The sequence below is a fragment of the Actinophytocola sp. genome (assembly GCF_036402745.1).
Lineage (GTDB): Bacteria > Actinomycetota > Actinomycetes > Mycobacteriales > Pseudonocardiaceae > Actinophytocola.
Genome location: NZ_DASWSJ010000028.1, coordinates 1 through 43,676, shown reverse-complemented (window position 1 = coordinate 43,676; position 43,676 = coordinate 1). Strand labels below are relative to the sequence as shown.

The following is a 43,676-nucleotide window of genomic DNA, read 5'->3' as shown; positions in this document are numbered from 1 at the left end:
GGTTCCGGCACCGTGTCGCTCGACTCGTCCGGCATCGGCTCGTTCCCGGTGTCCTGGCCGTCACGCGCGGAGGCGGCGAACGGCAAGACCAGCCCCGAGGAGCTGATCGCGGCCGCGCACTCGACGTGCTACTCGATGGCGCTGTCGCACGGCCTCGCCGGCGCCGGCACCCCGCCCACCACCGTCGACACCAAGGCGGACGTCACGTTCCAGCCGGGTGAAGGCATCACCGGCATTCACCTGACCGTGCGGGCGAGCATTCCGGGCATCAGCGCGGAGGACTTCGCGGCAGCGGCCGAGGACGCCAAGAAGAACTGCCCGGTGTCCCAGGCGCTGACCGGCACGAAGATCACGCTGGACGCTGAGCTGGTCTGACCCGCCACCGCTGGCCTGGCGCGCCGGCCGACGCGCCTGGGCTCCTGGGCGCCTGGTTCGGCAGCGCTGTAGTTGGGCGCCGCTGCTCGGGGTTGGACGGTGGGCTGGCCGGAGGCCGCTCTACCGGAGACCACTTTGTCGGTGCCGCTGATGGTTGGGCGCCGGTGGCGGACGCCTCATTCGGGCGGCGCTGCCGGGCGCCGGTTGGTCGCCGCGCCGGTCGGACGTTGCGCCAGCCAGTCGCAGCACAACTGGTTGGCCGCCCCCGCGGCCAAGCGGTCGCCGCGCGGCCAAGAGTCGCGGCGCCGGTTGGCCGCCGCACCGGTCAGACGTTGCGCCGCTCGGTCTCTGCGCCAGCCAGTCGCAGCACAACCGGTTGGCCGCCCCCGCGGCCAGGCGGTCGCCGCGCCGGTTGGCCGCGCCGGTTGGATCCGATGATCGTGGTCGGCGGGCCTCAGGCTGGGTTACTGCGCTGCCCGGCACCGCGTGCCGCCGCATCGTGTGGCTGGTCCTCGCGGTGCCGGGCGGCGGGCCGCCCCTCACCCGGCGGGCTCGGTGGGGCTGTCGGCGAAATCGCGCTCTCCTCGTCGTTCGGGGCGGATACGGTGCCCGCATGAGCGAGGGGATGCGGCTGCGGCCGGTGCGTGAGCCGGATCTGGATCGTCTCGAGGAGATGTTTGCTGATCCGGACGCGATCGGCGTGTTCAACTGGGGTGGGTTCACCGACGGGAGTGTCTGGCGGCGCCGCTTCGGCGAGAACCAGCTGCTCGGCGACGACCGCAGCGTGCTCATGGTCGAGCTCGACGGCGCCGCGGTCGGGTTCGTGTCGTGGAACAAGGTTCGCACCGGGCAGATCTCGCACGTCTTCGAGTTCGGGATCAGCCTCTGGCCCGCCTTCCGCGGCAAGGGGCACGGGACGGCGGCCCAGATACTGCTCGCCCGCTACCTCTTCGCACACAGCCCGGTGAACCGGATCCAGGCGTGGACCGAGGCCGGCAACATCGCCGAGCAGCGGGCGCTCGAGAAGGCCGGCTTCGTCCGCGAGGCGGTGCTCCACGAGTACTCGTTCCGCGACGGCGCCTGGCGGGACGAGGTGCTCTACCGGATGCTGCGCAGCGAGCTCCCGGCCGAGCGCCCGGCTGGGAGCTCGGCCTAGCGCTCGGCGACCAGCCGCACGGCCAGCCCGCCGAAGATCGCCGCCGACACGCGGTTCAGCCAGCGCTGGATGGCCGGCCGGCGGAGCAGCAGGGCGGACAGCGCGCCCGCGGCGAGGCCGACCGACGCGTCCACGGTGAGACCGGTCACGATCAGGATGGCGCCCATGACCAGGAACTGGACCGGCGTCGCCCAGCCGCCGACCGTGAGGAACTGCGGGAGGAACGCGACGTAGAACAGGATGACCTTCGGGTTGGCCAGGTTGGTGAGCACGGCCATCACGTAGGTGCGGCGCAGCGACCGGTTGCCGAAGCGCTGCGGCGCGGTGGCGGCGACGTCCTTGGCCGACCGCAGCGTGGTGACGGCGAGGTACACCAGGAAGACGGCGCCGACGATCCGAACGGCCTCGAGGGCCACCGGCGCCGCTTGCAACAGAGCACCCAGCCCGAGCGCGGCGGCGACCGTGTGGACGGCGATGCCCGTGGACATGCCGATCGCGGACACGACGCCGGCCAGCCGGCCCCGCGCGATGCCGTTGGCGACGATGAACATCATGTCGGGGCCGGGCACGACGCTGATCACCACGCAGGCCACGGCGAACGCGATCACTGTGGACGGGTCCATACGACCATCAAATCAGCCGGGTCCAGCCGAATTCCGGCCTCCCGCATGGTGGACACGCGGCCTCCGGCCCCCCAAAAATCGGGCCTACCGGCGGACACCGACAGTTCCGGGCTCCGCGCCGCGAGCCTGTGGACAACCCCGGAGTCGCGGGGGCCCCCGCGTTCCAGCCTACCGACGGGCACCGACGGTTTCGGGGGGTCGCGAGGGTGGCTGTGGACAGCCAGGGTCAGGTGTCGACCTTTGCCTCGCCCAGAAGCTGGGTCGTCTCGCCGTCATAGAGGAGCAGGCGGCCTGGTTCGGGGGTCGCGGTCACGGTCGTGCCGATCGCCGGCTCGTCCTGTTCGGCCACCGTCAGGCCGACCAGCACCGGGCCTGGGCATTCCAGGGTCACCAACGAGGTCACGCCCAGGTTCTCGACGATCGACACCGTCCCGGTGATGCCGTCGCCCGAGGTGAGGTGCAGGTACTCGGGGCGAATGCCGGCCGTGACCGGGGTGCCGTCGGGCAGGTCCAGGCCGGCCGGGGGCTTCAGGCGGGCACCGGCCACCTCGACCAGCCCACCCGAGACCTCGCCCGGCAGCAGGTTCATGGGCGTCGAGCCGATGAAGTTCGCCACGAACGTGTCCACCGGGCGCTGGAAGACCTCCTTCGGGCTGCCCAGCTGGCGGATCCGGCCCTCGGACATCACCGCTATCCGGTCGGCCAGCGCCAGCGCCTCCGCCTGGTCGTGGGTGACGAACACCGTCGTCAGGCCCAGCTCGCGTTGCAGGCGCTTGAGAAACGTCCTCGCCTCCAGCCGCAGCCGTGCGTCGAGATTGGACAGTGGCTCGTCCAGGAGCAGCACGTCCGCCTCCATCGCGATCGCCCGGGCCAGCGCCACCCGCTGCTGCTGACCGCCGGACAGTTGGGCCGGGCGCCGGTCGAGCAGCGAGGCCAGACCGAGGCCCGCCGAGGTCCGGGTCGCGGCCTCCTGCTGCTCCTGCCGGGAGGCCCGCCGGACCCGCAGCGGGTACGCGATGTTCTGCGCCACCGTCATGTGCGGGAACAGCGCGTAGTCCTGGAACACCATCGCCACGCGCCGCCGGCCCGGCTCGACCCGGGTGACGTCCGCGCCGCCGATACCCACGGAACCGGACGAGGCCTGCTCCAGGCCGGCGATCGTCCGCAGCAGCGTGGTCTTCCCGCAGCCGGACGGGCCCAGCAGGGCGAAGAACTCGCCGTCCGCGACGGTCAGGGAGAGATCGTCCACCGCGCGCACCCCATTGGGGTACACAGTGGACAGACCGGTGAGGTCGATACCCGCCATCAGGCCTTGATCCCTCCGTGGAAGCGGAACCCGTACCGCTTGCTGACGAACAAGTACAGCGCCACGACCGGGATCGCGTAGAGCAGCGAGAACACCGGGATCACCGTGAGGTTCGCGCTCCCGCCCTCGTCCTTCAGCGTCCGCAGCAACACCGCCGCCGGCTGCGCCGACACGTCCCGCAGCAGCAGGAACGGCAGCAGGAAGTTGCCCCACGCCTGCACGAACGCCCACACGAGGATGGTCGCGATCCCCGGCCGGGCCACCGGCAGCACGACGTGCAGCAGCACCTGGGTCGGCGACGCGCCGAACACCCGCGCCGACTCCTCGTACGATCGCGGCACCGAGTCGATGAAGTCCTTGAGGATGAAGATCGCCGCGGGCAGCATGCCGCCCGCGATCACCAGGCCCGTCGCGTACTGCGAGTTGATCAGGCCCAGCTGGAACATCATCACGAAGATCGGCACCATCGCCGCGGTCCCGGTGACCACGCTGGACAGCAGCAACAGCAGGTACAGCAACGCGTCGCGCCCGGGGATGCGCACCCGGGACAGCGCGTACGCGGCCAGCGTCGCGAGCACCGTCGTCACCGCGGTCGCCACCACGCACAGCACGACCGAGTTCACCAGCGAGCCCAGCGCGTAGGGGTGCTCGAAGGTGATGCGCCAGTTGTCGAGCGTCCAGTCCGGCCACCGCAGGCCCAGCCCGGGGTCGCTGTCGAACGGCGCCGAGGCCAGCCACAGCATCGGCACCGCGAAGAACGCCAGCACAGCGGCCATGAACGCGACGTACCCGGTGCGCCGCAGCACCTGGCGGGGCGTCATGAGCGCTTCCGCAACAGCAGCAGGTAGAGCATCGCCACCACGAGGTTGACGACGAGCAGCAGGAACGAGATCGCCGCCGCGTAGCCGAGCCGGCCCGAGGCGATCGCCTGCTGGTAGATGAACACCGGCAGCGTCTCCGACGCGTGGTTCGGCCCGCCCGCGGTGAGCAGGAACGGCGTGAAGTCGTTGGCCGTCCACAGCGAGATCAGCAGCGTGTTGGTGAGCACGTGCCCGCGGATGTGCGGGAACACGACGTCCCGCACGGTCTGCCAGCCGCTCGCGCCGACGGTCCGCGCGGTCTCCAGCTGCGACGGCGGCACAGCGGCCAGCGCCGAGCTGTAGAGCATCATCGAGAACGCCGTCCCACGCCACGTGTTGAACACGATCAGCGACGCCATCGGGTACTCGACCAGCCACGCGGTGCCCGGCGAGCCGAGCAGCGCGCCCAGCGTGCCGCCATCGCGGTCCAGCACCGCGATCCACAGGTACGCGACCACGACGCTGGGCAGGATCCACGACAGCAGCACCAGGCCCTCGACCAGCCGGCGCAGCCACGGCCGGGCGCCGCGCAGCAGCCACGCCAGCGCGAAGCCGAGCAGGTTCTGCCCGAGCACCGCCGAGCCGAGCACGAACACGAGGGTCAGCCACAGCGCGTTGCCGAACAACGCGTCGTCCAGGGCCTCCATGAAGTTGCCGACGCCGACGAACTGCGGCGCGATCGACGCGGTGCCGGTCAGCTCGTAGTTGGTCAGTCCTATGTAGATGGTCCACAGCGCGGGGAAGACCAGGAACAGGCCGATCAGCAGCAGCGCGGGCGAGACGAACCCGACCGCGCGGGCGACGCCGAGCCCGGCGGTGTCCCGGTTGCCCGGGGCCCGCCGGGGCTCGGCCACCGCGGCGGCCGGGGGCGCACCAGGGCGCGTCTGGTGGATCATGGTCGATGCGATTCGTGAGCCAGGTGGCTCCTGGCGAGGCGGAGGAATGCCCTAGCCACTGGCGACCGCGTCCTGGCCGACGGCCTTCACCAGCGCGTCGTGGTAGGCGGCGGCCGCGTCCTCGGCGCTCTTGCCGGCGATCACGTCGGCGGTGGCCTGCTGCAGCGCGGTGGACACCTTGGGGTAGTCCGCGAGGCCCGGCCGGTACCGGGTGATCGGCAGGACCTCGGTGGCGATGAAGTCGAGCATCGGGTCGCTCGCGAGGACCTCCTTGTTCACGTCCTTGCGGGCGGTGACCTGCGCCGAGCCGGCGAGGTAGGCCTTGGTCGCCGCCGCGGAGCTCATGAACCGCACGAGCTCCCAGGCCTGCTGCGGGTACTCGGTCTTCGGGTTGACCACCCGGATCCCGCCGCCGGACATCGAGACGAAGTCCTGGCCGTTCACGCCGGACCCCGGGGTCATCGCCGGGATCTTGGCCCAGCCCACCGCGGTGTCCCGGTCGGCCATCTTCGCCACGCCGTCGGTGGGGTCGAGCACCGAGCGCCAGAAGTAGTCGCTCTCCATCAGGATGCCGATCTTGTTCTTGGCGAACAGCTCGAACGACTTGTCCCGGCCCTTGGCCTCCTGCTGCAGCACCGGGTCGCCGAGCCCGCCCTTGTACACCTGCTGGTAGAAGTCGAGCACCGACCTCGTGTTCTTGGTGTCGCCCTGCCACTTGCCGTCGGCGAAGATCTCCGAGCCCGTGCCGACCAGCAGCGGCAGCACGCCCTGCATGGTCGTCGCCTCGGTCATCGCGGTGCCGGCGTTGAGCTGGATCGGGGTGACCCCGGGCAGCGACTTGAGCGACAGCGCCGCCGCGGTGATCTCGTCCCAGCTGGTCGGCTGCCAGTCCGCGGGCAGGCCCACCTGGGCGAACAGCTTCTTGTTGAAGAACAGCACCCGGCCGTCGGTGCCCTGCGGGACGCCGTAGCGCTTGCCCTCGAAGTTGCCGAGCTCCTGGACCGCGTCGGGGATCTGCGACCAGCCGTCCCAGGCGTCGACCTTGTCCTTGCCGACCACGTCCGCGAGCGGCCGGACCTGGCCACCCTGGGCGAACTCGCCGAGCCAGATGCCGTCCATCTCGATGACGTCACCGCCGATGTCGGTGCCGAAGTCCAGCGCGACCTTCGCCTTGTACTCGGCGTCGTCCACGCCCACCCCGTCGAACTTGACGGTGACGTTGACGCCCTTCGCCTTCTGCTGCTTGGTGAACTCCGGGATCACCCAGTCCTCGATCCACTTGGCACCGAGGTCGTTCTTGCCGCCTTGGACCGAGTTCGAGGTGATCGTGAGCTTGACGTCCTTGGCGTCGGCGTTCTTGCCGGCGTCGGACGCCTGCTGCTGGCCGAGGCAGCCGGACAGCACCAGGGCGGTGGCAACCGTGCCGGCCAGCATGAGCTTTCGTCGCATCATCGGCACCTCTCTCGTCGTCGAGCGAGCGGTCGAGCGTTGTCGGCGGAGCGCTCCAGTGGAGTCCTCACCAACCGTGGTCCGAATGTGTCGGAATCTTGTATCACCCACGGCGCGCTGACAAGCTCAGCTCGGCGCAGCCGCCAGCCCGAGGACCTCGCCGCCGTGCCCACACAGCACCTGACCCCCAGGCCCGGCGGGCAGAGCGTCCCGATCGGACCGCACGGCGAGGCGCCGGCCGCCGCCCAGCACGAGCGCTCCCGCGGCACCCAGCGCCACCAGCTCGCCGTCGACCGGCAGCAGCACGGGCCCGTCCCGGCCGGCGGACACCGCGGTGCGGCCGGCCGCCAGCCCGGCCAGCACCGCGGGCCCGAGCTCGTCGGGGCCGTGCGCGGCGGCGTCGACGGCGACCCAGGTGGTCGGCCGGCCGAGCGTGGTACCGCCGTCCGGGGCGTGCCAGTCGCTGCCGCCGATCGGGGTGACGTCGGTGCCCCACGCCTCCCACCAGGCGAGCGGGCCACCCCAGGTCGGGGCGAGCCAGCTGGAGTGCCAGACCTCGGCCAGCGGCGGGCGGACCGGCAACGGGTGGCGCCAGGCGCAGTCGGCGGCGAGCGGGTGGTTGACCGACAGCAGCCCGCCGCGGGCGGCGACCGTCTCGACCCAGCGCGGCGCCGGCTCGCGGAAGTCGACCCAGCCGATGTCGCCGAAGGCGTTCGCGTGGCCGTGCTCGGTGGTGACCTCCTGGCCGGGGATGAGCGCGATGCCGTAGCGCCGGCCGACCTCGGCGAGCTCGGCGTGGTGGCTCGTCGTGTTGTGGTCGGTGACCGCGAGCGCGGCCAGCCCCGCGGCGACGGCCCGGGCGGCGAGCTCCGGCACGGTCAGCTCGCCGTCGGAGTGCAGCGTGTGGGCGTGCAGGTCGGCCGCTACCCAGCGGGTCCCCGCGGCGGCGGGCAGCGCGCGGGGTGCGGGCCGGGCCGGCGGGTCCGGCGCCGGCCGGGTGGGCTCGACCTCCGGGCGGCCGCCGGTGCGGACGGTGACCGTGTAGTCCACTCCGGACTCGGGCAGCCGGTGCAGGCCCACGACCACGTGCCACAGGCCGGGCTCCGGCTCGCCGGGCAGGTAGCCCGGGGTGGCCGCGGCGGGGGTGATCGCGTACCGGGTGCGGGCGCCGCCGGACCAGCCACGCCAGCCGGCCGCGCCCTCGCAGCCCAGGTCCACCACCGCGTCTGGGTGACCGACGGCCAGCTCGACCTCGATCGCCGGGCAGTTCGGCGGCACCTCGAACGGCAGCCGCGGCCACGGGATCCCGGCCCTGTCGTCGCGGGTCCAGCGGCCCTCGTGAATGATCTCCACGGCCGTGATCCTGCCAGCGTTCGCGCGGGGTTTCCGGCACATGGGCGCGGCTCCACCGCGATGATCGCGGCGACCGGGTAGCGTGCGATCCGTGGTCGCGACGGATCCGGTAGACGCTCGCCTGCTCGGCGTGGTCGCCGAGATGGGCAGAGCAGCGGTACACGAGGTCGCCGCCCGGCTGGGGATGGACCCACGGGAGGTGGCCTCGCGCCTCGTCGCGCTGTCCGCCACCGGGCTGCCGCTGCTGGTGGGCGTGGAGTGCGACCCGGCCCGGCTGCGTGCCGCGGCCGCGATGGCGCAGGCCCCTCCGTCGGCCCCGTACGGCTACCCGCAACAGCAACAGCAGCAGTACCAGGCGCCGCCGTCGGGTCCCGTGCCGATGCCGTACCCCGGCCCAGGTCCTGGCCCTGGTCCCGGTCCGCATCCTGGTCCGCCCGGCCCGTCGGGTCCGCACGCCGTGCCGTCCGGGCCGCACTCGGTGCCCTCGGGCCCGTACTCGGTGCCCTCGGGTCCCATGCCGATGGGCTACCAGAACCGGAGCGGCCCGCCGAGCGCACCGTTCCCGGCGCAGACCGGACCGCCGAGCGCGCCGTTCCCGGCGTCCCAGCCGGACGCGCCGATGGCCATGTGGGGTCCGCCGCAGACCTCGACGTGGGCGCGTGGCGACCAGCCGCCGCAGGACGTCACCCAGCCGACCGTGCGCGCCGAGCGGCCCGAGGGCAACGTGCGGCAGGGCAAGGTCGGCGCGATGCTGCAGACCGAGGGCCTGGAGGGCGAGCGGCTCGCGATCACGCTCATCGAGGTCGTCGACCCGGCCGACTACCTGTTCACCGCGGCCGGCTACCGGCTGCAGGAGGGCGAGCGGTCGGTGGTCGTGCACACCGAGCTGACCAACCGCGGGTCCGTGTCGTTCCAGTCGCTGCCCGACCTCTACCTGGTGCTCGTGACGCCGGACGGGAAGACGATTTCGAAGGCGCCCGTGTCGCTGTCGTCGCGGCCGCCGCACCGGATCGGCGTGCCGCCGGGCGAGACGGCGGGCGGCCACACGGTGTACGTGGTGCCGGAGCAGACCGAGGTCACGTCGGTCCGCTGGAGCCCGCGCCCCGACGAGGAGTCCCGCACCCTCACCTGGACCGTCGAGGACTGACGGTCGAGGACCAGCGACCGCGGACTGACGGTCGAGGACTAGCGACCGAACATGCGGCCCAGCCAGGACTTGCGTTCCTCGGGCGGGCTCTGCGCGGGGATCGGCGCGGTCGGCGGGTCACGGTAGGGGCGCGGCTCGTGCTCGTAGCGCGCGTCGTCCTCTGCCAGGTCGGGGCCGTCCGCGCCGCCGATCACCGACGGCGCGACGCCGTCGACGAGGAAGTGGTCCGGTAAGTGCTCGTCGTCGTGTCCGGCCGGCCTGGCCATGGCACCCCCTCGTACCTTCGTTGAGCACAACCTACGGAAGAACCCGCCGGGTTGTCAGCCCTCGGCGGTGAGGCGGTCCAGCGCGCGGCGCAGGTCGTCGGGATACTCGCTGGTGAACTCGACCCAGCGGCCGTCGGCGGGGTGCTCGAAGCCCAGCCGGCGGGCGTGCAGCCACTGCCGGGTGAGACCGAGGCGCTTGGCGAGGACCGGGTCGCCGCCGTAGGTGAGGTCGCCGACGCACGGGTGGCGCAGGGCCGAGAAGTGCACCCGGATCTGGTGCGTGCGGCCGGTCTCGAGCTTGATGTCCACAAGGGACGCGGCGCGGAACGCCTCCAGCACGCGGTAGTGGGTGACGCTGGGCCGGCCGGACGCGACGACGGCGAACTTGTAGTCGTGCTTGGGGTGGCGGTCGATGGGCGCGTCGATGGTGCCGACGGTCGGGTCGGGATGGCCCTGGACGAGCGCGTGGTAGCCCTTCTCGACCGTGCGCTCCTTGAACGCGCGCTTGAGGACGGTGTACGCGTGCTCGCTCTTGGCGACGACCATGATGCCGGTGGTGCCGACGTCGAGCCGGTGCACGACGCCCTGCCGCTCGGCCGCGCCCGAGGTCGAGACCCGCACGCCGGCCGCGACCAGCCCGCCGACGACCGTGGGGCCGGTCCAGCCGGGGGTGGGATGCGCCGCGACGCCGACGGGCTTGTCGACGACGATGATGTCGTCGTCCTCGTGGATGATCGTGAGGCCGGGCACGGGCTCGGCCCGGACGGGCACGGGACGGTCCGGCTCGGGCAGGGTGACCTCGAGCCACGCGCCGGCGGTGAGCCGGTCGGACTTGCCCGCGGGCCGGCCGTCGAGGCTCACGTCGCCGGACTCCGCGAGCGCGGCGACGACGGTGCGGGACAGGCCGAGGAGCTTGGCGAGCCCGGCGTCGACCCGCATGCCGTCTAGCCCGTCGGGCACCGGGAGGGTGCGTGCGGTCACGTGGCGGCCTTCTCCTTGGTGGTTCGCCCGTCGTAGTCGCGGCCGAGCAGGGCCATGAGCACGATGAGGATGCCGCCGCAGACGATGGAGGAGTCGGCGACGTTGAACACGGGCCAGACCTCGCCGTTGGGCGCGAACAGCGACACGAAGTCGATCACGTGGCCGTGCAGGGCGCCGGGTGCGCGGAAGAACCGGTCGATGAGGTTGCCCAGCGCGCCGGCGAGCACGAGCGCGAGCCCGATGGCCCAGCCGACCGAGCGGAGCTTGGGCATGATCCAGAAGATCGCGACGACCACGGCCAGCGCGATGAGCGTGAGCAGCCAGGTCATGCCGGTGGCCATGCCGAAGGAAGCACCGGGGTTGCGCACGATCTGGAAGTAGACGAGGCCACCGAGCACGCGCACCGGCGGCTCCCCGTCGAGCGCCTGGAGCGCGAGCGCCTTGGTGACGAAGTCCGCGACGAGCACGACGGGCGCGACGAAGGCGAACAACCACCCCCGCCGCGGCGGCAGCGGCGGCTCCTGGGGCGGCGGCTGCTCGACATCGGCGCCACCCGGCTGCTCGACATCGGTGTCGGTGCTGGTCTCGTCACTCACCCGGCCATCGTACGGTGGCCCCCCGCGGTCACTGCGCGGACAGGAACGGCGGCAGCGGGCGCGGGTCCGGGGTGGGCGTCCAGCGGCCGTCGACCTCGGCGTAGTCCCAGGTCGGACCGGTCGTGACCAGCGTGTGCAGGGCGGCGACGAGGCGGTCGACGTGCTCCTCGTCGCTGCCCAGGCCCAGGCTCGCCCGCAGCGCGCGGGTCCCCGACGCGCCGGCGGTCGCCAGCAGGCGGCCGGTCGCGATGTGGGCGCAGAACGCGCCGTCCCGCACGCCGATGCCGTGCTCGGCGGACAGCGCGGCCGCGAGCAGGCCCGGGTCCTGGCCGTCGACGGCGAAGCTCACCACGCCGACGCGGTCGTGCTCCGCGCCGAACAGGGACAGCTCCCGCAGCCCGGGCACGGTCGCGAGACCCGTGCGCAGCCGGGTCAGCAGCGCCTGCTCGTGCGCGCGGATCGTGGGCCAGCCGTGGTGCAGGAACGTCTCGCAGGCCACCGCGAGCGCGTGCGCGCCGACCACGTTGGGGGTGCCCGCCTCGTGCCGCTCGACGCCGCGCGACCAGGTCACCGCCAGCTCCGTGCCCCGGTCGCTGACCAGCGACGTCGCTCCCCCGCCGGCGAGGTACGGGTCCGCGGCCCGCAGCCAGTCCGCCCGGCCGACCAGCGCGCCGGCGCCGAACGGCGCGTACAGCTTGTGCCCGGACAGCACCACGTAGTCCACGTCGAGCGCGCCGATGTCGACCGGCCGGTGTGGCGCGAGCTGCGCGGCGTCGAGCACGATGCGGGCGCCGTGGCGGCGGGCGGTCGCGGCGACGTCGGCCACCGGCCACAGCTCGCCGGTCACGTTCGACGCACCGGTCACGACCACCAGCCGCGGGCCCGTCGGGCAGTCCCGCAGCGCCGCGTCGAGGCCGGCCACCCCGGACAGGCGACGCACCCCCGAGCCACGCCACGGCAGCAGTGCCGCGTGGTGGTCGGTGTCGAAGTGGACCACCGACGTGCTCCTCGGCAGCGCGCGGGCCAGCAGGTTCAGCGCGTCGGTCGTGTTGCGGGTGAACACGACCGCGTCGGTCCGGCGGGCGCCGACGAACCGGCGCAGCACATCCCTTGCCTGTTCGTAGACCTTTGTGGACACCTGGGAGGCGAACCCGGCGCCGCGGTGCACGCTCGCGTACCAGGGCAGCAGCTCGTCGACGGCGTCGCGCACCGCCTCCAGACAGGGCGCGCTGGCCGCGTGGTCGAGGTTGGCATAGGGCACGCGGCGGCCGTCCACGAGCGGCACGGTGAGCCGGGCGCCGGCGACCGGCGGCACGGCATCGGGGACCGAACGGGCGTGCGGGATGACGAGCGTCATGACAGAGCCTCCGGGTCGGGGACCCCGCCCCGGGGCCCGCGCTTGCCCTTCCGCACCGCGCGGCAGGGCCAGGTCCTCACCCGGGGCACCCCACCGCGGTAGGAGGGTTGCCGGCCAGCGAGCCGGGGCTTGACGCTGGCGCTCATGACCTTCGGGCACCAACGGTAGCCGATCGGGCGGAAAACTGTCCAACTGCTCCGGTGCTTGAAAGACTCTAAGCATGAGCGATTTCGACGTGCTGGTGCTTGGCTCGGGCCCTGGTGGTCAGAAGGCGGCGATCGCGTCCGCCAAGCTCGGCGCACGGGTCGGGCTGATCGAGCGCCGCAACATGATCGGCGGCGTGTGCATCAACACCGGTACCATCCCGTCCAAGACGCTGCGCGAGGCGGTGCTCTACCTCACCGGCATGAGCCAGCGCGAGCTGTACGGCCAGAGCTACCGGGTCAAGGAGGACATCACGATCGGTGACCTCACCGCCCGCACCAGCCACGTGGTCGGGCGCGAGGTCGACGTGATCCGCAGCCAGCTCTCCCGCAACGGCGTGTCCGTGCTGCCCGGCATGGGCCGGTTCACCGACCAGCACACCGTGCAGGTCTCCGACGGCAGCGGGCAGGAGCGCTCGGTCACCGCGGACAAGATCGTGATCGCCACCGGTACCACGCCGGCCCGTCCGTCCAGTGTGGACTTCGACGGGCAGACGATCATCGACTCGGACAGCATCCTGGCGCTGGAGAAGATCCCGCGGACCATGATCGTGGTCGGCGCCGGGGTGATCGGCATCGAGTACGCGTCGATGTTCGCCGCGCTCGGCACCAAGGTCACGGTGATCGAGCAGCGGATGCGGATGCTGGAGTTCTGCGACACCGAGGTCGTCGAGGCGCTCAAGTACCACCTGCGCGACCTGGCGGTGACGTTCCGGTTCGGCGAGACGGTGTCCGGGGTGGAGCGGTACAAGAACGGCACGGTCACCATCCTCGAGAGCGGCAAGAAGATCCCCGCCGACACGGTGATGTACTCGGCCGGCCGGCAGGGCATGACCGAGCACCTCGACCTGCCGGCGGCCGGGCTGTCGGCCGACAAGCGCGGCCGGATCAAGGTCGACGGCAGCTTCCGCACGGAGGTCGACCACATCTACGCGGTCGGCGACGTGATCGGCTTCCCCGCGCTCGCGGCCACCTCGATGGAGCAGGGCCGGCTGGCCGCGCACCACGCGTGCGGCGAGCCGGTGCACGAGATGCACGAGCTGCAGCCGATCGGCATCTACACGATCCCCGAGATCAGCTACATCGGCCGGACCGAGGACGAGCTCACCGAGCAGCGCATCCCGTTCGAGGTCGGCGTATCCCGCTACCGCGAGCTGGCCCGCGGCCAGATCATCGGCGACTCCTACGGCGTGCTGAAGCTGCTGGTGTCGCCGGAGGACCGGTCGCTGCTCGGGGTGCACGTGTTCGGCACCGGCGCCACCGAGCTGGTCCACATCGGACAGGCGGTGATGGGCTGCGGCGGCACCGTCGACTACCTCGTGGACACGGTGTTCAACTACCCGACGCTCGCGGAGTCCTACAAGGTGGCCGCCCTCGACGCGACGAACAAGATGCGCCAGATGAGCATGCTGACGGACTAGTCCGCCTCCCCGGGATTAAAAGTGTGCGTTGCGTCCCAGCGGATGGTGCGGGTATCGAGGTGGATGGTGGCTGGGTGCCGTCACGGTCCCCTGAGGTTCCGGTAGTCGGCGTGGTCGGCGCAGTCGGCGCCGACTTCACACGATGATCTACGAGACAGGCCTTACTCCGTGCCGGTCTCGCCCATCCAGCGGGCGAAGCGGCCGGCGCGGTCGACCGCGCGGATGCGGTGCTCGGTCGCCGAGCGGACCTGTTCGGTGGCCACGACCAGCAGCTGGTCGTCCTCCTGCAGGCGGGTGCCCGGTGCCGGGGTGTGGCTGACGCCCTTGCGGACCAGCAGGCTCACCGTGGCGCCGACCGGCAGGCGCAGCTCGGAAAGGTAGACGCCGTGCATCTTGGAGCCGGCCGGGATCCGGATCTGGAGCAGCACCGCGCCGAGCTCGTCGAGCGGTGCGGCGTCGACGTCGACCTCCTGCGAGCGGGCGCCGCGGCTGAGGCCGAGCAGCCGGGCGAGCAGCTGCAGCGTGCTCCCCTGCACCAGGGTGAGCACGATGACCAGCACGAACACCGCGTCGACCAGCCGCTGGGCGCCGGGCATGCCCTCGGTGATCGGGATCATCGCGAGCACGATCGGCACCGCGCCGCGCAGCCCCGCCCAGGACAGGAACGCCTGTTCCCGCCACGGCATGCGGAACGGCGTCATCGACACGACCACCGACAGCGGCCGGGCCAGCAGCACCACCACCGCGCCGGCCACGAGCCCCGGCACGACCGCGTCCAGCAGCCGGGCGGGCGACATGAACAGGCCCAGCAGGACGAACAGGCCGATCTGGGACAGCAGGCCGAGGCCCTCGGCGAAGGACAGCGTGTCGGTGCGGTGCGGCAGCCGCGAGTTGCCGAGCACGAGGGCGGCCACGTACGCGGCGAGCAGGCCCGACGCGTGGATGGCCGAGCCCGCGGAGAACGCGAGCACCGACACCGCGACCGTCGCAAGTGGATAGAGACCGGTGGCGGGCAGCGCGGCCCGGCGCAGCGCGGCGGCGCCGAGCCAGCCGAGCGCGACGCCGATCAGTGCGCCGACGACGAGCTCGTAGAGCACCACGAACGGCAGGCTCCAGGTGACCGTGCCACCGGAGGCGAGCAGCACCACCGCGATGTAGGCGGCGGCGTCGTTCATGCCGGACTCGAGCTCGAGCGCGGCGACGAGCCGGCGGCTCACCGCGACGTTGCGCAGCACGCTGAACACGGCGGCCGCGTCGGTCGAGGCGAGCACCGCGCCCCACATGAGCGCGAGCCGCCAGTCGAAGCCGAGGATGAGGTGCAGCGCGGCCCCGGTGACCCCGATGCTCACCGCGACGGCCACTGTGGACAGCACGATTCCGGGCCACAGCGAGGTTTTCACCTCTGACCAGCGGGTGGTGAGCCCGCCCTCGGTGAGGATGAGGACGAGCGCGGCGAGCCCGAGCGACTCGGTGAGCGCGGCGTTGTCGAACTGGATGCCGATGCCGGCCTCGCCGAGCACGACGCCGATCGCGAGGTACAGCACCAGGGACGGAAACCCGAGCCGCACGGAGATGCGCACCGCGAGCACGGCGACGAGGAGGACAGCGGCGACTGCCCCCAGCACGACCGAAAGCTCGGGGCCCACTCCCACCTCCTGCGACTCGGGCAAAGTTCCGAGAAATGAACCTAGCGTGCGAAACGGACGTTGACACGCCGTCGAGAGATCGATAACGCCGCGGCGCCGCGGAGCGTCACGCTCGGCACCGCGGCCCTCACGGTCCCGGTTCGGGACCGAGGAGCTCGGCCAGCCGGGCGGCCAGGCCGGCGGGGCCGGCCAGCTCCACCACCTTGTCGCGGCCCCGGTCGCCCGTGACGATCGTGACGTCCTGACGGCGGACGGCGAACGCCGTGGCCAGCGCGCGGCGGACGGCCTCGTTCGCCTTGCCCTCCACCGCGGGCGCCGCCACCGCCACGATCAGCGCGTCCGCGGCCCACCGCCCGCCGACCGACTCGCGGCGGGCGCCGGGTTTGACCCGGATCGCGAACCGGAGCGGGGTGGTCATCGCAGGACGGTGGTCAGGGCGTTGGTGAGCTGGTCAAGGGCCGCCGCCAGCCACGGCAGGGCCAGCGGGTCCGCGGCGGCCAGTGCTTCGCGGCGCTGGGCGTCGGTCTCGCCGGTGAGCTGGCCGGTGGCCACCCGGACGCGCAGCGAGGACGCCGGTTCGCCGAACTCGACGCCGGGGAGGACGGCCACGCCGTGGCGGGACAGCAGGAGCTCGGCGAGGCCGGCGCCGGTGTGGACGTCGTGCCGGTCGGCGAGCAGCGCGCGGTGCGGGGCCAGGTCGGGGTAGCTGTAGAACGCGGCCTGTGGGGTGGCCACGTCCGCGCCCGCGGCGGCGAAGCGGTTGGCCACCTCGATGTTGACCTTCTCGTACAACCGGCGCGCGGAGTCCACATAGGACCGCAGCGCGGGCGGCTCGCTGAACGCCAGGGCCGCGGCGGCCTGGACGGGGACCGCCGGGCACGACCACAGCTCGCTCGCCACCGACAGGGCGGTGTCCAGCAGCGGGCCCGCCGGGAACCGCGCGACGCCGATCCGCCAGCCGCCCAGGGCCAGGCTCTTCGACAGTCCGGTCGTGACGATCGTGCGCTCCGGCGCCAGCTCCGCCGGGCTCACGAACTCGTCCGCGTAGACCAGGTCGCGGTAGATCTCGTCGGAGATCATCACCAGGTCGTGCTCCCGGGCCGCGGCGCAGACCGCCCGGACGGTGGCCGGCGTGGCGAGCCGGCCGGTCGGGTTGTCCGGGAGCGTGAGCACCATCGCCCGGGCGCCGGGCCGGACGGTGTCGGGGTCCACGACGCCACCCTCGCCGGGCCGGGTGGGCAGCAAGACCGGGGAGCGGCCGAGCAGCGCCACCTGCTGGGCGTAGGAGACCCAGCTCGGCCGTGGGAGCAGGACGTCTCCGTCGACCGCCAGGAGGCTCGCGTACAACAGCGCCTTGCTGCCCGGCCCGCAGAGGACCTGCTCGGGGTCGGTGGGCAGGCCGCGCCGGGTCCAGTAGCCGGCGGCCGCCTCGCGGAGCGCCGGGTCGCCGGCCACCGGCCCGTACGCGGTGCGCCCGGCCGCCGCGGCGAGCGCCTCGGCCAGCAGCGGGTGCACGGGCACGCCGGCCTGCCCGAACGACATCGGCAGCACCGGCAGCCCGGCCCGCCGCCGCTCCTCGACCACCTGATGCGCGGCCAGCGTCGCGGACACCGCCATGTCAGGCCTTGTCCACCCGCACCACCACGTCGACGCCCTCGCCGACCGTGCCCGGGAAGCCCTCGGACACCACGGCGTAGGCGACCGCGTCGGCGAGGGTCTCGCCGGTGAGGAAGGGCTCGTGGGCTCGGGTGGCGGTGACCACGCCGTCCGGGGCGTGGACCGTCAGCGTGATGCGGTCGGCCACGTCGAGGCCCGCGTCGCGGCGGGCCTGCTGGACCACGCGGACCAGGTCGCGGGCCACGCCCTCCGCCTCCAGCTCAGGGGTGGTCTTCGTGTCCAGCACCACCAGGCCCGAGCTCGCCGGGAGCTCCGCGGTGGCACCGGTGTCCGTGGCGACGAGCCGCCGCTGGTACTCGCCCGGCAGCAGCTCGATGCCGGCCGCCACGACCGTGTCGCCCGACATCGTCCACTCGCCCGCCTTGACCGCGCGGATGACCTTCTGCGTGTCCGCCCCGAGCCGCGGCCCGCACGCCCGCGCGTTCACGACCAGCTCGAAGTGGCCGTGCGCCGCCACGTCCGTGGTGAGCGACACGTCCTTGACGTTGACCTCGTCCGCGATCAGCTCGGTGAACGGCGCCAACACCTCGGCGTCCGGCGCGGCGACCACCAGCGAGGCCAGCGGCAGCCGCACCCGCAGCCTGTTCGACTTGCGCAGCGCCAGCGCGGCCGAGCACACCTGGCGCACCCGGTCCATCGCGGTGACCAGGCCGGCGTCCGCCGGCAGCAGGTCGTCGGCCGGCCAGTCGGCCAGGTGCACCGACCGCTCGCCGGTGAGCCCGCGCCACACCGCCTCCGCGGTCAGCGGCAGCAGCGGCGCCACCACCCGGGACACGACCTCGAGCACCGTGTGCAGCGTGTCGATCGCGTCCTGGTCGCCGGCCCAGAACCGGTCCCGGGAGCGGCGGACGTACCAGTTGGTGAGCGCCTCGAGGTAGTCCCGCACCCCGGCGCACGCACCGGACAGGTCGTACACGTCCAGCGCCGCCCGGGTGTCCGCGACCAGCGTCTGCGTCTTCGCCAGCACGTACCGGTCCAGGACGTGCGGCGAGTCGGTCCGCCACGTGCCCTCGACACCCTCCGCGTTCGCGTACAGCGCGAGGAAGTACCACGTGTTCCACAGCGGCAGCACGGCCTGCCGGACGGCGTCGCGGATGCCGCGCTCGGTGACCACGAGGTCGCCGCCGCGCAGGATCGGCGACGCCATGAGGAACCAGCGCATCGCGTCCGAGCCGTCCCGGGCGAACACCTCGTTGACGTCCGGGTAGTTCTTGCGCGACTTGGACATCTTCTGCCCGTCGTCGCCGAGCACGATGCCGTGCGCCACGCAGCTGCGGAACGCCGGCCGGTCGAACAGCGCCGTGGCCAGCACGTGCATCGTGTAGAACCAGCCGCGGGTCTGGCCGTTGTACTCGACGATGAAGTCGCCCGGGTAGTGGTGCTCGAACCAGTCCCGGTTCTCGAACGGGTAGTGCACCTGGGCGTAGGGCATCGAGCCGGACTCGAACCAGCAGTCCAGCACCTCGGGCGTCCGGCGCATCGTCGACCTGCCGGTCGGGTCGTCCGGGTTGGGCCGGGTCAGCTCGTCGACGAACGGCCGGTGCAGGTCGGTGGGCCGCACGCCGAAGTCACGCTCCAGCTCGTCGAGCGAGCCGTAGACGTCGGTGCGCGGGTACTCCGGGTTGTCCGAGGTCCACACCGGGATCGGCGAGCCCCAGAACCGGTTGCGGGAGATCGACCAGTCGCGGGCGTTCTCCAGCCACTTGCCGAACTGGCCGTCCCGGACGTGCCCGGGCACCCAGTCGATCTCCTGGTTGAGCTCGACCATCCGGTCGCGGAACTGGGTGACCGCGACGAACCACGACGTCACCGCGCGCTGGATCAGCGGGTTGCCGCAGCGCCAGCAGTGCGGGTACGGGTGGTCGTAGGTCTCGTGCCGCAGCAGCGCACCGGCGGCCCGCAGGTCGCGGATGATCTGCGGGTTGGCGTCGAAGACGTGCATGCCCTCGTACGGCGGGACCTGCGCGTCGAACCGGCCGTGCGGGTCGACCGGCGTGGCGGGGGTGATCCCGGCCGCGTCGGTGACGGCCTTGTCCTCCTCGCCGTAGGCGGGCGCGATGTGCACGATGCCCGTGCCGTCCTCGGTGGTGACGTAGTCGGCGGCGAGGATCTGGTGCGCGTTCTCCGTCCCCACGAAGAACGGGAACGGCGGCGTGTAGCGGCGGCCGAGCAGCTCGCTGCCCTTGTACCGGGCCAGCACGGTGGGGTTCTCCCCCAGCTCACGCGCGTACGCGGCGACGCGGGCCTCGGCGAGGAGGTACTTCTCACCCTCGTGCTCGACGGTGACGTAGTCGACGTCCGGGTGCACGGCCATCGCGAGGTTCGACGGCAGCGTCCACGGCGTGGTGGTCCAGATGAGCGCCAGCTCGCCGGTCTCGAGCCGGAAGCCGACCGTGACGGCCGGGTCCTGGCGGTCGAGGTAGACGTCGTCCATGCGGGTCTCGGTGTTGGACAGCGGCGTCTCGCAGCGCCAGCAGTACCACAGGACGCGGTAGCCCTCGTAGATCAAGCCCTTGTCCCACAAGGACTTGAACGCCCACATGACGCTTTCCATGAAGTCGAGGTCGAGCGTCTTGTAGTCGTTGTCGAAGTCGACCCAGCGGGCCTGGCGGGTGACGTAGTCGCGCCACGCGCCGGTGTACTGCAGCACGGAGGTACGGCAGGCGTCGTTGAACGCGGCGACGCCCATCTCCTCGATCTCGTCCTTGGTCTTGATGCCCAGCTGCTGCTCGGCCTCGAACTCGGCGGGCAGGCCGTGGCAGTCCCAGCCGAACCGGCGCTCGACGTGCTTGCCGAGCATGGTCTGGTAGCGCGGGACGACGTCCTTGACGTAGCCGGTGAGCAGGTGGCCGTAGTGCGGGAGGCCGTTGGCGAACGGCGGGCCGTCGTAGAAGACGAACTCGTTGGAGCCGTCGGTGCCGGCCGGGCGCGCGTCGATGGTGGCCTGGAAGGTGCGGTCGGTGTCCCAGTAGTCGAGCACGGCCAGCTCGAGGTTGGGGAAGGACGGCTGGGAGGCGACTCCCTGGTCCGGTCCGAGCTGCGCCTTGGGGTATGCCATCGGGTTCCTCGCGGTCGGTCGTTCGTCGTGTGCTGCCACACGGGGACGACTGACGCCGCGGTACCACCCCGCTTGCCGACGCCGTCGAAACCACAGGACGCCGGCCGCTCGTTGGTCGGCTGTGACGGGCCGTCCCGTCCGGGTCTACTGAGGCTCGCGCCCGTTCTTCCGGAGGCTCCCCGGTGATGGCCGGATCAACGCCGCTACCTCCAGGATGCCAGAGCTGGCAAACCGGTTAGCGGCCGGCTCGGTGTCGCGCCGCGAGGACCGCGTCCGGGCCGCAGCGCGCGCACGGGGTGAAGCCCAGCTGGCGGGCCTCGCCGACCGGCAGCGGGAGCGTCGGCTTGTCGGCGAGCCAACCGCAGGTGGCCAGGTGGTAGCGGGGGTGCTCGTCGACCACGCGGACCTCGACCAGGAGGTCGGACACCACGAGCAGGTCCGACGCGTCGGTCGGCTCCTCGTCCGGCTCGCGGCCGTCGTCCTCCGGGACCCGGCGGTCGACGGGCGGCTCGACCGGCCGGTCGATCGGGGGCTCGACGGCCAGGACCGCCGCCGACACCCCGGTCCGCATCGCGTCGTTGCGAGGCGGCTCGGTGGGAGCCTCCGCCGGCGGCTCGGGGTCCCGGTGACGAACCGGGATGCGCTCCGCCGCCGGGGCGGATGCGCCGGCGGCCCGGCGACGACCACCCAGCCAGTCGAAGACCAGCAGGGCGGCCGCGATCACGCTGACCGTCACCGAGATCCAGGCCCACAACGTGTTGGCCGTGGTGAGTGCGGCGATCAGCAGCCCGAAGGCCGCCAGCACCAGGGTGAGGACCAGATACAGCACGCGAACCGTCCGCTAAGCGGCCTCTGAGGACGAGCCTCAGCCGGCCTCGGCGGCACGCGGCCCGAACGCGTAGCCCTGCTGACCGGATGACCTGCTGCCGTCGGACGAGCCGGAGGAGCCGGTGGACGGCGCCGCCGAACCACGGTCACCCAGCTCGCGCAGGCTCGACTCGAGGAACGTCTTCAGCCTGGTCCGGTACTCGCGCTCGAAGGTCCGCAGCTCGTCGATCTTCTTCTCGAGCGCGGTCCGCTCAGCCTGCACCTGGCCCAGCACCTCGGAGTGCTGCCGCTGCGCGTCCCGCTCCAGCGCGGTGGCCTTGTCCCGGGACTGCCGTTCCAGCGTCTCGGCCCGCGTACGCGCGTCGTTGAGCATGGTCTCGGCCCGGGTACGCGCCTCGTTGATCATCGTGTCGGACTTGGCTCGCGCCTCCGACAGCAGCTGCTCGGACTTGGTCCGCGCCTCGGCCAGCATGCCGTCCGACTCGGCCTTGGCCTCGCCGGTGAGCCGGTCCGCCATCTCCTGCGCTAGACCGAGCACCTTGGCGGCCTGTACGTGATGATCACCACCGGCGCCGCCGGGAGACGTCTGCTCCATCGCGCTTGGTGGCGGCACCGGGGTAAGCCGGCGCGGCTCGTCGCGTGGCACAGCCGCAGGCACGGCGTGGCTCGCGCTCTCGAGGTCGGCACGGGCCGACTCGAGCTGCGCATCGAGTTGTTCGACCTGCGCACGCAGGTCGTTGTTCTCCTCGATGAGCCGGGACAGCTCCACCTCGACCAGGTCAAGGAAAGCGTCCACCTCGTCCTCGTTGTAGCCCCGCTTGCCAATTGGAGGCTTGCTGAACGCGACGTTATGTACGTCAGCGGGGGTCAACGACATCTGATCACCTCACGCACTCATTGGCTGCGGATCACCTGGCGTTCCCCTCACCAGGCCCATTGCATCGCGATGAACACGACCAACAGCAGCACCATAATCGATAGGTCCAGCCCTACGCCCCCGATCCGCACTATCGGGATCAACCGACGGAGCACGCGGACCGGAGGATCGGTCACTGTGTAGATGGTTTCGAGGACCACCGCAACCCCGCCTGAGGGATGCCACTCACGCGAGAAGGCTCTCACAAGCTCCACCACAACCCGTGCGGTGAGGCAGAGCCAGAACGCGAACAGCACCCAGCCCAAGGCAAGCAACACAGTCGTCACGTGTCAACTCTGCCATCAGTCACGTTCGGTTGAGCAACCCGCCCTCCGCTATCCGTCGCTTGTCTTCCGCGGTGGGGTCCTGGTTGGGCGGTGAGATCAAGAACACCTTGTTGGTGACCTTGTCCATCGAGCCGCGCATCGCGAAGGCCAGCCCCGCCGCGAAGTCGACGAGCCGGCGGGCGTCCGCGTCGTCCAGCTCGGTGAGGTTCATGATCACCGGCGTGCCGTCGCGGTAGTGCTCGCCGATGCTCCTGGCCTCGGCAAAGCTGGTGGGATGCAGGGTGACGATCCGGCCCATCGGGTAGCCGGTGGTGGCCGGCTGCGCCTCCGCCGGACGCGGCCGCGGCGCCGGGTCCCGGCGAGGTTCCACGGCCAGCGCGCCCTGCACGGGCGTGTCCGTCGTGGCCCACGTCGGGGTGCTGCGCGGGCGTGCGGCGGGCCGCTGCGGGAAGTCGGCGCGGCCGCTCAGCTCGGTGTCGAGCCGCTCGTCGTACCGCTCGCGCTCGGCGTACCGGTCACCGTCCACATCGTCCCGGAACCCGCGCCGGCCTGCGAAAGCCGCACGGCGGCGGGCGGCGTCCGGATACGGGTCGTAGTCGTCCTCGTCGGCCAGATAGTCGGGCCGCTGGTACCCCGAGCGGTAGTCCATGGCAGCATCGTCGAGGTCATCGAGGTCGTAGCCGTCGTACTCGTCGGCAGGGACCATCCCGAAGTAGGCCTTCAGCTTCTGCAGCGTGCCCATACCCGCCCTCGTTACCTACGACTCCCTGAACGTGTGTTAGGGCGAGGCTAGCCCCCGGGCACCGAGCAGCGCGGTTCCGACACGCACGCAGGTAGAACCGTGCGTAATCGCCATCTCAAGATCATTGGTCATTCCGGCGGACAGCTCGTTGGCCGTCGGATGATCCCGGCGCAGCCGATCGGCTGCTCGCGCCAAAGATCCAAAAGCCTCCCCGGGGTCCATCGTGCGAGGTGCCACGGCCATCAGCCCGCGCAGCCGTAGTTCACCCGATCGAGCTACCTCGTCGGCGAGCGCGCTCAGCGTGTCGAGCGGACAGCCGCCGCGTGTCGGATCGCCGTCGATGCTCGCCTGGACCAGAACGTCCAGCGGCGCGGTGCGCTCGCCGGCCTCCCGGGCGTTGCCGGCCGCGCGGTCGAGCGCCTCGGCCAGCCGGACCGAGTCGACCGACTGGACCTCGGCCGCCCAGCGGACCACCGAGCGCGCCTTGTTCCGCTGCAACCGGCCGAGCATGTGCCAGCGCACCGGCGCCTCCGGACGAAGTTCGCGCAGCTCAGCGACCTTGTCGACGGCTTCCTGCTCGCGGTTCTCGCCGAGGTCGGCCATGCCCAGGTCGGTGAGCAGCGCGGCGTCGGCGGCGGGAAATGTCTTGGTGACCGCGATGAGCCGGACCTCCTCGGGTGCCCGGCCGGCGCTCGTGCAGGCGGCGGCGATCCGCTCGCGCACCTCCGCGAGGGCGGCGGCCAGCTCGGCCCGCCGGGTGTCGTCCGCGGTCATTCCACCGGGTCCGGCTCGAGCCAGGTCAGCGCGGCCAATCGCCCAGTGGTCCCTTCCCTGCGGTGACTGAACAGGGTCCGGTCCTCCACGGTGCACCGCGGATCGATGCCGATCTTGGCGACGCCCGCGTCGGCGAGCTGCTGCCAGAGCCCGGCCCGCAGGTCGAGCCCGGGGGTGCCGGTCCGGGTCTTGCGGGCGCTGCCGGGCAGGTGCTTCTCGACGTCGGCCTGCATGGCGGCGGGCACCTCGTAACACTCTCCGCACACGGACGGGCCGAGCAGCACCTCGATCCGCCCGATCGACGCGCCGGCCCGGGACATGGCGTCGAGGGCCGCGGGCAGCACGCCGACCCGGGCGCCGACCCGGCCCGCGTGCGCGGCGCCGACGACGCCGGCCACGGGGTCGGCAAGCAGCACCGGCACGCAGTCCGCGCACAGCGCGACGAGCGCGAGGCCCGGCTCGGTGGTGACGAGGGCGTCGGTGGCCTCGACCGCGTCGGGCACCGGCCCGGCGACGATCTCGGCGTTGCGGCCGTGCACCTGCTCCATCCACACGAGCCGGTCGCGCCCGAGGCCGAGGTCGTCGGCCAGCCGGTGCCGGTTGGCGGTCACCGCGGCCGGGTCGTCACCGACCCCGGCGCCCAGGTTGAACGACTCGTACGGCGGCTTCGACCGCCCTCCGGCACGGGTCGTCACCACCCGTCTGATCCGCAAGAGGACTCCTCAACAGGTTGGGCTCGCTGGAGAACGCGAGGCTACCTGCGCATGAAAGGGGGGACGTCCACCTCGTCGTCGGGGTCCTCGGTGACCGGCACGGCGCGGCTGGGCAGGCTGCCGCTGCCCTGCCCGGTCCGGCGGGGCGAGCCGGCCGACGGGGGCACACTGCCGCCCATCGGGTTGCCGTAGCCGCTGGCGGCCTGGCGCGGCGGCGGTGCCGTCGGCTGCTGCTGGGCGGGCTGCGGTGCCGGCGGCGCGACCGGCGGGGCCGGAGCGGGTGGCGGGGTCGACACCGCGGGCACCGGCGTGGCCGGCCGCGGCGCGGTGCTGACCTGGCCTGCCTGCCCGGACGCCACCGGGCTGCGGGAGCCGACCATGGTCGGGTCCAGCTTCTTGTGCGTGGGCGTGCCGCCGTCGAACCCGGCGGCGATCACGGTGACCCGCACCTCGTCGCCGAGGGAGTCGTCGATGACCGTGCCGAAGATGATGTTGGCTTCGGGGTGCGCGGACTCCTGGACCAGCGACGCGGACTCGTTGATCTCGAACAGGCCGAGGTCCGAGCCGCCGGCGATGGCCAGCAGCACCCCGTGCGCGCCGTCCATGGACGCCTCGAGCAGCGGCGAGTTGATCGCCTTCTGGGCGGCCTGGACCGCTCTGCCCTCACCGCGGGCCGAGCCGATGCCCATGAGCGCGCTGCCCGCGCCGGACATCACGCTCTTGACGTCGGCGAAGTCCAGGTTGATCAGGCCAGGCGTGGTGATGAGGTCGGTGATGCCCTGGACACCGGAGAGCAGCACCTCGTCCGCCGAGCGGAACGCGTCCATCAGGCTGACCCCGGCGTCGCCGAGCTGCAGCAGCCGGTCGTTCGGGATGACGATCAGCGTGTCGCACTCGTTGCGCAGCTCGGTGATGCCGTCCTCTGCCTGCTTCGCGCGCCGCTTGCCCTCGAAGGCGAACGGCCGCGTGACGACACCTATGGTCAGCGCGCCGAGCTTGCGCGCGATCGACGCGACGACCGGCGCGCCGCCGGTGCCCGTGCCGCCACCCTCACCCGCGGTGACGAACACCATGTCGGCGCCCTTGATGACTTCTTCGATCTCCTCGCGGTGGTCCTCGGCGGCGCGGTGGCCGACCTCCGGGTTGGCGCCGGCGCCGAGACCACGGGTGAGCTCGCGGCCGATGTCGAGCTTGACGTCGGCGTCGGACATGAGCAGCGCCTGCGCGTCGGTGTTGACGGCGATGAACTCGACGCCTTTCAGCCCGACCTCGATCATGCGGTTGACGGCGTTGACCCCACCGCCGCCGATGCCGACGACTTTGATCACCGCCAGGTAGTTGTGCGGGGGCGTCATCGGATCCGCCTTCCATCAAGCTGTGTCGCTGCCTTACATCTCCCCGATCCGTCGCGGGCCGAAAAATCCCTAAACCTCAACAAGAGACTCAGAGTTATGTCAAGCCCGGACGTCGAATACAGGACGGTAGGCATCGACGGACCCCGATTCCAGCCGCCACGCCGTGTAGTTGCGGTGTTGTGCGACCCAATCGCCGAGTGCTACTCCCCCGTGTCGCCGTCGACGTGTTCGCGGAGCAGGTCGAGGTGGCCGGCGTGCCGCCCGGTCTCCTCGATCATGTGGATCACGACCCAGCGGACGTTGACCGGCTTGCCGCGGCCCGTGGTGGCGGTGGCGTCGAGGTCTCGGCGCGCCACGATGTCGCGGCTGACCGCGCACCGGGCCTCGTAGTCCGCGACGAGCTGGGACACCGGGGTGGTCAGGCCGGCCCGGAACTCGGCGTCCGGATCGTCGTTCAGCCGGTCCTGCCAGTTGTCGGGCCCGCCGTCGAGCACGACGCTGAACCAGAGCTCCTCGACGTAGGTCAGGTGAGCGACGAGGCCGGCGATGGTGGTGAGCTCGGAGGCCACCAGGGGGCGCCTGGCCTGCTCGTCGGACAGGCCGGTGGCCTTCGTGACCACGGTGGCGCGCAGGAAGTCGAGGAACCCCGCCAGCTGCTCGCGCTCGCCACCCACCATCGGTGCCTCGGGCCGCGCGGGTGCGGTCGGGGACGTCGTCATGCGGGCAGTCTGGACCACCGCGCCGCGGTTCCGGAACGATTTATGCCCGCGGTGCTAGGAGACGGTCGGGAACTCCGGGGTCGCCACGTCGTAGGTCCGGCCCGGGCGGGTGAGCAGCGGGGCCAGCACGGCCGCCTTGCGCGCGTTCTCCTCCGCGTCGCCCCACTTCACGGTCTTGCCGTCGGCGAGCTTGAGCCGCACGTCGCCGCGGGTGCGCGCGGAGATCTCGACGACCCTCTTGCGCAGCGGGTCCGGGATCGCGCCGAGCACGGTGACCGCGGCATGGGTCGCCGGGTCGTCCGCCGCGACCTTGACGACCTTCAGCAGCGGCAGGCCGGGCGGCCGGGCCCGCACCGTGGCGTAGTCGACGCCGGTGTGGTCGACGAGGTGCACGCCGTCCGCGGCGACCTGCACGGCGACCGGGCTGCGCTCGGTCACGTGGATCTCGATGGTGCTCGGGAACGACCGCGACACGCTCACCTCAAACACCCGGGGCAGCTCGGCGACCCGGTGCGCCACCTCGTCGGTGTCCAGCCGCACCATCGGCGTGCCCAGCTCGATGGCGGCGGCCTTGCGGACGGTGTCCGGCCTGACCTCCTCGGTGCCGATCACCTCGACCGTGCGCACCCCGAACAGCGAGGTGAACATGATCACGTAGGTGAGGCCGAACACGGACAGCACGATCAGCAGCGCGATCCAGCGCCGGGCGAGGTAGCGGCGCCGGCTCGGCCCGCGCCGCGCCGCGGCGCCGCTCGCCGGCGGGGCCGGCGCCGGCCGCGGCCGGCGCCGGCCCCGCGTCGCGCTGCTGGTCATCCCGCCTTGCCCACCCGGTCGAACTCGGCGATCAGCTCCGGGCCGAGCATGGTGACGTCGCCCGCGCCCATCGTCAGCACCAGGTCGCCGGGCCCGGCGAGCGAGGCGACCAGCGGCGGCACCCGCTCGAACGACGGCTCGTAGTGCACCTGGTCCTCGGGCAGCGGCACAGCGCCGGCCACCAGCGCGCCCGTGACGCCGGGCTCGGGCTGCTCGCGGGCGCCGTACACGTCCAGCACGACCACCTGGTCGGCGAGCCCGAGCGCGGCGCCGAACTCGGCGGCGAACAGCCGGGTGCGCGAGTACAGGTGCGGCTGGAACACGACGACGAGCCGGCCGCCGTGCGCCGCCGGCCGCGCGGCCCGCAGCTGCGCGGCGACCTCGGTGGGGTGGTGGGCGTAGTCGTCGTAGACCCGCACGCCGCCGGAGCGGCCCTTGAACTCGAACCGCCTGCGCACGCCGCCGAACCCGGCGATGCCCTCCAGCAGCCCGGCCAGCGGCGCGCCCAGCTCCAGGCCCGCGAGCAGCGCGGCGATCGCGTTGCCGGCCATGTGCTCGCCGGGCACCGCGACCCGCACCTCGAGCTCGGCGCCGTCGAGCCGGATGCGCGCCACGCCCGCGCCGTCCACCGGCGCGTAGTCCACGAGCGTCACGTCGGACGCGGACCGGCCGTACCGGCGCACCCGCACGCCTCGCGACTCCGCGTACGTGGCCAGGGCGGCCGCGCCGGGGTCGTCGGCGCAGGTGACCAGCACCCCACCCGGCTCGATCCGGTCCACAAAGGACTCGAAGACCGCGGTGTACGCCTCCACCGTGCCGTGGTGGTCGAGGTGGTCCGCCTCGACGTTGGTGACCACCGCGACCGACGGGGAGAACGCGAGGAACGAGCCGTCGCTCTCGTCGGCCTCGGCGACGAAGACGCCGCCGTTGCCGTGGTGGGCGTTGGCCCCGGACTCGTTGAGATCGCCGCCGATCGCGAACGACGGGTCGAGCCGGCAGTGCTGCAAGGCCACGGTCAGCATGGACGTGGTCGACGTCTTGCCATGCGTGCCGGCCACGCAGGCCACCCGGTGCCCGGCCATCAGCGCGGCCAGCGCGGCGGAGCGGTGCAGCACGGTGAGCCCGCGCTGCTTGGCCTCGACCAGCTCCGGGTTGTCCGCCTTGATCGCGCTGGACACGACGACCGCGGTCGGGCCGTCGGTGCCGAACAGGTCGAGGTTGGCGGCGGCCTGCCCGACCGCCACCTTGGCCCCCTGCGCGCGCAGGGTCAGCAGCGCGGGCGACTCCTTGGCGTCCGAGCCGGACACCGGGAGCCCCCGGTCGAGCAGGATGCGCGCGATGCCGCTCATGCCGGCGCCCCCGATACCGACGAGGTGCGCCCGCTCGAGCGAGCCGGCAGTCACTTCCTGACCACCTCGAGGACCATGCGGGCCAGCACGTCGGCGGCCTCGCGGTGACCCGTGCCGCGGGCGGCGGCACCCATCGCGGCCAGCCGGCGGGGGTCGGTGAGCAGCGGCACGACCAGCTCGGCGATCTTGTCCGGGGACAGCTCCTCGTCCGGGACGATGACCCCGCCACCCGCGTCGACCACGGGCTTCGCGTTGAGTGCCTGCTCGCCGTTGCCGTGCGGCAGCGGCACGAACACCGCCGGCAGGCCGACCGCGGACACCTCGGCCACGGTCATCGCGCCGCTGCGGCACAGCACCGCGTCGGCCGCGGCGTAGGCGAGGTCCATCCGCTCCAGGTACGGCACGCCGACGTAGCGCGGCGCGCCCGGAACCTGTTGCACGGCAAGGGAGTTCTTCGGCCCGTGCGCGTGCAGCACGCCGATCCCGGTGTCGGCGAACCGGCGGGCGCAGGCCGACACCGCGTTGTTGATCGAGCGGGCGCCCTGCGAGCCGCCGAACACCAGCAGCGTCGGCGCGGTGGGGTGCAGGCCGAAGTGCCGCCGGGCCTCGGCCCGCAGCGCCGCCCGGTCGAGCTCGACGATCGACTCGCGCAGCGGGATGCCGACGATCTCGGCCTTGGGCAGACCCGTGTCGGGCACGGCGACCGCGACCCTGTCGGCGAAGCGGGCGCCGACCTTGTTGGCGAGGCCCGCGCGCGCGTTGGAGTCGTGCACCACGATGGGCAGCCGGCCGCGGGCGGCGAGGTAGGCGGGCAGCGCGACGTAGCCGCCGAACCCGACGACGACGTCGGCGCCGACCCGCTCCAGCACCGCGCGCGTGGTCTTCACCGCGGCACGCACCTTGAGCGGCAGCTTCAGCAGGTCCACGTTCGGCTTCCGGGGCATCGGCACCGGCGGGATCATCTCCAGCGGGTACCCCCGCCCCGGGATGATCGACTTCTCGAGGCCGCGCTCGGTGCCCAGGGCGACGATGCGGGCGTCCGGCCGGATCCTGAGGACGGCGTCGGCGAGCGCGAGAGCCGGCTCGATGTGCCCGGCGGTGCCACCACCGGCGATCACGACACAGGGCCCACGGTGGGTGGGGTCGGTCAAGAGGTTCCTCCTCGACGGGTTCGCGGACCCCGCCGGCGATCCGCGGGGCCCCGCGACGGGGCAGGTGGCCGGACCGGTCTGCGCTTGGTTGGCGGCTGGTACGGCTCCGGAGCGGGCAGCCGCATCAGCCGGCCGAACCGGCCAGGTCCCTGAGAGCGTAGTGCCGCCACCGCTTCGGGCTCATGCCGCGCACAGTTCGCCAGGACGCCGAACACCAGCAGCGTGATCACCACGGACGTACCGCCCGAGGAGATGAGCGGCAGCGTGATGCCGGTGACCGGCAGCAGGTTCACCACGTAGCCGATGTTGATGGCGGCCTGGGCCACCAGCCACACCGTCAGCGTCGCCGCGACCAGCCGGATCCACGGGTCGATGTTGCGGGTGGCCACCCGCATGCCGACCACCGCGAGCATCCCGAACAGGCCCAGCACGAGCGCGCAGCCGAGGAACCCGAGCTCCTCGCCGATGAGCGCGAAGATGAAGTCGTTGTGCACGTTGGGCAGGTACTGCCACTTCGACGGGCCCTGGCCGAGCCCCCTGCCGAACAGCCCACCGTCGGCCAGCGCGTAGAGCGCCTGGTTGGCCTGGTAGGCCGCGCCGCTCGGGTCCTTCTCCGGGCTCAGGAACGACAGCACCCGGGAGAGCCGGTAGTCGGTGCCGATGGCCAGCACCACGATCCCGGCGAGACCGCCGAGGGCCAGCGCGCCGAACAGCCGCAGCTGCGCGCCGGCGAACCACAGCAGCGCGATCAGCACCACGCCGAGGGTGACCGTGCCGCCGAGGTCGGGCTGCAGCATGACCAGCGCGAACATCACCAGCGCCGCGGGCACCACGGGCACGAGCAGGTGCCGGTACTGACCCAGCAGGCCGCGCTTGACCACGAGGATGTGCGCGCCCCACAGCGCCAGCGCGAGCTTGGCGACCTCGACCGGCTGGAAGCCGACCGGGCCGATGGTGAACCAGCTGCGGGTGCCGTTGATCTGCGAGCCGAGCCCCGGGATGAGCACGAGGACCAGCATCAGCACGCTGACCCACAGCGCGATCGGGCTCAGCGCGCGGATCTTGGTCAGCGGCACCCGCAGGCCGATCCAGAACAGGATCAGCCCGGCGAGCACGAAGATCACCTGCTTGCCGAACACGGTGTAGGCCGAGCTGTCCTTGTTGAGCGAGATGACCGAGGACGCGGACAGCACCATCACCAGGCCGAGCACGATCAGCAGCGCGCAGATCGCGAGGACCAGGTGGAACGACGCCAGCGGGCGGCCCAGCCAGGCGGTGAGCGCGGAGCGGGTGGCGGCGATCCGGCCGCGCGGCTCGCGGGTCTTCTTGCGCGTCTTGCGCGCCGTGTCCCCGGGCTTGGACGCCTCGTCGGCGGTCTCGCGGTCGGTTCTCGTGGGCTCCAGCGCCGTCATCCGGGCTGCCCGGGCTCGGCACCGGGGACGGCGACCGCGCCCAGCAGCGCGCGCACCGCCTCGGTGAACGCCGTGCCGCGGTGGATGTAGCTGGCGAACAGGTCGTGGGACTTGGCGGCCGGCGCGAGCAGCACCACATCTCCATGACCCGCCATCGCGCTCGCCGCACGCACCGCAGAGATCATGGGCTCATCGTCTCCCGAAGGCACCCGATGTACCGGCACATCCGGCGCGTGTCGCGCCAGCGCGGCGGCGAAGGCGTCCTGATCGGCGCCGAGCAGGACCACGCCCCGCAGCCGGGGCACCACCTCGGCGACCAGCGCGTCGACCGGCGCGCCGTGCAGCAGGCCGCCGGCGATCCACACGACGTGCTCGAACGCGCCCAGCGAGCCGAGCGCGGCGTGGGTGTTGGTGGCCTTGGAGTCGTTGACCCAGCGCACGCCGCCGGACTCGGCGATCAGCTCGACCCGGTGCGCGGGCGGCTCGAACGCGAGGAGCCCGGCCCGGACGGCCTCGGCCGGGACGCCGGCGGCGCGGGCGAGCGCGGCCGCGGCCAGCGCGTTGGCGACGTTGTGCGGACCGGCCGGGCGGACCTCGGCCGCGGGCGCGAGCCGCAGGTCGCCGTGCACGAGCCAGCCACCGGCCACGCCGTACTGCGTCGGCCGCGGCTCGGCCAGGGTGAAGCCGACACGGTTCGGGGAGCCGGCCGCGAGCCGGGTGGACTCCGGGTCGTCGGCGTTGTAGACCGCGAGGCCCGCGCCGGTGTAGATCCGGGCCTTGGCCTCGACGTAGGCGGCCGTCGAGCCGTGCCACTCGAGGTGGTCCTCGGCGATGTTGAGGACGGCGGCGGCGGCCGCGCGCATCGAGGACTGCCAGTACAGCTGGTAGCTCGACAGCTCGACGGCCAGGACCTTGTGCGTGCGGACCGCGTCGATGACCGGCAGGCCGACGTTGCCGCAGGCCACCGCGTCGAGGCCGGCCGCGCGCAGCACGGACTCGAGCATGCCGACCGTGGTGGTCTTGCCGTCGGTGCCGGTGACGGCCAGCCAGACCGGCGGCTCGTCGAGCGTCCGCGAGAGCCGCCAGGCCAGCTCGACCTCGCCGATCACCTCGATGCCCGCGTGCGCGGCGGCCACCAGCAGCGGGCTGGTGGGCGGCCAGCCGGGGCTGGTGACGACGAGGTCGGTGCCCGCGGGCGGCTCGGTGAGCCCGGCGAGGGTGGCGGCGCCGGCCGGCAGGTCGGTGAGCCGGCCGGCCGCGGCGTCGGTGACCGTGACGTGCGCGCCCATGGCCAGCAGCGCCTCGGCCACCGACCGGCCGGTGACCCCGGCGCCGGCCACCAGGACCCTGCGCCCGGCGACCCCGGTCACGGCGTTCATGGTTCGCTCGCCCGCACGCTCATCAGCCGGCGGCCGTGAGCCACTCGCTGTAGAACAGGCCCAGGCCGAACATCGCGCAGATCCCGGCCAGCAGCCAGAACCTGATGATCACCGTGGTTTCCGCCCACCCGGCGAGCTCGAAATGATGGTGGAAGGGCGCCATCCGGAACAGTCTTCGCCGCGACGTCCGGAACACGGCGATCTGCATGACCACCGACAGCATCTCGACCACGAACAGGCCGCCGACGATCACCATCAGCAGCTCGGTGCGGGTGGTGATGGACAGGCCCGCCACCAGGCCGCCGAGCGCGAGCGAGCCGGTGTCGCCCATGAAGATCTTCGCCGGCGCGGCGTTCCACCACAGGAAGCCGATGCAGGCACCCATGGCGGCGGCCGCGACCACGGCCAGGTCGAGCGGGTCGCGCACGTCGTAGCAGCCGGGGCCGGGCTCGAGGGCGCCGCAGTTGTAGCGGAACTGCCAGAACGTGATGACCACGTAGGTGCCGAACACCATCGCCGACGAGCCGCCGGCCAGGCCGTCGAGGCCGTCGGTGAAGTTCACCGCGTTGGACCAGCCGGACACCGCGATGTAGCAGAACACCACGAACCCGACCGTGCCGAAGGAGATGATCGCGAGGTCGCGCACGAACGACATCTGGATCGACGCCGGGGTGAAGCCGTACTCGTCGGCGAAGTTCATCGCGAGCACGCCGAACACGACCGCGACGACCAGCTGGCCGACCATCTTGGCGGTCTTGTTCAGGCCGAGGTTGCGCTGCTTGCGGATCTTGATGAAGTCGTCCAGGAAGCCGACGAGGCCCAGGCCGGTGGCGAGGAACAGGACCAGCAGGCCGGACGCGGTCGGCGCCTCGCCCGGCGGGTCGGACATCCCGTTGAACAGGTGCGCCACCAGGTAGCCGACCCACATCGCGACGATGATCGCGACGCCGCCCATGGTCGGGGTGCCGCGCTTGGACTTGTGCCCCTCCGGGCCCTCCTCGCGGATCTCCTGGCCGAAGCCCTGCCGGGAGAACACCCGGATCAGGTACGGGGTGAACAGGATGGAGACGATGAGCGCGATCGCGGCCGCGATCAGGATGCCGATCACGCGCCGGCCCCCAGCAACGCGTCCGCGACCCGCCAGAGGGCGGCCACCTTCGAGGCTTTCACCAGGACCACGTCACCCGGCCGTAGCTCCGCGTTCAGCAACGCGACGGCCGCTTCGACATCCGGCACCAGCACCGGCTCCTCTCCGTTGGTCCGCTCGAGGTGGGCGCCGTGCTGGATGCCACTCGCCTGCTCGTCCACCGCGACCAGCCGGTCGATGTGCAGGCGCACCGCCAGCCGGCCGATCTGCACGTGTGCCTCGGCGCCGGCGTCGCCGAGCTCCCCCATCACGCCGAGGACCGCCCAGGTGCGGCGCTCTCCCTCGTTCGACATCCGGGCCAGCGTGCGCAGCGCGGCGCCGACCGACTCGGGGTTGGCGTTGTAGGAGTCGTTCACCACGGTCACGTCGTCCGCGCGGGTGCTGACCTCCATGCGCCGGGCGGAGCGCCGCCGCGCGTCCTGCAGCCGCTCGGCCACCTCGTCGACGCTCGCGCCCAGCTCCAGGCCGACCGCGGCGGCGGCGAGCGCGTTGCCGACGTGGTGGCCGCCGTGGAGGCCGAGCGCCACGCGCGCCTGGCCCTGCGGCGTCACCAGGGTGAACGTGGCGCGGGCGTGCTCGTCCAGCTCGACGCCGGCGGCGCGGACCTGGGCGTCCGCGCTCTCGCCGACGAGGACGACATTCGCCCGGGTCCGGCTCGCCATGGCGCGGACGAGCGGGTCGTCGGCGTTGAGGACGGCGACGCCGCCGTGTTCGGCCGAGGGCAGGGCCTCGGCCAGCTCGCCCTTGGTCCGCGCGATGCCCTCCTGGGAGCCGAACTCGCCGACGTGCGCGGTGCCGACGTTGAGCACGACGCCGATGCGGGGCGGGGCGGTCTCGCAGAGGGCCTTGATGTGGCCGGGCCCGCGGGCGGAGAGCTCGAGGACGAGGTGCCGGGTGCCGGTGTCGGCGCGCAGGACCGTCCACGGGTGGCCGAGCTCGTTGTTGAACGAGCCGGGCGGAGCCACCGTGGGACCCATGGGCTCGAGCACCTGGGCGATGAGGTCCTTGGTGGAGGTCTTGCCGGAGGACCCGGTGACGCCGACGACCGTGAGTCCCCGCGGCGCGAGCCGGTCGACGACCTCGCGCGCGAGCTTGGCGAGGCCGGCGAGGACCGCGGCGCCGGAACCGTCGGTGTCGCCGGTGAGCGCGACCGACCTGACGTGCGCGTCGGTGACCGGCGGGACGACGACCGCGGGCGCGGTGACCGGCCGCGCGGCGAGCACGCCGACCGCCCCCCGCTCGACGGCCGTGGCGGCGAAGTCGTGGCCGTCGACCCGGTCCCCGGGCAGCGCCACGAACAGCCCGCCGGGCCCGACCTGGCGGGAGTCGAACTCGACCGTGCCGGTGACGAGCTCGGTCCCGTCGGCGTTGTGCAGGCGGCCACCGGTGGCCTCGGCGACGTCGGCCAGCGTCAGCGGGATCATCCGGCCCCTTTCTCGAGCCGGGCCCAGATCGCGGCGCGCAGCTCGTCGTGGTCGGAGAACGGATGGACCACGCCGTCGATCTCCTGGCCGGTCTCGTGGCCCTTGCCGGCGATGACGACGACGTCACCCGGCTCGGCGCGGGCCACGGCGGTCCCGATCGCGGCGCGCCGGTCGCCGACCTCGATCACCTCGCCGCGCTCGCCGGCCGGCACCTGCTCGGCGCCGGCCCGCATGGCGGCCCGGATCGCGGCCGGGTCCTCGGTGCGCGGGTTGTCGTCGGTGACGATCAGCAGGTCGCTGCGCCGGGCGGCGGCCTCGCCCATGAGCGGGCGCTTTCCCTCGTCGCGGTCGCCGCCGCAGCCGAGCACGACGATGAGCCTGCCGTCGGTGCGCCCGCGCATGGCATCGAGCGCGACCGCGACCGCGGCCGGCTTGTGCGCGTAGTCGACGACCGCGGTGAAGTCCTGACCCAGCGCGACCCGCTCCATCCGGCCCGGGACCTCGACGGCCGCCAGGCCCGCGGCGATGTCGGCCGGCGCCACGCCCGCGGTGTGCAGGCAGGCGGCCGCGAGCAGGGCGTTGGCGACGTTGAAGCTGCCCGGGATCGGCAGCGTGACGGCCAGCTCGAGCCCGTTCGGGCCGTGCATCGTGAACGACTGCTCGCCGGACCGCGAGGTGCGGATGCCGGTGGCCGTCCAGTCCGCCGCCCCCTCGGCGGCGACCGTGATCGTGCGCGGGCTGACCAGCCGCTTGCCCCACTCGCCGTCGACGCAGACGACCTCGGTGGTCGAGCGGCCGTCGAACAGCAACGCCTTGGCCCGGAAGTAGTCCTCCATGTCCGGGTGGAAGTCGAGGTGGTCCTGGGAGAGGTTGGTGAACGCGCCGACCGCGAACCGGGTGCCGTTCGCGCGGCCGAGCGCCAGCGCGTGGCTCGAGACCTCCATCGGCACGTGCGTGACGCCGCGCTCGACCATCACCGCGAACAGCGCCTGCAGGTCCGGGGCCTCGGGCGTGGTGAAGGCGCTGGCGAGCCGCTCGCCGGCGATCCGGGTCTCGACCGTGCCGACCAGGCCGGTGCGCAGGCCGGCGGCGCGCAGGCCCGCGTCGATCATGTACGTCGTCGTGGTCTTGCCGGAGGTGCCGGTGACGCCGAGGACGGCCAGGTGCAGCGACGGCTCGCCGTAGATCCACGCGGCCACCGAGCCGAGCACGTCCCGCGGGTCGTCGTGGACGAGGACCGGGATGCCGGTCCGCTCGATCCCCGCGCGGACCGCGGGCCGGGCGGCGCCGGCCTCGTCGGTGAGCACCGCGACCGCGCCGGCCGCGACGGCCGCGTCCGCGAAGTCCGCGCCGTGCACCCGGGCGCCGGGCAGCGCGGCGAACAGGTCACCGGGAAGCACGTGCTGGGCACGCAGCGTAGCGCCGGTGGCCGCGAGATCGTGGACGTTCTCGGGTGCGGCGACGAGGCGTGCGTCCGCCCGTGCCACCAGCGTGGTGAGCGGGACGGGCGTGATCCTGGTGGGGCGAGGCGGTGCCGTGACAGCCTTGCCAACGAGCTTGGCGGGCACGTCGCGGAAGGTTACCTGCGCACGGAGGGCGATCAAGGACACCCTGGTGCACACGGCCGTGTCGGTACCCGCTACTCCGCCGCGGGCAGCCCCGGGAGGGTCTCGGCGGCCGTGGGCTTGACGCGCTTCTGGCGCAGCAGGATCGCGGCCAGCATGCCGCCGACGAGCCCGGCGAGGTGGCCCTGCCAGGAGATGTTGGTGACGCCGAAGCCGATCGAGTTCCACATCGGGTAGGCGTAGGCGAGCGCGATGCCGATGGAGACCACGACGTCCACCGGCCGCCGGTCGACGAACCCGCGCAGCAGCAGGTACCCGAAGTACCCGAAGACGACCCCGCTGGCGCCGATCGAGACGGAGTTCTCCGGCGAGAACAGCCAGACCCCGAACCCGCCGACGACGATGACGATGAGCGTCATCCAGAGGAACTTCCTGATGTTCGGCACGGCGGCGATGAAGCCGAGGCTGAACAGGGGCAGCGCGTTGCCGGCGAGGTGCTGGACGTTCCCGTGCAGGAACGGCGCCGTGACGATGTCGACGAGGCTGCCGGCGTCCCGCGGCCGGATGCCGCCGGCCTGGACGAGCTCGCGCCCGGTGGCCGCGTTGATCAGCTCGACGATCCAGAGCAGCGCGAGGAAGACCACGTTCAGCGCGGCGGCCCGGCCCAGCGGGCTCGCGAGCGACCCGTCGTCCTCGCGCGAGGAGGGCGCCGGTGGGAACGTGCCGGACGGCTGGATGCTCACCATGACAAGTATGTCCGAAACGGGCCCCGCGCCGCTGGTCACGGCGCGGGATCGACATCTCTTCGCGATCTGGGTCGTCGCGCCGGTCACAGGCCGCGGCGGGTGAGCTCGGTCAGCAGGGCCGGGCGGCGGTGGTGCCGCTCGCGGATCTCGGCCACCAGGGCGGTGAACGACTCCTCCTCCCCGCAGCGGGCAGACAGGTGGCGCAGCTCCTCCAGCAGCACGCCCACCTCGCGGTACGCGTCGCGGCCCGTGCGGGACAGGCAGCGGCGGACGGCGTCGCGCCACCCGGCCAGGACCTCGGCCGGGTGGGCCGTGCCGTGCGTGCGGGCCACCTCGAGCCACGCGCGGTCGCCGCAGCCGTGCTTGGCCGCGGCCTGCCAGGCCTCGGCCGGGTCGCCGTCGTCGAGCAGCGCGCCGACGAGCTCGTCGGCGGCCTGGTCGTGTTCGGCCGCCGCGCGGAGCACGTCCAGCGCCTCCTCGCGGGCCGACGGCCAGGTGCCGCACAGCTCGGCCGTGGCCCGCAGGTTGGCGTACGCCAGCCGGGTGGGCGCCGACCGCAGCGCGGCGTCCCGCACCGCCAGCGCGTCCGCCGGCCGCCCGTCGTCCACATAGGACTGGACCAGCAGGTCGGCGAGCCGCGGGTCGCCGGTCTCCGCGACGCCGCGCTGCGCCCAGCGGATGGCGCCGGCGAGCTGGCCGGCCCCGCGCAGCAGCGTGGCGATGTCGAGGAACGCCTTGGGGCTCGGCACGTTCTCGGCGAGGATGTCGACCAGCGCGTCGAGGTCACCGTCCACAGTGGCCAGCTGCTCGCGCATGGACCGCAGGATCGTGACCTTGTCCGCCGGCGGCGACCCGCACGCCTCGCGCAGCAGCGCCCGGTAGGCGGCCAGGCCGCTGTGCCCCAGCGCCTCGGCGAAGTCGGCCAGCTCGACCACCGGCCAGCCCGGCCCGTCCAGCCGCAGCTGGAACACCCACGCGGCGAGCTTGGCCGGGTTGGGCCGGGCCGCCGCGCATGCCTTGGCGTACAAGGAAAGCGCCCGCCGGCACACGCCGACCACCGCGCCGGTCGCGTCGTCGAGGGTGGGCATGGCCTCGGTGATGCCCTCGACCGCGGCGCGGGCCAGCGGCCGCGCCTCGGCCGGGTGCCCGGACTCGATGAGCTCGGCAACCGTGGCGAGCACGTCCCGCGCGCGCCGGGCGTAGTCGAGGGTGGCCTGGTGGTCGAGGTAGCCACGCACCCGCAGCGCGTCGTCGAGCTGCCGGCGCAGCACCGCCACCTGCGGCGCCCCGGCGGCGCCGGCCGCGCGGAGCACGAGCTTGCGGTAGAGCCCGGGGTCGCGCTCGGCCTGCTCGAGGACCAGGTCGAGGAGCTCGCCGGGGTCGAGCGTGCGCAGGTAGCCGCCGAGGTCGACCTCGGGCGTGGCCGCCGGCCCGTCGGCGAGCAGCGCCAGCCCGACGGCCACGCAGTGCTTGCAGAAGTTGCCGTCCGCGCCGAAGGGGCAGCTGCACTCGCCGACCAGCCGGTCGGTGTCGCGGCCGAGCCAGACCTCGTAGCTGCCCGACCCGCGCACGACCGCCCGCACCCCGAGCGCGGTGGGCTGGAGGTCGGCGACCGCGGAGACGTAGTCGCGGCCGCGCTGGTAGGACGGCCCGCCGGCCGCCTCCCGCAGGTCGTCCTCGGTGAACCAGGCCGTCACCTCGGGAGGCCCCGGACGAAGCCCGCGACGATCTCGCCGAGCCGCTGCCCCGCGTCCTCCTGCAGGAAGTGGCCGGCGTCGGTGAGGGTCTGGTGGTCCTGGCCCCGCGCGCCCGGGACGAGCTCGCGCAGGATGGGCGCCATCGGGCCCATGATCGGGTCGCTGTCGCCGAACGCGGTGAGGAACGGCTTGTCCCACCGGCGCAGCACGTCCCACGTCGCGCGGTTGGCCGCCGAGGCCGGGTCGTCGAGGCTCACCGGCACCAGGCCGGGCATCGCGCGCGGCGCGACCTTGTACGACTCGTCCGGGAACGGCGCGTCGTAGCCGGCGCGGACGTCCGCCGGGAGCTTGCTGCGGCAGCCGGCCTGGACGAACCGCGCGATGTCGAGCGTGTCCGCGCTCTCGACCGCTCGGCGGAACTTCCACCACACCTCCGGCATGTCGAACTCGCCGGTGGGCAGCCCGGTGTTGGCGGCGACGACGGCGGCGAACCGGTCCGGGTGCTCGGCCGCGAGCCGCAGCCCGATGAGCCCGCCCCAGTCCTGCCCGACGACCGTGACGTCGCGCAGCCCCAGCACGTCGAACGCGAGCGCGCGCACCCACTCGACGTGCCGCGCGTAGGTGTGGTCGGTCGCGTCCGCCGGTTTGTCCGAGCGCCCGAACCCGACGAGGTCCGGCGCCACCGCGCGGACCCCGGCGCCGGCGAGCACCCGCATGACGTGCCGGTAGAGGAACGACCAGCTCGGCTCGCCGTGGAGCAGCAGGGCGACCGGCCCGTCGGCCGGCCCGGCCTCGACGTAGGCCATCCGGACACCGTCGAGGTCGGCGTAGTGGGGCTCGTAGGGGAAGTCTGGCAGCGCGGCGAACCGCTCGTCGGGAGTACGCAGAACACGCATCGTCACAGGGTATTGCCAAGCACCGACAGTCCGGCGCGGCGACAAACCGGCAAGTCGGCTTACCCGACAGTCCTTACCGGCCGGCGATGAGCGGGACCACCGGGCTCGCCGTCTTCGACAGCGGGATGTTGTAGGTCTGCGCCAGGTAGGACGCGACGTCGTGGAACAGCGGCGCGGCCGACCGGCCCTCCGGCGGGCCGCCCGAGTAGTTCGGCCGGTCCAGCACGATCCCCACCACGAACCGCGGGTTGTCGGCCGGCAGGATGCCCGCGAAGGTGATCCAGTACAGCGAGTTCGAGTACGCGCCGCTCGCCGGGTCGATCTGCTGGCCGGTGCCCGTCTTGCCGGAGACCTGGTAGCCGGTCAGCGCCGCCGCCGGGCCGGTGCCGTTGTTGAGGCCCTGGCCCTTCTGCACCACGGCGCGGAACATGTCGCGCACGGTCTGGGCGGTCTTCTTGTCGACCACCCGCACGCCCGTCGGCCGCGGCTCGGGGATCCGCTTGCCGTCCGGCGTGATCCGCGCGCTCACGATCCGCGGCGGCACGCGCACACCGTCGTTGGCGACGGTCTGGTACATCGCGGCCATCTGCAGCACGGTCATCGACAGGCCCTGGCCGATGGGCAGGTTGCCGAAGGTGCTGCCCGACCACTGCCCGCGCGGCGGCACCCGGCCCGGGCTCTCGCCGGGCAGGCCGACGCCGGTCTTCTGGCCGAGGCCGAGCTTGCGCAGCAGGTCGGAGTACCGGTCCGGGCCGCACTGCTCGGCGAGCATCAGCGTGCCGACGTTCGAGGACTTGGCGAAGATGCCGGTGGTGGTGAACGGGAGCGTGCCGTGGGACCACGCGTCGCTCACGGTCCGGTCGGCGACCCGGTGCCGGCCCGAGACCATGTGCACGTCGCCCGGTTGGGAGATGTCGTTCTGGATCGTGCACAGCGCGGTGACGACCTTGTTGACCGAGCCGGGCTCGTACGGCGTCGACACCGCCGGGTTGCCCATCTCCTTGATGTCGAGGCCGTTGGGGGCGGTCGGGTCGAAGCTCTTGTCGTTGGCCATCGCGTACACCTCGCCGGTGTGCGCGTCGAGGACCACCGCGCTGCCGCCCTTGGCCTGGCTCTTCGCGACGTAGGCGGAGAGTGCCTGCTGCAGGAAGTACTGCAGGTCGGCGTCGATGGTCAGCTCGATGTCGGAACCGTCGGTGGCCGGCTGCAGGTCGCGGTCGGTGCCGGGGATGACGACGCTCTGGCTGCCTTCCTCGGTGTCCACGACCTGGCGGCCGGGCTTGCCGGACAGCTCGTTGTCGCGCAGGATCTCCAGGCCCGACAGGCCGTGCAGGTTGTGCTTCTTGACGTCCGGGTCGTCCATCCGCCAGTTGGCGACGCCGACGATGTTGGAGGCGAGCGAGCGGCCGGGGTACTCGCGCACGGCGCGGTACTCGGTGATGATCTCGGGGAAGCGCTTCTGCACCTCGCGCGCGACGGCCGGCTCGACCTTGTCGATCAGGTAGACGAACGAGGCGTCCCGGCGGAGCTTCTCGACCATGGCGGCCTCGTCGACGCGGTCGCCGACCAGCTGGCGCAGCCCCTTGGCGATCTCCTCGGTGCGCGCGTTGAAGTCGATCTTGTTGGCGGGGTGGTCCTTGTTGAACTTGACGATGTCCTTGCGCGTGGCGTTGGGCCGGAACGCGAGCACCCGCGACTCGACGCTGAACGCGAGCTGCACCCCGTTGCGGTCGACGATGGCGCCGCGGGTGGCCGGGATGTCGATCTCGGTGGTGCGCTGCTGCTCGGCCTTGGCGGCGAGGGCCTCGGCCTCGAACCCCTGGACCTGGACGAGCTTGATGCCGGCCGCGACGAGCGCCGCGATCAGGAGGAACCGCACGGAGACGACGCGGAGGTGGTGGTTGCCGGCGGGCTTGCGAACGAGGCGGCGCGGCCCGGTCGAGGCCCGCCGGCGCGGCGCGACGGCCGCGGAGCTGTGCCGGGGCGCGGGCGCGCTGCGGCGAGAGCTGGCCCGGCTGCGCCGCTCCCCGGCCCCGCGCGGCACGGGCGGCTTGCGCGCCGGCTCCCGCCAGGGCGCGTCGCGGCGCACGGGTTCGTAGGTGTCGTAGGGCTCCTGACCGGCCGCCTTGCGCCGAAGGGCCTCCCGCCAGGGCGGCAGTTCCTCGCGGGACCCCCCGAACCAGGGGCGCTTGGCACCGCTCCCGTGCTTGCCGCCCGTTCCGCCGCCGCGTGTGCCGCCCGTCCCGCCGCCCGCCGAACCGCCACGCCCGCCGCCCGCCGCACCGGATCGCGGGCCGCCGCCCATCGAGCCGCCGCGGCCACGGAAACCGTCGCGGCCACCGAAGCCGTCGCCGGAGGACCGGCCGTGCCGCGCCTGGTCCGCCGCCCGAGGCGGGGGGTCCCAGGCAGCCCCGTACCTGGACCGGCCCCCTCGCGGCACACCGTCCGCCGGCCCGCCAGGAACGGTGGGCCACCCCCGCCGCGGCGCACCGGCGGCCCGGCTCGCACCGCTCGCTGAACCGCCGGCCCGCGAGGAAGTGCCGGCACGGCCGGCATCACCGGCACCCGAGGCACCCGCCGAACCGCCGCGCCGCGCGCCGCCCGCAGACCCGCCGCCGCGCCGCGCACCAGCCGAACCCGAAGAGCCACCGGCCCTGCCCGCGCCACCGGATCCCGAAGAACCACCGGCCCGGGCCGAGCCCCCAGAACCCGAACCACCGGCGCTGCCGGAACGCGAAGAACCACCCGCCGAACCGCCACGCCCAGAACCGCCCGTCGAGCCGCCACGTCCTGTGCCACCCGCTGTGCTGCCCGATGAGCCGCCGGCTCGGGGAGAGCCGAGCGGGCCCGGGGTCGAGCGGTGGCCAGGGATCGACGGCCAGCCCCGTTCGGGCCGGCTGCCGTGGGGCGGCTGGCCCGAGGGCGGCGGCATCAGCCGGCCCCCGGGGCGTTCGCGGCCTGGCGCTGCGGGTGCCCGTCGGACTGCTGACCGGTCGCGCCACCCTGCTGGCCGGCCGGCGGCTGACCCGCGGTAGACGATGGCGGGGTGACTGGCGGGGCCGGCTTCGCGGCCGCCTTCGGTTCGCCCACGACGATCACCCGGCCGTCCGGCTGGACGACGAGCCTCGCCGGGTCCCCGCCCGGCACCATGCCCATCGCCTTCGCGCGTTCGGCGAGAGCGGACGCCGACTCCGCCTTCGTGACCTCGCGCTGCAGCTGGTCGGCGCGCTCGGCGAGCTGGTCGGCCGTCGTCTTGGCGTCCTCGAGGCGGTAGGAGTCCGCGATGGCCTGCGTCGACAGCCACAGCGTCGCCGCCACGCCCACCGTGAGCAGCGCGATGATCAGAATCACGAACGACGCGCGCCCGGCGGCACGGTCCTCGTCGTGGTCGAT

Annotated in this window: 38 protein-coding genes, 1 pseudogene and 1 riboswitch; of the genes and pseudogenes, 4 read left to right on the top strand and 35 right to left on the bottom strand. The window is 73.0% G+C overall.

What is annotated here, in order from left to right:
- Together VGD70_RS02195 and VGD70_RS02190 are read left to right on the top strand one after the other, a co-directional pair.
- Positions 1 to 375 (top strand): OsmC family peroxiredoxin (locus VGD70_RS02195; RefSeq protein ID WP_331077546.1); only part of this gene is annotated, 375 nt, incomplete at its 5' end.
- A 613-nt stretch (positions 376 to 988) separates the two neighbouring features.
- Entirely contained in the window at positions 989 to 1,531 is a 543-nt protein-coding gene (locus tag VGD70_RS02190; protein ID WP_331077544.1) for a GNAT family protein, read from the top strand.
- On the opposite strand, the gene VGD70_RS02185 is transcribed toward VGD70_RS02190, so the two are convergent.
- From VGD70_RS02185 to VGD70_RS02160, 6 genes are all read right to left on the bottom strand, one after another.
- Positions 1,528 to 2,154 (bottom strand): LysE family translocator, encoded by a 627-nt coding sequence (locus VGD70_RS02185; protein WP_331077543.1) that lies wholly within the window; start codon positions 2,152 to 2,154, stop codon positions 1,528 to 1,530. The two genes, VGD70_RS02190 and VGD70_RS02185, sit on opposite strands and share 4 nt — an antisense overlap.
- A gap of 226 nt (positions 2,155 to 2,380) precedes the next feature.
- Positions 2,381 to 3,460, bottom strand: coding sequence for an ABC transporter ATP-binding protein (locus VGD70_RS02180; RefSeq protein ID WP_331077541.1), 1,080 nt, complete (start codon positions 3,458 to 3,460; stop codon positions 2,381 to 2,383).
- A complete protein-coding gene (locus VGD70_RS02175; RefSeq protein ID WP_331077539.1) occupies positions 3,460 to 4,281 on the bottom strand; it encodes a carbohydrate ABC transporter permease in 822 nt (273 codons plus the stop codon). Before VGD70_RS02175 ends, VGD70_RS02180 begins: the two co-directional genes overlap by 1 nt.
- Positions 4,278 to 5,216, bottom strand: coding sequence for a sugar ABC transporter permease (locus tag VGD70_RS02170; RefSeq protein WP_331077537.1), 939 nt, complete (start codon positions 5,214 to 5,216; stop codon positions 4,278 to 4,280). Before VGD70_RS02170 ends, VGD70_RS02175 begins: the two co-directional genes overlap by 4 nt.
- Before the next feature lie 51 nt (positions 5,217 to 5,267).
- Positions 5,268 to 6,665 (bottom strand): extracellular solute-binding protein, encoded by a 1,398-nt coding sequence (locus VGD70_RS02165; RefSeq protein ID WP_331077535.1) that lies wholly within the window; start codon positions 6,663 to 6,665, stop codon positions 5,268 to 5,270.
- 126 nt (positions 6,666 to 6,791) lie between these two features.
- On the bottom strand, positions 6,792 to 8,018 hold the full coding sequence (locus VGD70_RS02160) for a CehA/McbA family metallohydrolase (protein ID WP_331077533.1): 1,227 nt from the start codon (positions 8,016 to 8,018) through the stop codon (positions 6,792 to 6,794).
- Between the two features lie 91 nt (positions 8,019 to 8,109).
- Here VGD70_RS02160 and VGD70_RS02155 point away from each other — a divergent pair, with 91 nt between their 5' ends.
- Complete coding sequence (locus VGD70_RS02155; RefSeq protein WP_331077531.1) at positions 8,110 to 9,165, top strand: AsnC family protein; 1,056 nt, start codon at positions 8,110 to 8,112, stop codon at positions 9,163 to 9,165.
- A gap of 38 nt (positions 9,166 to 9,203) precedes the next feature.
- Here the strand turns inward: VGD70_RS02155 and VGD70_RS02150 are convergent, their stop codons facing one another.
- Genes VGD70_RS02150 through VGD70_RS02135 form a run of 4 tightly spaced genes read right to left on the bottom strand, consistent with a single transcriptional unit; the run spans position 9,204 to position 12,365 of the window.
- Positions 9,204 to 9,431 carry a hypothetical protein gene (locus VGD70_RS02150; protein WP_331077529.1) on the bottom strand — a complete coding sequence of 76 codons (228 nt, stop codon included), beginning with the start codon at positions 9,429 to 9,431 and terminating at the stop codon, positions 9,204 to 9,206.
- Between the two features lie 54 nt (positions 9,432 to 9,485).
- Positions 9,486 to 10,412: an RluA family pseudouridine synthase gene (locus tag VGD70_RS02145; RefSeq protein ID WP_331077527.1), complete on the bottom strand. Its 927-nt coding sequence runs from the start codon at positions 10,410 to 10,412 to the stop codon at positions 9,486 to 9,488.
- Complete coding sequence (gene lspA, locus VGD70_RS02140; protein ID WP_414637873.1) at positions 10,409 to 11,008, bottom strand: signal peptidase II; 600 nt, start codon at positions 11,006 to 11,008, stop codon at positions 10,409 to 10,411. Before lspA ends, VGD70_RS02145 begins: the two co-directional genes overlap by 4 nt.
- A 28-nt stretch (positions 11,009 to 11,036) precedes the next feature.
- A complete protein-coding gene (locus VGD70_RS02135) occupies positions 11,037 to 12,365 on the bottom strand; it encodes an aminotransferase class V-fold PLP-dependent enzyme (RefSeq protein ID WP_331077525.1) in 1,329 nt (442 codons plus the stop codon).
- Between the two features lie 33 nt (positions 12,366 to 12,398).
- A riboswitch (SAM riboswitch) is annotated at positions 12,399 to 12,515 on the bottom strand.
- 70 nt (positions 12,516 to 12,585) lie between these two features.
- Here VGD70_RS02135 and sthA point away from each other — a divergent pair.
- Positions 12,586 to 13,989, top strand: coding sequence for a Si-specific NAD(P)(+) transhydrogenase (gene sthA / locus VGD70_RS02130; protein WP_331077523.1), 1,404 nt, complete (start codon positions 12,586 to 12,588; stop codon positions 13,987 to 13,989).
- 161 nt (positions 13,990 to 14,150) lie between these two features.
- On the opposite strand, the gene VGD70_RS02125 is transcribed toward sthA, so the two are convergent.
- The 25 genes and pseudogenes from VGD70_RS02125 to VGD70_RS02005 form a co-directional block, all read right to left on the bottom strand.
- Positions 14,151 to 15,635, bottom strand: a complete 1,485-nt coding sequence (locus tag VGD70_RS02125) for a potassium/proton antiporter (protein ID WP_331077521.1) — start codon at positions 15,633 to 15,635, stop codon at positions 14,151 to 14,153.
- A gap of 127 nt (positions 15,636 to 15,762) precedes the next feature.
- Positions 15,763 to 16,053, bottom strand: a complete 291-nt coding sequence (locus VGD70_RS02120; protein WP_331077519.1) for a DUF167 domain-containing protein — start codon at positions 16,051 to 16,053, stop codon at positions 15,763 to 15,765.
- The gene (locus VGD70_RS02115; RefSeq protein ID WP_331077517.1) at positions 16,050 to 17,252 is read right to left on the bottom strand and encodes a pyridoxal phosphate-dependent aminotransferase; all 1,203 of its coding nucleotides are present in this window, start codon (positions 17,250 to 17,252) and stop codon (positions 16,050 to 16,052) included. Before VGD70_RS02115 ends, VGD70_RS02120 begins: the two co-directional genes overlap by 4 nt.
- A 1-nt stretch (position 17,253) precedes the next feature.
- Positions 17,254 to 20,370 carry an isoleucine--tRNA ligase gene (gene ileS / locus VGD70_RS02110; protein ID WP_331077515.1) on the bottom strand — a complete coding sequence of 1,039 codons (3,117 nt, stop codon included), beginning with the start codon at positions 20,368 to 20,370 and terminating at the stop codon, positions 17,254 to 17,256.
- Between the two features lie 235 nt (positions 20,371 to 20,605).
- Entirely contained in the window at positions 20,606 to 21,199 is a 594-nt protein-coding gene (locus tag VGD70_RS02105) for a hypothetical protein (RefSeq protein WP_331077513.1), read from the bottom strand.
- Positions 21,200 to 21,235: 36 nt separating this feature from the next.
- On the bottom strand, positions 21,236 to 22,075 hold the full coding sequence (locus VGD70_RS02100; protein WP_331077511.1) for a DivIVA domain-containing protein: 840 nt from the start codon (positions 22,073 to 22,075) through the stop codon (positions 21,236 to 21,238).
- 47 nt (positions 22,076 to 22,122) lie between these two features.
- A complete protein-coding gene (locus tag VGD70_RS02095) occupies positions 22,123 to 22,401 on the bottom strand; it encodes a YggT family protein (protein WP_331077509.1) in 279 nt (92 codons plus the stop codon).
- A 19-nt stretch (positions 22,402 to 22,420) separates the two neighbouring features.
- A complete protein-coding gene (locus VGD70_RS02090; protein WP_331077507.1) occupies positions 22,421 to 23,143 on the bottom strand; it encodes a cell division protein SepF in 723 nt (240 codons plus the stop codon).
- Positions 23,144 to 23,179: 36 nt separating this feature from the next.
- Positions 23,180 to 23,917, bottom strand: coding sequence for a YggS family pyridoxal phosphate-dependent enzyme (locus VGD70_RS02085; protein WP_331077506.1), 738 nt, complete (start codon positions 23,915 to 23,917; stop codon positions 23,180 to 23,182).
- On the bottom strand, positions 23,914 to 24,630 hold the full coding sequence (pgeF, locus tag VGD70_RS02080) for a peptidoglycan editing factor PgeF (protein ID WP_331077504.1): 717 nt from the start codon (positions 24,628 to 24,630) through the stop codon (positions 23,914 to 23,916). Before pgeF ends, VGD70_RS02085 begins: the two co-directional genes overlap by 4 nt.
- A gap of 41 nt (positions 24,631 to 24,671) precedes the next feature.
- Positions 24,672 to 25,985 (bottom strand): cell division protein FtsZ, encoded by a 1,314-nt coding sequence (ftsZ, locus tag VGD70_RS02075; protein WP_331077502.1) that lies wholly within the window; start codon positions 25,983 to 25,985, stop codon positions 24,672 to 24,674.
- 200 nt (positions 25,986 to 26,185) lie between these two features.
- On the bottom strand, positions 26,186 to 26,704 hold the full coding sequence (locus VGD70_RS02070) for a DinB family protein (RefSeq protein ID WP_331077500.1): 519 nt from the start codon (positions 26,702 to 26,704) through the stop codon (positions 26,186 to 26,188).
- Positions 26,705 to 26,758: 54 nt separating this feature from the next.
- A complete protein-coding gene (locus tag VGD70_RS02065) occupies positions 26,759 to 27,517 on the bottom strand; it encodes a cell division protein FtsQ/DivIB (RefSeq protein WP_331077498.1) in 759 nt (252 codons plus the stop codon).
- A complete protein-coding gene (gene murC / locus VGD70_RS02060) occupies positions 27,514 to 28,920 on the bottom strand; it encodes a UDP-N-acetylmuramate--L-alanine ligase (protein ID WP_331077496.1) in 1,407 nt (468 codons plus the stop codon). Before murC ends, VGD70_RS02065 begins: the two co-directional genes overlap by 4 nt.
- The gene (gene murG / locus VGD70_RS02055; protein ID WP_331077494.1) at positions 28,917 to 30,017 is read right to left on the bottom strand and encodes an undecaprenyldiphospho-muramoylpentapeptide beta-N-acetylglucosaminyltransferase; all 1,101 of its coding nucleotides are present in this window, start codon (positions 30,015 to 30,017) and stop codon (positions 28,917 to 28,919) included. Before murG ends, murC begins: the two co-directional genes overlap by 4 nt.
- Positions 30,014 to 31,429, bottom strand: a complete 1,416-nt coding sequence (gene ftsW, locus VGD70_RS02050; RefSeq protein ID WP_331077492.1) for a putative lipid II flippase FtsW — start codon at positions 31,427 to 31,429, stop codon at positions 30,014 to 30,016. Before ftsW ends, murG begins: the two co-directional genes overlap by 4 nt.
- Positions 31,426 to 32,808 carry a UDP-N-acetylmuramoyl-L-alanine--D-glutamate ligase gene (gene murD / locus VGD70_RS02045; protein ID WP_331077490.1) on the bottom strand — a complete coding sequence of 461 codons (1,383 nt, stop codon included), beginning with the start codon at positions 32,806 to 32,808 and terminating at the stop codon, positions 31,426 to 31,428. The genes ftsW and murD overlap by 4 nt, the downstream gene beginning before the upstream one ends.
- 22 nt (positions 32,809 to 32,830) lie before the next feature.
- Positions 32,831 to 33,916 carry a phospho-N-acetylmuramoyl-pentapeptide-transferase gene (gene mraY / locus VGD70_RS02040; RefSeq protein ID WP_331077488.1) on the bottom strand — a complete coding sequence of 362 codons (1,086 nt, stop codon included), beginning with the start codon at positions 33,914 to 33,916 and terminating at the stop codon, positions 32,831 to 32,833.
- Positions 33,913 to 35,379 (bottom strand): UDP-N-acetylmuramoyl-tripeptide--D-alanyl-D-alanine ligase, encoded by a 1,467-nt coding sequence (locus VGD70_RS02035; protein ID WP_331077486.1) that lies wholly within the window; start codon positions 35,377 to 35,379, stop codon positions 33,913 to 33,915. Before VGD70_RS02035 ends, mraY begins: the two co-directional genes overlap by 4 nt.
- Entirely contained in the window at positions 35,376 to 36,947 is a 1,572-nt protein-coding gene (locus VGD70_RS02030; protein ID WP_331077484.1) for a UDP-N-acetylmuramoyl-L-alanyl-D-glutamate--2,6-diaminopimelate ligase, read from the bottom strand. Before VGD70_RS02030 ends, VGD70_RS02035 begins: the two co-directional genes overlap by 4 nt.
- Before the next feature lie 71 nt (positions 36,948 to 37,018).
- Positions 37,019 to 37,687, bottom strand: a complete 669-nt coding sequence (locus VGD70_RS02025; protein ID WP_331077483.1) for a rhomboid family intramembrane serine protease — start codon at positions 37,685 to 37,687, stop codon at positions 37,019 to 37,021.
- An 86-nt stretch (positions 37,688 to 37,773) separates the two neighbouring features.
- Entirely contained in the window at positions 37,774 to 39,387 is a 1,614-nt protein-coding gene (locus VGD70_RS02020; RefSeq protein WP_331077481.1) for an SWIM zinc finger family protein, read from the bottom strand.
- Complete coding sequence (locus VGD70_RS02015; protein WP_331077479.1) at positions 39,384 to 40,283, bottom strand: haloalkane dehalogenase; 900 nt, start codon at positions 40,281 to 40,283, stop codon at positions 39,384 to 39,386. Before VGD70_RS02015 ends, VGD70_RS02020 begins: the two co-directional genes overlap by 4 nt.
- A 73-nt stretch (positions 40,284 to 40,356) precedes the next feature.
- Positions 40,357 to 42,588 (bottom strand): penicillin-binding protein 2, encoded by a 2,232-nt coding sequence (locus VGD70_RS02010; RefSeq protein WP_331077477.1) that lies wholly within the window; start codon positions 42,586 to 42,588, stop codon positions 40,357 to 40,359.
- Positions 42,589 to 43,214: 626 nt separating this feature from the next.
- A pseudogene (locus VGD70_RS02005) lies at positions 43,215 to 43,676 on the bottom strand (hypothetical protein); the annotation flags it as partial.

Bases quoted from the DNA above. Each gene is read 5' to 3' on its own strand.
- VGD70_RS02190 (WP_331077544.1), top strand. From the start codon at position 989: ATGAGCGAGGGGATGCGGCTGCGGCCGGTGCGTGAGCCGGATCTGGAT.
- VGD70_RS02185 (WP_331077543.1), bottom strand. From the start codon at position 2,154: ATGGACCCGTCCACAGTGATCGCGTTCGCCGTGGCCTGCGTGGTGATC.
- VGD70_RS02180 (WP_331077541.1), bottom strand. From the start codon at position 3,460: ATGGCGGGTATCGACCTCACCGGTCTGTCCACTGTGTACCCCAATGGG.
- VGD70_RS02175 (WP_331077539.1), bottom strand. From the start codon at position 4,281: ATGACGCCCCGCCAGGTGCTGCGGCGCACCGGGTACGTCGCGTTCATG.
- VGD70_RS02170 (WP_331077537.1), bottom strand. From the start codon at position 5,216: ATGATCCACCAGACGCGCCCTGGTGCGCCCCCGGCCGCCGCGGTGGCC.
- VGD70_RS02165 (WP_331077535.1), bottom strand. From the start codon at position 6,665: ATGCGACGAAAGCTCATGCTGGCCGGCACGGTTGCCACCGCCCTGGTG.
- VGD70_RS02150 (WP_331077529.1), bottom strand. From the start codon at position 9,431: ATGGCCAGGCCGGCCGGACACGACGACGAGCACTTACCGGACCACTTC.
- VGD70_RS02135 (WP_331077525.1), bottom strand. From the start codon at position 12,365: ATGACGCTCGTCATCCCGCACGCCCGTTCGGTCCCCGATGCCGTGCCG.
- sthA (WP_331077523.1), top strand. From the start codon at position 12,586: ATGAGCGATTTCGACGTGCTGGTGCTTGGCTCGGGCCCTGGTGGTCAG.
- VGD70_RS02120 (WP_331077519.1), bottom strand. From the start codon at position 16,053: ATGACCACCCCGCTCCGGTTCGCGATCCGGGTCAAACCCGGCGCCCGC.
- VGD70_RS02115 (WP_331077517.1), bottom strand. From the start codon at position 17,252: ATGGCGGTGTCCGCGACGCTGGCCGCGCATCAGGTGGTCGAGGAGCGG.
- ileS (WP_331077515.1), bottom strand. From the start codon at position 20,370: ATGGCATACCCCAAGGCGCAGCTCGGACCGGACCAGGGAGTCGCCTCC.
- VGD70_RS02100 (WP_331077511.1), bottom strand. From the start codon at position 22,075: ATGTCGTTGACCCCCGCTGACGTACATAACGTCGCGTTCAGCAAGCCT.
- VGD70_RS02090 (WP_331077507.1), bottom strand. From the start codon at position 23,143: ATGGGCACGCTGCAGAAGCTGAAGGCCTACTTCGGGATGGTCCCTGCC.
- VGD70_RS02085 (WP_331077506.1), bottom strand. From the start codon at position 23,917: ATGACCGCGGACGACACCCGGCGGGCCGAGCTGGCCGCCGCCCTCGCG.
- ftsZ (WP_331077502.1), bottom strand. From the start codon at position 25,985: ATGACGCCCCCGCACAACTACCTGGCGGTGATCAAAGTCGTCGGCATC.
- VGD70_RS02070 (WP_331077500.1), bottom strand. From the start codon at position 26,704: ATGACGACGTCCCCGACCGCACCCGCGCGGCCCGAGGCACCGATGGTG.
- VGD70_RS02065 (WP_331077498.1), bottom strand. From the start codon at position 27,517: ATGACCAGCAGCGCGACGCGGGGCCGGCGCCGGCCGCGGCCGGCGCCG.
- ftsW (WP_331077492.1), bottom strand. From the start codon at position 31,429: ATGACGGCGCTGGAGCCCACGAGAACCGACCGCGAGACCGCCGACGAG.
- murD (WP_331077490.1), bottom strand. From the start codon at position 32,808: ATGAACGCCGTGACCGGGGTCGCCGGGCGCAGGGTCCTGGTGGCCGGC.
- VGD70_RS02035 (WP_331077486.1), bottom strand. From the start codon at position 35,379: ATGATCCCGCTGACGCTGGCCGACGTCGCCGAGGCCACCGGTGGCCGC.
- VGD70_RS02015 (WP_331077479.1), bottom strand. From the start codon at position 40,283: ATGCGTGTTCTGCGTACTCCCGACGAGCGGTTCGCCGCGCTGCCAGAC.
- VGD70_RS02010 (WP_331077477.1), bottom strand. From the start codon at position 42,588: ATGGGCGGCGGCCCGCGATCCGGTGCGGCGGGCGGCGGGCGTGGCGGT.